Source organism: Streptomyces sp. WP-1, from assembly GCF_030450125.1.
Taxonomy (GTDB): domain Bacteria; phylum Actinomycetota; class Actinomycetes; order Streptomycetales; family Streptomycetaceae; genus Streptomyces; species Streptomyces incarnatus.
The window spans coordinates 4119001-4176671 of sequence record NZ_CP123923.1 but is presented as its reverse complement, the minus strand read 5'-3'; the positions used below and the strand labels follow the sequence as shown (position 1 = coordinate 4176671).

The 57671-nt window shown below is 72.6% G+C and carries 48 protein-coding genes, 3 tRNA genes and 2 pseudogenes (1 of these 53 running past the window's edge); 26 read left to right on the top strand and 27 right to left on the bottom strand.

Annotated features, from left to right (window positions below):
• Window positions 1-54: the 3' portion of a YdcF family protein gene (locus QHG49_RS18145; protein ID WP_301490356.1), read on the top strand. It extends 615 nt beyond the left edge of the window; 54 of the gene's 669 nt are visible here — the last part of the coding sequence; its start codon lies beyond the left edge, outside the window; its stop codon occupies window positions 52-54.
• Between the two features lie 95 nt (window positions 55-149).
• Here QHG49_RS18145 and QHG49_RS18140 read toward each other — a convergent pair.
• Both QHG49_RS18140 and QHG49_RS18135 read right to left on the bottom strand, forming a co-directional pair.
• Window positions 150-222 (bottom strand) — tRNA-Arg (locus QHG49_RS18140).
• A gap of 215 nt (window positions 223-437) precedes the next feature.
• Window positions 438-528: transfer RNA gene (locus QHG49_RS18135), tRNA-Ser, on the bottom strand.
• Window positions 529-714: 186 nt separating this feature from the next.
• Here QHG49_RS18135 and QHG49_RS18130 point away from each other — a divergent pair.
• Window positions 715-1194 carry an SSI family serine proteinase inhibitor gene (locus QHG49_RS18130; RefSeq protein ID WP_301490355.1) on the top strand — a complete coding sequence of 160 codons (480 nt, stop codon included), beginning with the start codon at window positions 715-717 and terminating at the stop codon, window positions 1192-1194.
• A gap of 179 nt (window positions 1195-1373) precedes the next feature.
• Entirely contained in the window at window positions 1374-5789 is a 4416-nt protein-coding gene (locus tag QHG49_RS18125; RefSeq protein ID WP_301490354.1) for a PAS domain-containing protein, read from the top strand.
• A 65-nt stretch (window positions 5790-5854) separates the two neighbouring features.
• Here QHG49_RS18125 and QHG49_RS18120 read toward each other — a convergent pair whose 3' ends face one another.
• From QHG49_RS18120 to QHG49_RS18100, 5 genes are all read right to left on the bottom strand, one after another.
• Window positions 5855-7510, bottom strand: coding sequence for a long-chain fatty acid--CoA ligase (locus tag QHG49_RS18120; RefSeq protein WP_159702921.1), 1656 nt, complete (start codon window positions 7508-7510; stop codon window positions 5855-5857).
• Window positions 7511-7634: 124 nt separating this feature from the next.
• Window positions 7635-8171, bottom strand: coding sequence for a SigE family RNA polymerase sigma factor (locus QHG49_RS18115; RefSeq protein ID WP_145488457.1), 537 nt, complete (start codon window positions 8169-8171; stop codon window positions 7635-7637).
• Between the two features lie 147 nt (window positions 8172-8318).
• Window positions 8319-9485 (bottom strand): lipid-transfer protein, encoded by a 1167-nt coding sequence (locus QHG49_RS18110; RefSeq protein ID WP_301490353.1) that lies wholly within the window; start codon window positions 9483-9485, stop codon window positions 8319-8321.
• The gene (locus QHG49_RS18105) at window positions 9482-9880 is read right to left on the bottom strand and encodes a MaoC family dehydratase (RefSeq protein WP_159702927.1); all 399 of its coding nucleotides are present in this window, start codon (window positions 9878-9880) and stop codon (window positions 9482-9484) included. The genes QHG49_RS18110 and QHG49_RS18105 overlap by 4 nt, the downstream gene beginning before the upstream one ends.
• Window positions 9877-10797, bottom strand: a complete 921-nt coding sequence (locus QHG49_RS18100; RefSeq protein ID WP_159702930.1) for a bifunctional MaoC family dehydratase N-terminal/OB-fold nucleic acid binding domain-containing protein — start codon at window positions 10795-10797, stop codon at window positions 9877-9879. Before QHG49_RS18100 ends, QHG49_RS18105 begins: the two co-directional genes overlap by 4 nt.
• Window positions 10798-11216: 419 nt before the next feature.
• Here QHG49_RS18100 and QHG49_RS18095 point away from each other — a divergent pair, with 419 nt between their 5' ends.
• Window positions 11217-12071, top strand: coding sequence for a bifunctional DNA primase/polymerase (locus tag QHG49_RS18095; RefSeq protein ID WP_301490352.1), 855 nt, complete (start codon window positions 11217-11219; stop codon window positions 12069-12071).
• A gap of 18 nt (window positions 12072-12089) precedes the next feature.
• Here the strand turns inward: QHG49_RS18095 and QHG49_RS18090 are convergent, their stop codons facing one another.
• From QHG49_RS18090 to QHG49_RS18080, 3 genes are all read right to left on the bottom strand, one after another.
• A complete protein-coding gene (locus tag QHG49_RS18090) occupies window positions 12090-12491 on the bottom strand; it encodes a hypothetical protein (protein ID WP_301490351.1) in 402 nt (133 codons plus the stop codon).
• Between the two features lie 89 nt (window positions 12492-12580).
• Window positions 12581-12667 (bottom strand) — tRNA-Ser (locus tag QHG49_RS18085).
• A gap of 96 nt (window positions 12668-12763) precedes the next feature.
• Window positions 12764-14257 carry a S1C family serine protease gene (locus QHG49_RS18080; RefSeq protein ID WP_301490350.1) on the bottom strand — a complete coding sequence of 498 codons (1494 nt, stop codon included), beginning with the start codon at window positions 14255-14257 and terminating at the stop codon, window positions 12764-12766.
• A gap of 323 nt (window positions 14258-14580) precedes the next feature.
• On the opposite strand from QHG49_RS18080, the gene QHG49_RS18075 reads away from it, so the two are divergent.
• The 3 genes from QHG49_RS18075 (at window position 14581) to QHG49_RS18065 (ending at window position 18011) form a co-directional block, all read left to right on the top strand.
• Entirely contained in the window at window positions 14581-15411 is an 831-nt protein-coding gene (locus QHG49_RS18075) for a glycerophosphodiester phosphodiesterase family protein (RefSeq protein WP_159702939.1), read from the top strand.
• Window positions 15412-15498: 87 nt separating this feature from the next.
• Entirely contained in the window at window positions 15499-16155 is a 657-nt protein-coding gene (locus QHG49_RS18070) for an ATP-binding protein (protein ID WP_159702942.1), read from the top strand.
• A gap of 881 nt (window positions 16156-17036) precedes the next feature.
• Entirely contained in the window at window positions 17037-18011 is a 975-nt protein-coding gene (locus QHG49_RS18065; RefSeq protein WP_301490349.1) for a DUF5926 family protein, read from the top strand.
• Between the two features lie 254 nt (window positions 18012-18265).
• Here QHG49_RS18065 and QHG49_RS18060 read toward each other — a convergent pair whose 3' ends face one another.
• Both QHG49_RS18060 and QHG49_RS18055 read right to left on the bottom strand, forming a co-directional pair.
• Window positions 18266-18886: a hypothetical protein gene (locus QHG49_RS18060; protein ID WP_370530480.1), complete on the bottom strand. Its 621-nt coding sequence runs from the start codon at window positions 18884-18886 to the stop codon at window positions 18266-18268.
• Window positions 18887-19136: 250 nt separating this feature from the next.
• Entirely contained in the window at window positions 19137-19805 is a 669-nt protein-coding gene (locus QHG49_RS18055) for a bifunctional DNA primase/polymerase (RefSeq protein WP_145488437.1), read from the bottom strand.
• 609 nt (window positions 19806-20414) lie between these two features.
• Between QHG49_RS18055 and QHG49_RS18050 the strand changes: the two genes are divergently transcribed.
• Entirely contained in the window at window positions 20415-21830 is a 1416-nt protein-coding gene (locus tag QHG49_RS18050) for a PP2C family protein-serine/threonine phosphatase (protein ID WP_301490348.1), read from the top strand.
• Window positions 21831-22045: 215 nt separating this feature from the next.
• Window positions 22046-23506, top strand: a complete 1461-nt coding sequence (locus tag QHG49_RS18045) for an aminopeptidase P family protein (RefSeq protein WP_301490347.1) — start codon at window positions 22046-22048, stop codon at window positions 23504-23506.
• Between the two features lie 79 nt (window positions 23507-23585).
• On the opposite strand, the gene QHG49_RS18040 is transcribed toward QHG49_RS18045, so the two are convergent.
• Together QHG49_RS18040 and QHG49_RS18035 are read right to left on the bottom strand one after the other, a co-directional pair.
• Entirely contained in the window at window positions 23586-24149 is a 564-nt protein-coding gene (locus tag QHG49_RS18040; protein WP_159702951.1) for a GNAT family N-acetyltransferase, read from the bottom strand.
• 21 nt (window positions 24150-24170) lie between these two features.
• Window positions 24171-24608 carry an ATP-binding protein gene (locus QHG49_RS18035; RefSeq protein WP_145488422.1) on the bottom strand — a complete coding sequence of 146 codons (438 nt, stop codon included), beginning with the start codon at window positions 24606-24608 and terminating at the stop codon, window positions 24171-24173.
• Window positions 24609-24821: 213 nt separating this feature from the next.
• Between QHG49_RS18035 and QHG49_RS18030 the strand changes: the two genes are divergently transcribed.
• The 9 genes from QHG49_RS18030 to QHG49_RS17990 all read left to right on the top strand — a co-directional run bounded on the left by QHG49_RS18030 (window position 24822) and on the right by QHG49_RS17990 (window position 34837).
• Complete coding sequence (locus tag QHG49_RS18030; RefSeq protein WP_301490346.1) at window positions 24822-25679, top strand: hypothetical protein; 858 nt, start codon at window positions 24822-24824, stop codon at window positions 25677-25679.
• Window positions 25680-25806: 127 nt separating this feature from the next.
• Window positions 25807-26586: a YcnI family protein gene (locus tag QHG49_RS18025; protein WP_301490345.1), complete on the top strand. Its 780-nt coding sequence runs from the start codon at window positions 25807-25809 to the stop codon at window positions 26584-26586.
• A 96-nt stretch (window positions 26587-26682) separates the two neighbouring features.
• The gene (locus QHG49_RS18020; RefSeq protein ID WP_159702960.1) at window positions 26683-27339 is read left to right on the top strand and encodes an SCO family protein; all 657 of its coding nucleotides are present in this window, start codon (window positions 26683-26685) and stop codon (window positions 27337-27339) included.
• Window positions 27336-27800, top strand: coding sequence for a copper chaperone PCu(A)C (locus tag QHG49_RS18015; RefSeq protein ID WP_145488414.1), 465 nt, complete (start codon window positions 27336-27338; stop codon window positions 27798-27800). Before QHG49_RS18020 ends, QHG49_RS18015 begins: the two co-directional genes overlap by 4 nt.
• Window positions 27801-27814: 14 nt before the next feature.
• A complete protein-coding gene (locus QHG49_RS18010; protein WP_301490344.1) occupies window positions 27815-29854 on the top strand; it encodes a copper resistance CopC/CopD family protein in 2040 nt (679 codons plus the stop codon).
• Between the two features lie 8 nt (window positions 29855-29862).
• Window positions 29863-31152, top strand: coding sequence for an iron uptake transporter deferrochelatase/peroxidase subunit (efeB, locus tag QHG49_RS18005; RefSeq protein ID WP_301490343.1), 1290 nt, complete (start codon window positions 29863-29865; stop codon window positions 31150-31152).
• 122 nt (window positions 31153-31274) lie between these two features.
• Window positions 31275-32207: a prephenate dehydratase gene (pheA, locus tag QHG49_RS18000; RefSeq protein WP_145488408.1), complete on the top strand. Its 933-nt coding sequence runs from the start codon at window positions 31275-31277 to the stop codon at window positions 32205-32207.
• 507 nt (window positions 32208-32714) lie between these two features.
• Window positions 32715-34043, top strand: coding sequence for a serine--tRNA ligase (gene serS / locus QHG49_RS17995; RefSeq protein WP_301490342.1), 1329 nt, complete (start codon window positions 32715-32717; stop codon window positions 34041-34043).
• Window positions 34040-34837: an HAD family hydrolase gene (locus QHG49_RS17990; protein ID WP_159702972.1), complete on the top strand. Its 798-nt coding sequence runs from the start codon at window positions 34040-34042 to the stop codon at window positions 34835-34837. The genes serS and QHG49_RS17990 overlap by 4 nt, the downstream gene beginning before the upstream one ends.
• 49 nt (window positions 34838-34886) lie before the next feature.
• Here QHG49_RS17990 and QHG49_RS17985 read toward each other — a convergent pair.
• The 5 genes and pseudogenes from QHG49_RS17985 to QHG49_RS17965 all read right to left on the bottom strand — a co-directional run bounded on the left by QHG49_RS17985 (window position 34887) and on the right by QHG49_RS17965 (window position 38750).
• A pseudogene (locus QHG49_RS17985) lies at window positions 34887-35127 on the bottom strand (hypothetical protein).
• 103 nt (window positions 35128-35230) lie between these two features.
• Entirely contained in the window at window positions 35231-35950 is a 720-nt protein-coding gene (locus tag QHG49_RS17980) for an ABC transporter permease subunit (RefSeq protein WP_159702975.1), read from the bottom strand.
• A gap of 10 nt (window positions 35951-35960) precedes the next feature.
• Entirely contained in the window at window positions 35961-36872 is a 912-nt protein-coding gene (locus QHG49_RS17975; RefSeq protein WP_145488724.1) for an ABC transporter ATP-binding protein, read from the bottom strand.
• Window positions 36869-37777, bottom strand: coding sequence for an ABC transporter permease (locus QHG49_RS17970; protein ID WP_301490341.1), 909 nt, complete (start codon window positions 37775-37777; stop codon window positions 36869-36871). The genes QHG49_RS17975 and QHG49_RS17970 overlap by 4 nt, the downstream gene beginning before the upstream one ends.
• The gene (locus QHG49_RS17965; RefSeq protein WP_301492822.1) at window positions 37767-38750 is read right to left on the bottom strand and encodes an ABC transporter ATP-binding protein; all 984 of its coding nucleotides are present in this window, start codon (window positions 38748-38750) and stop codon (window positions 37767-37769) included. The genes QHG49_RS17970 and QHG49_RS17965 overlap by 11 nt, the downstream gene beginning before the upstream one ends.
• A gap of 246 nt (window positions 38751-38996) precedes the next feature.
• On the opposite strand from QHG49_RS17965, the gene QHG49_RS17960 reads away from it, so the two are divergent.
• The 4 genes and pseudogenes from QHG49_RS17960 to QHG49_RS17945 all read left to right on the top strand — a co-directional run.
• On the top strand, window positions 38997-39839 hold the full coding sequence (locus QHG49_RS17960) for a M24 family metallopeptidase (protein WP_159702981.1): 843 nt from the start codon (window positions 38997-38999) through the stop codon (window positions 39837-39839).
• Window positions 39836-41593, top strand: coding sequence for an SDR family oxidoreductase (locus QHG49_RS17955; RefSeq protein WP_145488730.1), 1758 nt, complete (start codon window positions 39836-39838; stop codon window positions 41591-41593). The genes QHG49_RS17960 and QHG49_RS17955 overlap by 4 nt, the downstream gene beginning before the upstream one ends.
• 187 nt (window positions 41594-41780) lie before the next feature.
• Complete coding sequence (locus QHG49_RS17950; RefSeq protein ID WP_301492820.1) at window positions 41781-42329, top strand: RNA 2'-phosphotransferase; 549 nt, start codon at window positions 41781-41783, stop codon at window positions 42327-42329.
• Between the two features lie 42 nt (window positions 42330-42371).
• Window positions 42372-42620 (top strand): annotated as a pseudogene (locus tag QHG49_RS17945) (LLM class flavin-dependent oxidoreductase); the annotation flags it as partial.
• Between the two features lie 51 nt (window positions 42621-42671).
• On the opposite strand, the gene QHG49_RS17940 reads toward QHG49_RS17945, so the two are convergent.
• The 4 genes from QHG49_RS17940 to QHG49_RS17925 form a co-directional block, all read right to left on the bottom strand.
• The gene (locus tag QHG49_RS17940; RefSeq protein ID WP_159702987.1) at window positions 42672-43076 is read right to left on the bottom strand and encodes a DNA-binding protein; all 405 of its coding nucleotides are present in this window, start codon (window positions 43074-43076) and stop codon (window positions 42672-42674) included.
• On the bottom strand, window positions 43073-43321 hold the full coding sequence (locus QHG49_RS17935) for a hypothetical protein (RefSeq protein ID WP_145488736.1): 249 nt from the start codon (window positions 43319-43321) through the stop codon (window positions 43073-43075). The genes QHG49_RS17940 and QHG49_RS17935 overlap by 4 nt, the downstream gene beginning before the upstream one ends.
• A gap of 55 nt (window positions 43322-43376) precedes the next feature.
• A complete protein-coding gene (locus QHG49_RS17930) occupies window positions 43377-44537 on the bottom strand; it encodes a hypothetical protein (RefSeq protein WP_301490339.1) in 1161 nt (386 codons plus the stop codon).
• Window positions 44538-44637: 100 nt separating this feature from the next.
• Window positions 44638-44988, bottom strand: a complete 351-nt coding sequence (locus tag QHG49_RS17925) for a hypothetical protein (protein ID WP_301490338.1) — start codon at window positions 44986-44988, stop codon at window positions 44638-44640.
• A gap of 101 nt (window positions 44989-45089) precedes the next feature.
• On the opposite strand from QHG49_RS17925, the gene QHG49_RS17920 reads away from it, so the two are divergent.
• Together QHG49_RS17920 and QHG49_RS17915 are read left to right on the top strand one after the other, a co-directional pair.
• Window positions 45090-45983, top strand: coding sequence for an LLM class flavin-dependent oxidoreductase (locus QHG49_RS17920; protein ID WP_301490337.1), 894 nt, complete (start codon window positions 45090-45092; stop codon window positions 45981-45983).
• Window positions 45984-46116: 133 nt separating this feature from the next.
• Window positions 46117-46986 carry an HAD hydrolase family protein gene (locus QHG49_RS17915; RefSeq protein ID WP_201300610.1) on the top strand — a complete coding sequence of 290 codons (870 nt, stop codon included), beginning with the start codon at window positions 46117-46119 and terminating at the stop codon, window positions 46984-46986.
• A 134-nt stretch (window positions 46987-47120) separates the two neighbouring features.
• On the opposite strand, the gene cydD is transcribed toward QHG49_RS17915, so the two are convergent.
• The 4 genes from cydD to hisC form a co-directional block, all read right to left on the bottom strand.
• Complete coding sequence (cydD, locus tag QHG49_RS17910) at window positions 47121-50678, bottom strand: thiol reductant ABC exporter subunit CydD (protein ID WP_301490336.1); 3558 nt, start codon at window positions 50676-50678, stop codon at window positions 47121-47123.
• Between the two features lie 59 nt (window positions 50679-50737).
• Window positions 50738-51742, bottom strand: coding sequence for a cytochrome d ubiquinol oxidase subunit II (cydB, locus tag QHG49_RS17905; protein WP_159702998.1), 1005 nt, complete (start codon window positions 51740-51742; stop codon window positions 50738-50740).
• A 15-nt stretch (window positions 51743-51757) separates the two neighbouring features.
• On the bottom strand, window positions 51758-53266 hold the full coding sequence (locus QHG49_RS17900; protein WP_301490335.1) for a cytochrome ubiquinol oxidase subunit I: 1509 nt from the start codon (window positions 53264-53266) through the stop codon (window positions 51758-51760).
• 364 nt (window positions 53267-53630) lie between these two features.
• A complete protein-coding gene (gene hisC, locus QHG49_RS17895; RefSeq protein WP_145488744.1) occupies window positions 53631-54710 on the bottom strand; it encodes a histidinol-phosphate transaminase in 1080 nt (359 codons plus the stop codon).
• Window positions 54711-55152: 442 nt separating this feature from the next.
• Between hisC and QHG49_RS17890 the strand changes: the two genes are divergently transcribed.
• Window positions 55153-56265: a LacI family DNA-binding transcriptional regulator gene (locus tag QHG49_RS17890; protein WP_078967094.1), complete on the top strand. Its 1113-nt coding sequence runs from the start codon at window positions 55153-55155 to the stop codon at window positions 56263-56265.
• A gap of 316 nt (window positions 56266-56581) precedes the next feature.
• Window positions 56582-57661, top strand: coding sequence for a metallophosphoesterase (locus QHG49_RS17885; protein WP_301490334.1), 1080 nt, complete (start codon window positions 56582-56584; stop codon window positions 57659-57661).
• Window positions 57662-57671: the final 10 nt, after the last annotated feature.

The window sequence follows — 57671 nt, the reverse complement described above, 5'->3', positions numbered from 1 at the left end:
GCGTACGAATCCCTCGTCCGCGACGGATTCACCAGCCGACTGATCGCTTCCTGACCTGTCGGCAGCCGGGCGCGCTGTGCGCACCGGCCCCATCTCGTGCGGGGCAAAAGCCAGAGGCCCCGGATATTTCCGGGGCCTCTGGTCCGATGTGCACTCGGCAGGATTCGAACCTGCAACCTTCTGATCCGTAGTCAGATGCTCTATCCGTTAAGCTACGAGTGCTTGTTCTTTTGTTCTTGTCTCCGTTTCCGTTCCTTTCGGCCCGTCCCGGCGACAGGAAGAACATTACATGACTGCCGCCGTCATGTGAAATCCGATCCCCGCACCCCTTCTGACCTGCAGAAACGTCCAGGAGGGGGGTGGGGGCGGAGTGAACGGTGGGAACAGCGGGGGGAACGACGAAGCCCCGGTCCAGGGGACCGGGGCTTCGGTTGGGGCGGAGGCGGAGGGATTTGAACCCTCGATGGGCTTTAAGACCCAAACCGCATTAGCAGTGCGGCGCCATAGACCGGACTAGGCGACGCCTCCAGCACAACCGCTCACGCGAGCGCGCGAGTGGTGCGTGCAGATGATGACACAGCCGCAGGGCCCGTCACCAATCGAGCTCTACGGTACTAGGCAGTCCGGCCGCAGGGCAAAGGGCTTCTACGACGGGGTGGCGTTTTCCGGGGGAACGTGGCGCAACGTCCGCCGAGGTCGGGCGTTGAGGAGGGCATGGGTTCTCTTCTCTCCGGTGTCACCCGGCGCGTCCGTCGCGGCGCCCTCGCCGTCGTCGCCACCGCCGCTGCCGTCACTGCCGTCACCGCCGCCGCCTCCGCCGTCGTACCGCTGACCGCCGTACCCGCCGCCGCCCTCGGTCAGGGGCGCGGCGGGGATCACCTCACCGTCGTCGTCCGGCATGCCGGGGCCGGGCGGGACGGGACGTACGAGCTGTTCTGTCATCCCGCCGGGGGGCATCACCCGGATGTGCGGGGTGCCTGCCAGAAGCTTGACGGGCTGACGCAGTGGGGGCGGGATCTGTTCGCGCCGGTGCCGCCCGGGACCATCTGCTCCATGATCTCCGGGGGGCCGGCCACCGCGCGGGTCACCGGCACCTGGGCGGGACGGCCCGTCGACGCGTCGTACGACCGGGACAACGGGTGCGAGATCGACCGGTGGAACCGGATGGTGCCGCTGCTGCCGAAGATCGGGTAGGCCCGGTCCGAAGGTCCGGTCGTCACCGCATCGGCGTCACTTCCTCGTGGGACCTCCCTCTCATCCGGCACCCCCGGCGCAACACGTGCGCATAGACTCCCTCGCGTGACACGTCGCGGGCCGGTTGGCAAGATGGCCCGAGCGGTCGGCAAGGTGCGGTAACAGGAGGGAAGCGTCTCGTGAGCAGCAGGCCATCCCGAGGCGCTGCTCGCCTCGCAGCCATACTCGACGCTCTGCCGGACGCGTTGGTCCTGGTCAACGCCAACGGAACCGTCGTCAACGCCAACACCATCGCGCTGGAAGCCTTCGAGGCGCCCGGCACCGCGCTCGTCGGGCGCGGGCTGCTCGATCTGCTGCCCGAGTTCGACTCGCGGCTCATCCCGGGCTCCATGCGGCGCCCCGGCCAGCGGGACCCGCAGGGCCGGACCAAGCCGGCCCGGATGGTCGCCCGGCGCACCGACGGGCACGAGTTCCCGGTCGAGGTCACCAGCGCGAACCTGGAGAACGGGCAGCAGGCGTACGACGGTTACGGGTACACGGGCGACGAGCTGCTGATGATCGTCGTCCGGGACCTGTCCGGGACGGTCGACACCGAGGCGGAGCTGGCCCGCTCGCAGCGGCAGACCGAGATGATCCTGCGGGCGGCGTCCGAGGGCGTCGTCGGTACCGACACCGACGGACGGATCGTGCTCGTCAACCCGGCGGCCGCGCAGATCCTCGGCTACCGGGCGGGCGAGCTGGGCGGCAAGGAGCTGCACAACCTCGTCCTGCACTCGCGGGCCGACGGCTCCCCCTTCCCGTACGCCGAGTCGCCGCTCGCCGACACCCTGCGCTCCGGGCGCAAGCACCGGGTGCGCGGGCAGGTGCTGTGGGCCAAGGGCGACCAGCAGGTGCCGGTCGACCTGACCACCGCGCCGGTGCGCGACGGGGACCAGCTCGTCGGCGCCGTGATGACCTTCACCGACCGGCGGCCCTTCGACTCCCTGGTGGACGAGAAGACCACGCTGGAGCAGACGCACGCCGAGCAGCTGGAGAAGCTCTCCGAGGAACACGCCTCCGACCTCACCGCGCTGCGCCGCGAGCACGCCGCCGAGGTGGCGGAGCTGCGCGAGAAGTACGACACCGAGCTGGCCGAGCTGCGCGAGCAGCACGCGGAGGAGCTGGCGGCGGGCGAGGAGCGGTACGCGGCCCTCGGCGAGCGGGAGAAGGACCGGTACGAGGCGCTGGCCGGGCGGCACGAGCAGCTGCTCACCCTGCTCGCCCGGTCGCTGCGCGGCCCCCTGGACGAGCTGCGGCGCGAACTGGCCGCCCTGGCCGCCGACGACGCCGGGCAGCTGTGGCCCGAGGCCAATCAGGTGCTGCACCACCTCTCCGCCGGGTACTCGCGGATCACCACCCTCATCGACAACGTCCTCGCCTATCAGCGGATCGACACGGGCACCGAGGACATCACCCGTACGAAGGTGATGCTGGACGCCGTCGTCGCCGCCGGTGTGGACGGCGCGGTGGAGCTGATCGGGCCGGGCCGGGTGCAGTTCGCCGTGCACGCGCCGCCCATCGAGGCCGAGGTCGACCCGCGGCGGCTCGCCACCGCGCTCGCCCACCTGGTGGCGGATGTCGCGGGCGTCGACGCGACCGGCAACGCGCCCGTCTCCACGGGCGGTTACCTCGACAACACCGTGGTCGTCGCCGCCGCGCAGCGCGGTTCGGTCGCCCGGATCGAGGTGCGCGGGCCGTACGCCGGCGGGGATCCGGTGCACGAGCCGATCGTGCGCGGGATCGTGCGCGCCCACGGCGGTGTGCTCCAGACGCACGAGGTGCCGGGCATGAGCGGCAACGCGTACGTCCTGGAGGTACCGCTCGGGGGCGGCGCGGGTGCGGTCGCGGCGCCGTCCGCGCAGATGGAGCTCGCCGGGGCGGATCCGGCGCAGGAGAGTTTCGACGGCGGTCGGCGGCGCGCCCGGCGCGGGTCCACGGACGCCTTCCTCGACGCCGACCTGGCCGGTTCGGGCACGCCTTCGGGCCCGCCCCCCGGTGACGGTTCCGCGCCCACCGGACGCCGTCGCAGGCGCGCGGCCGGGCCCGTCGAGGAGACGACCGAGGTGCCGGCCGAGGCCACGCAGGGCGCGTCCGGCGGTACCGGGCGGCGCCGCGGGCGGCCCGCCGAGCTCGATCCCGCGCGCGCCGACTCCGGTGCCGACGGGGTGAGCGAGGGGGCCGTGGTGACCGCGGCCGAGCATGCCGCGGGGGCCGCCGCCTCCGGTACGGGACTCGGGGGCGCCGTGCCGCCGGGGGGCGTACCCGTGCCCGCCGGGCATGCCGCCCGCGCCGGCGCCGATCCGGCTCCGCAGGCCGCGCTGCCCGCCGCCCTGCCGCCGGCCGGGGGCGAGGGCGCGCCGGGTGCCGAGGCTTCCGTGGACGAGGGGCAGCCCACCGGGCGGCGGCGCCGTGCGCTGGCCGCCGCGGCCGAGCGGGCCGCCGCGCAGGAGACGGGGGCGCGTACGGTCTTCGCCCTGCCGCCCGCCGCGGCCGACCGCGCTCCGCAGGAGGAGCCGGAGGCCCGGACCCCGCAGGCCGGACCCGTGCCCGTGCAGGCGCCGCCGACCGCCGCGCCCGCGCCCGTCCCCGCGCCCGGGGAGGAGGGGCGGCACGACGCCGTACCGCTGAGCCAGGCCGAGGACCACACTCCGCCGCAGCCGCATCCCACGACCGCGCCGACCGGCCGACGCCGCCGCGCGGTGGCACCCCCCGCGTCCCCCGCGCCCCCTGCGCCCCCTGCGCCTTCCGCACCGCTCGCGCAGCCCGCACCGGCCACTCAGGCCGCCCGGACCCCCCAGGCCACTGACTCCGGTACGACGCCGGGGGCTCCGGCCCGAGCCGTTCCGGCGCAGGCCGCTCCCGCGCAGGCCACGAACGGGCAGGGCATCGCGCTCCCCGCGCAGGCCCCCCGTGCGGCGGCCCCCGGACAGGGCATCCCCGGAGCGGCCCTCCCGGCGCAGGCCCAGGGCACGAACGGCCAGGGCGTCGCCCTGGCGGCCGGACCCTCGGTCGCCGTACCCGCGTCGGCTCCGATCACCACGGCCGCGCCGACCGCGCCGACCGCCACCGCGACGCCCCCGGCACCCGCCGCTCCCACCCCTTCCGTCGCCCCGGCCGCCCCCCAGGTCCCGCAGCCGCCCGTGGCCCCGCAGCCCGCCCCGGCCGCCGGTGCCCCCGCCGCGGGCCCCCTCCCGCTGCCCGCCGAGGCCGCCGCAGCGCAGCAGCCCGCAGCGGTCACCCCGGCCCCCGGCACCCCCGTACCTCCGTCGCCGCAGCCGCCCCGGGCGGCTCAGCCCGCCCCGGCCGCCGGTACCGCCGTGCCGCCGGGGGCCGCGACCCCGGCCGCCGGGACGCCCGTACCGCCGTCGGCCCCCGCGTCCGGCACCCCCCTTCCCGCCGCCCGGCCGCAGCGGGCCGCGCAGCCGTTGCCGCCGCCCGCCGAGGCCACCGGGAGCGTGCCCGCGTACGACCCCGACTCCACCCAGGGCCGGGCCATCAGCGTGCGCACGCTGGGCCAGGGCGTGCCGTTCGTACGGCAGGCCGGGCAGGCGACGCCGCCGCCGCACGCGCCGGGTGGTTCCGGGCGGCGGCGCAAGCTCGGGACGCCGCCCGATCCGGCCGCGCGGCAGGAGGCGTCCGGCGAGGCGGTGCCCGCGCAGGCGTCGTCGCTGCCCGGGTCGTCGCGGATCGCGCCGGGGACCGAGGGCGGCGGACGCTCGTACGCCATCGGCGCGCCGGACGCGAACGCGGCCGAGGGGCCCGAACCGCTGGACGGTCCCGGCGGTGCCGTCGAGGTGGCGGACACCCCGCGGCCGCAGCCGCTGGACGACGAGCTGCCCCCGGAGCCGCTGGACAACCCGCGCCGGCTGCTGGTGTGGCCCGCGCCGGACGCGACCACGCAGGCGGCGCTGAGCGAGCGCGGCTACCGGCCGGTGATCGTGCACTCGCGCGAGGAGGTCGACGCGCAGATCGCGGCCTTCCCCGCCGCGCTGTTCGTGGACCCGCTGACCGGCCCGATCACCCGTACCGCCCTCCAGTCGCTGCGCCAGGCCGCCGTCGCCGCCGAGGTGCCGGTGCTGGTCACGGCCGGGCTCGGGCAGGCCACGCGGGAGGCGGCGTACGGCGCCGATCCCGCCGTCCTGCTGAAGGCGCTCGCCCCGCGCGACAGCGAGCAGCATCCGCCGCGGGTGCTGCTGATCGAGGAGCACGAGGAGATCGCGCTGGCCCTGACCGCGACGCTGGAGCGGCGCGGGATGCAGGTGGCGCGGGCCGCGAGCGACGGCGACGCGGTGGCGCTGGCGGGCCGGTTCCGGCCGAACCTCGTGGTGATGGACCTGATGCAGGTGCACCGGCGGCGGGCCGGGATCGTGGACTGGCTGCGCGCGAACGGGCAGCTGAACCGCACCCCGCTGGTCGTCTACACGGCCGCCGTCGAGCCCGCCGACCTGCCCCGGCTGGCCTCGGGCGAGACGGTGCTGTTCCTCGCGGAGCGGTCGACCAGCACCGAGGTGCAGTCGCGGATCGTGGACCTGCTGTCCCGGATCGGCACCAACTAGCCGACGGGGAATGCCGTAAGGGGGAGGGGGCCGGGCGACAGCACCGGCCCCCTCCCCCTTACGTCTCACAGCCGGGTGACGTCCAGGTCCCCGTCCGCGTAGCGCCTGCGCAGCATCTTCTTGTCGAACTTGCCCACGCTCGTCTTCGGCACCGACTCCACGATCGTCCAGCGCTCGGGCAGCTGCCAGCGGGCGATGTGGGCCTCCTCGGCGAGGAAGGCGCGCAGGGTCTCGAAGTCGGCGACCGCGCCCTCCCGCAGGACGACCGTGGCCAGCGGGCGCTCGCCCCACTTGTCGTCGGGGACGGCGACCACCGCGGCCTCGGTGACGTCGGGGTGGGACATCAGGGCGTTCTCCAGCTCCACGGAGGAGATCCACTCGCCGCCGGACTTGATGACGTCCTTGGCGCGGTCGGTGAGGGTGAGGAAGCCGTCGGGGGAGATGACGCCGACGTCACCGGTCTTCAGCCAGCCGTCGGCGCTGAACTTGTCGGCGGGGCGCAGGGGTTCGGCGTCGGCGCCGTTGTAGTAGGCGCCCGCGATCCAGGGGCCGCGCACCTCCAGCTCGCCGGCCGACTCGCCGTCCCAGGGCAGGCGTTCGCCGTCGGGGCCGGTGAGCCGGGCCTCGACGGAGGCCGGGAAGCGGCCCTGGGTGAGGCGGTAGCCGAACTCCTCGTCCGTGCCGAGGGAACCGGCCGGCGGGCGGGCCACGGTGCCGAGCGGGGAGGTCTCGGTCATGCCCCAGGCGTGCACGACCGTCATGCCCAGCTCGTCGAAGGCCCGCATCAGGCCGGGCGGGCAGGCCGCGCCGCCGATGGTGACATGGGTGAGGGTGGAGACGTCACGGGGCCGGGCGAGCAGTTCGCCGAGCAGGCCCTGCCAGATGGTGGGCACGGCCGCGGCGTGCGTGGGGCGCTCCCGCTCGATCATCTCGGCGAGCGGCGCGGGCTGGAGGAAACGGTCCGGCATCAGCAGGTTGACGCCGGTCAGCAGGGCGGCGTGCGGCAGGCCCCAGGCGTTGACGTGGAACTGGGGGACGACGACGAGCGAGGTGTCCCTGTCGGTCAGGCCCATCGACTGGGTGGTCTGCGCGTGCAGGGAGTGCAGATAGACCGAACGGTGGCTGTAGACCACGCCCTTGGGGTCGCCGGTGGTGCCGGAGGTGTAGCACATGGCGGCGGCCCGGCGTTCGTCCAGCTCGGGCCAGTCGTAGTGGGTGGGCCGGTCCGCGATCAGGTCCTCGTACTCGTGCACCCGCGCGGTGGCGCCGGCCAGCGGGGCGCGGTCGCCGGGGCCGGTGACCACGAGGTGCTCGACGGTCCTCAGCCGGGGCAGCAGCGGGGCGATCATCGGGATCAGGGAGCCGTTGACGATGATCACATGGTCGGCGGCGTGGTTGATGATCCACGCCAGCTGCTCGGCGGGCAGCCGCAGGTTCAGGGTGTGCAGCACCGCGCCCATGGAGGGGACCGCGAAGTACGCCTCGACGTGCTCGGCGTTGTTCCACATCAGGGTGGCCACCCGCTGGTCGCCGGTGACGCCGAGGGCGTCGCGCAGGGCGTGCGCCAGCTGGGCCGAGCGGGCACCGATCTCGGCGTAGGAGCGCCGCTGCGGCTCGGGCTCGCCGGTCCAGGTGGTCACCCGCGAGGCGCCGTGGACCGTCGACCCGTGGGTCAGGATCCTGGAGATCAGCAGCGGTACGTCCTGCATGGTGCTCAGCACGGAGTCCTCCCGGCGACGGTGCCTACGCGGTAGTAGGGGGGTGCGCTGATTCTGCGCACATACCGGGCGGTATGTCACTAGGTGGAATGTCACTGGCGGCCGGGAAGCCGTGCGGAGGTCCCGGCTACCGCGCCAGCCCCAGCTCCGGGTCCTCCCGCAGCTTGCCGAGCGCCCGGGACACCGCCGACTTCACCGTGCCCACCGAGACCCCCAGCACCTCCGCGGTCTGGGCCTCGCTGAGGTCCTCGTAGTACCGCAGGACGACCATCGCCCGCTGCCGCGTGGGCAGCTTCATGACGGCCCGCCACATCGCGTCGTGCAGCGCCTGCCGCTCGGCCTGGTCGGCGTCGGGCAGCGGCTCCGGCTCGGGCAGCTCGTCGCAGGCGAACTCGTCCACCCGGCGCTTGCGCCACTGCGAGGTCCGTGTGTTCAGCAGCGCGCGGCGCACATAGCCGTCGAGCGCCCGCTGGTTCTCGATCCGCTCCCAGGCGGCGTAGGTCTTGGCCAGCGCGGTCTGCAGCAGGTCCTCGGCGTCACAGGGGTTCGCGGTCAGCGAGCGCGCGGCGCGCAGCAGGACGGGCCGGCGGGCCCGGACGTACGACGTGAACGACGGGTACGCGGGGGCCGCTGCCGAGGCGCTGGTGCAGACGGGTGTGGTCATGGCTCCACGCTATGAGCGGCCTTCGCGTCCCGGGATCGGCCGCAGGTGCCGAAGCGGGGTCCCCCTCAGGTTGTACGGATGGGGACGACTCCACCTCCTGAAGGTGGAGCGGGGGTACGCCCGACCCCGGGTCGCACCCCGGAAAGTTCAGTCGTCCGCCGCCAGGACCAGGCCCGATGTCGGCACCCCGGTACCGGCGGTCACCAGGGTCCGGGCGGCCCCGGGGACCTGGTTCACGGCGGTGCCGCGCAGCTGGCGCACCGCCTCCGCGATGCCGTTCATGCCGTGCAGGTACGCCTCCCCCAGCTGGCCCCCGTGGGTGTTGAGGGGCAGCCGCCGCCCGGCCGTGAAGTCCGCCGCCTCGCCCCGGGCGCAGAAGCCGAACTCCTCCAGCTGCATCAGCACGAACGGGGTGAAGTGGTCGTACAGGATGCCCACGTCGATGTCGGCGGGGGCGAGGCCCGAGGTGCGCCACAGCTGGCGCGCCACCGCGCCCATCTCCGGCAGCCCGGTCAGCTCGTCCCGGTAGAAGCTCGTCATCTGCTCCTGGGCCCGGCCCGCGCCCTGGGCGGCGGCCGCGATCACGGCGGGCGGGCGGGGCAGGTCGCGGGCCCGTTCCAGGGAGGTGACGACGAGTGCCTGGCCGCCGTCGGTCTCCTGGCAGCAGTCCAGCAGCCGCAGCGGCTCCACGATCCAGCGGGAGGCGGCGTGTTCGGCGAGGGTGATCGGGCGGCCGTGGAAGTAGGCGGCCGGGTTGGTCGCGGCATGGGCGCGGCCGGTCACGGCGACATGGCCGAACGCCTCGGGGGTCAGCCCGTGGGTGTGCAGATAGCGCTGGGCCGCCATCGCCACCCAGGAGGCCGGGGTGAGCAGCCCGAACGGGAGCACCCAGCCGAGCGCCGCGCCCTCCGCCGAGGGCTCGCGGTGCCGGACGCCGGCGCCGAACCTGCGCCCCGAGCGCTCGTTGAAGGCGCGGTAGCAGACCACCACCTCGGCGACCCCGGCCGCCACGGCCAGCGCCGCCTGCTGCACGGTCGCGCAGGCCGCGCCGCCGCCGTAGTGGACCCGGGAGAAGAAGGACAGCTCGCCCATCCCGCAGGCCTGGGCGACCGTGATCTCCGGGCTGGTGTCCATGGTGAAGGTGACCAGGCCGTCCACGTCGGCGGGGGCCAGCCCGGCGTCGTCGAGGGCGGCGCGCACCGCCTCCACCGCCAGCCGCAGTTCGCTGCGCCCGGAGTCCTTGGAGAACTCGGTGGCGCCGATCCCGACGACGGCGGCGCGTCCGCCGAGGGTGTCCTTCGCGCGCAGGCTCACGGGCGGGCCTCCTCGGGGAGGGTGACGGTCACCGTGCCGGTCACATGGGTGCCGAGGCCGTTGGCGCCGACGACGCGCACGGTGGCGGTGTCGCCGTCGACCCGCTCGATCCGGCCGGTCAGCACCATGGTGTCGCCGGGGTAGTTGGGGGCCCCGAGCCGGATGGCGACCTTGCGGAGGATCGCGGTGGGGCCGAAGTGGTCGGTGATGTACCGGCCCACCAGGCCGTTCGTGGTCAGGATGTTCATGAAGACGTCCGGGGAGCCCTTGTCCCGGGCGAGTTCCGGATCATGATGCACGTCCTGGTAGTCCCGGGAGGCGATCGCGCCCGCCACGATGAGCGTGCGGGTCAACGGGATCTCCAGCGGCGGCAGTTCGGTGCCGGCCGGCCTCATGCCGCCACCGCACGGAACACCGGCAGTGTCACCTCCTCGTCGTACCGCGCGAATTCGAGCCGCACCGGCATCCCGATCCGCACCTTGTCGTACGGCACCCCGATCACGTTGCTCACCAGCCGCACCCCTTCGGCGAGTTGGACCAGGGCGACCGCGTAGGGCGGGTCGAAGGCGGGGAAGGGCGGGTGGTGCAGCACGACGTACGAGTGGACGGTGCCCTCGCCGCCCGCCTCGACCGTGTCCCAGTCCGGGCCGCCGCAGGCGTTGCAGCCGGGCAGCCAGGGGTGGCGCAGGGTGCCGCAGCCGGTGCAGCGCTGGATGAGCAGCCGGTGCTCGGCGACGCCCTGCCAGAAGCCGGCGTTGTCGCGGTTGACGACGGGGCGGGGGCGCCCGGACTCGGCCTTGGCCTTGGCCTTGGGTGCCGGGGTGCGGGCGGGGGCGTACTTGAGGATGCGGAAGCGGTGGGTGCCCGCGAGGTCGCCGTCCGCGCGGATGTCGGTGCGGGTGGTGACGAAGTGGCCGGTACCCAGCCTGGTGGTCTTGCGGTCCGACACCGATTCGATCACCGTGTCGAAGGTGACCGTGTCGCCCGGCCGCAGCGGGCGCAGGTACTCCTGCTCGCAGTCGGTGGCGACGACCGAGGTGCAGCCCAGCTCGTCCAGGAGGCGCAGCAGTTCGTCGTAGGGGCCCGAGCGGTCGTCGTGACCGGAGAGGCCGGCCATCGTCCAGGCCTGGAGCATGGTGGGCGGGGCGATGGCGCCGGGCCCCCGGTAGGCGGGGCTGGTGTCGCCCATGGCCTCGCACCAGTGCCGGATCATCGGCAGGTTGACGGGGTCCCGGCCGGTCCCGGTGGCGGCGGCGGGAAGCCCCTCGTACGCCGCGAGCCGCGCCTGCGTGTCGTCCGCCCGTGCCGCCATGTCCGGCCTCCCGCTGCGATGTTCGGCCTCCTGCTTCGTTCCTGACTGTCCGTCAGCTACGGCGGGACTGTCAAGAAGACCGACCCGTCGGACGTACGCCGGGAACGCGGCGGCGCGGCGGTGCCGAAGCACCGCCGCGCCGCCGTCCCGCATCCCCGGAGCGCGCCCCCTCGGGCCGTCAGCCGGGGCTCGCCGCGGCGGGCCGAAGCCGATGCCGGTGGCCGCGGGCGGTGCGCATGCCTGCCATGGTGATCCTCTCGAAGCCGGTCGCCGTCTCGACCGCCGTGGGCGGTGTCGCGCAGCCAGACCTGCCCGGCGGTCTCCGGCGCATCCCTCCGAAAGCGGCACTTCGCACGCACGCGTGATCACCGGCCGATAAACCTCTTTCTTTTTTCGAACATACGTCCGAACATGGGGTCATGGCCACCACCGACCGGCAGGCCACGACGCTGGCCCTCGCCCATGCCCTGTCCGTCGCCGAACGCGGCCTGGCCGTCCTCCCCCTGTCCCGGACCAAGCTCCCGGCCCTGCGCTCCCCGCACCACGACGACCCCGGCCCCGTCTGCCACGGCGAGTGCGGCCGCTTCGGCCACGGGGTGTACGACGCCTCGGCGGACCCGGCACGCATCCGCGAGATGTTCGCCGCCGCGCCCTGGGCCACCGGCTACGGCATCGCCTGCGGGCTGCCCCCGTACCACCTGATCGGCGTCGACCTGGACACCAAGTCCGGCACGGACGCCCCGGCCGCCCTGCGCGAACTGGGCCTGCGCCATCTGTTCACCGTTCCGGAGACGGTGGTCGTGCTCACCCCGAGCGGCGGCCGGCATCTGTGGCTGACCGGGCCCCCGGACATCGTCGTACCGAACTCGGCGAGCCGGCTCGCCCCCGGCATCGACATCCGGGGCGCCGGCGGCTACCTGGTGGGCCCCGGCTCCCGCACCGCCCACGGCGTCTACGGCACCCTGCCGGGCACCGCGGGCCTGCCCCCGGCCGCGTGCCCGCCGGCGCTGCTGCGTCTGCTCCTGCCGCCCCCGCGCACCCCCCACCGCGCCCTCGGGGACCACGGCCACGGCCTCGTCCACTTCGTGCTCACCGCGCACGAGGGCCAGCGCAACACCCGCCTCTTCTGGGCCGCCTGCCGCGCCTACGAGAACGGCCTCGGCCCCGCCCTCGTCATCCCCCTCACCGAGGCGGCCCGCCACACCGGCCTGTCCGAACAGGAGGCCCGCGCGACGATCGCCTCGGCGGCGCGGATGACGGGACACGGGCCGTAGGCCGAACCCCCGGCGGCGTCAGGAAGCGGCGCCCGCGACCTGGGGGTCCACCTTCTCGAGCCTGTTCACCGACGCCTCCGCGACGGTCTGGAGATCCCCGGAGTGGTAGCGGTCGCCGGACACCATGATGTTCAGCGAGACGGTACCCACGCGCACCATCCCGATGGTCGTGCAGACCCTTTGCTTGCCGATGATCACACCGGCGCGGGTGACGGTGGAGTCGTCCCCCATGACCGGCAGGGACAGGGGCGCCAGGTTCATACGCATCGTCCCGCCGTCGTCGTAGGCGAGGTGCGCGCATCCCTTCGCGGACCTGCGGGTGTCGTCGATCACCCGCTGCGCCCCGGCGGCCGAGGTGTGGCCGACCAGGGAGACCAGGACGTCCACCGGCTCTGTCGGAGCGGGCAGTGTAATGGGCATGGTCAACACTCGGCGGAGGGGCTCCGAGCCGCTCCGGTACGCACAAGGGGTGCCCCTTCCGGGGCACCCCTTGTGGCGCATGGCCTGTGCGGAGGCGGTGGGATTTGAACCCACGGTGACATCGCTGCCACGACGGTTTTCAAGACCGTTCCCTTAGGCCGCTCGGGCACGCCTCCCCGCGCCGCCCACCTGGGGCGGAGCGGGGTACAGCGTACCGGCCCGGGGGCGGTCGCGGGGGCGTTGGGGACAACGGCCCCGGCGGGAGGGGGAGGTCAGCTGTCGCCGGTGCGGGCGCCGAGGGTCAGCTGGGCCGTGTGCTCCTGGCCGCCGCGCTTGTAGGTGATGGTCACCTTGTCGCCCGGCTTGTGGGTCCAGATCTCGCCGATCAGGGTGGGACCGCTGTCGATCACCGAGTCGTCCAGCTTGGTGATCACGTCGCCGGGCTTCAGGCCCGCCTTGTCGGCCGGACCCCCCGATTCCACCGCTGCGGCGCCGCCCGAGCCCTGGTCGGTGATCTTCGCGCCGTCCGTGGAGTCCTCCAGCGAGACGGACGCGCCGATCTTGGCGTACACCGGCTTGCCGGTCTTGATCAGCTGCTGGGCGACGTACTTCGCCTGGTTGATCGGGATGGCGAAGCCGAGGCCGATCGAACCGGACTGCCCGCCGGAGCCGAAGCCGCCGCTGCTGCCCGAGGACTGGATCGCCGAGTTGATGCCGATCACCGCGCCGGAGGCGTCCAGCAGCGGACCGCCGGAGTTGCCCGGGTTGATGGACGCGTCGGTCTGGAGCGCGCTCATGTACGACGCCTTGCTCGTGGCGCTGCCGTCGCTGGAGGCCACCGGGCGGTTCTTGGCGCTGATGATGCCGGTCGTCACCGTGTTCGACAGGCCGAAGGGGGCGCCGATGGCGATCGTCTCGTCGCCGACGGCCACCTTGTCGGAGTCGCCGAGCGGCAGCGGGTCGAGGTCGGAGGGCGGGTTCTTGAGCTTGACGACCGCCACGTCGTAGCCCTGCGCGTGGCCGACGACCTCGGCGTCGTACTTCCGGCCGTCGGGGAACGTCGCGGTCAGCTTGCCGCCGTCGAGGGCGTCCGCCACCACGTGGTTGTTGGTGATGATGTGGCCCTGCTTGTCGAAGACGAAGCCGGTGCCGGTGCCGCCGTCGCCGTTGGAGCCCTCGGCCTCGATGGTGACGGTGCTGGGCAGCGCCTTGGCGGCCACGTTGGCGATGGTGCCGGGGGCGCGCTTGACCTGCGCCGCGCCGTTGTCGGACGCGGAGACGGTGGTGGAGCTGCCGTTGTCGTTGTTCCTGGCCAGGGTGTAGCCGAGGCCGCCGCCCAGACCGCCCGCGACCAGCGCGGCCACCAGGACCGCGGCGAGCAGGCCACCGCGCCCCTTCGGCTTGGGGACGGGCTGCTGGTACGACGCTCCCCAGGCGGCACCGCCACCCGCGCCGCCCGCGCCCTCGGCGTAGGCGGGGGTGCCGGGCGGCGGCGGGGGCGGCCAGGAGCCCTGGGGGCTCGCGGCGGGAGGCTGCGGGGCGGTCCCGGGGACCGGCGGCAGCGGGGCGGTCGGTTCGGCGCCGGCCGGAGCGGCGGGGTAGCCCTGGCCCGGCTGCCGATCTGCTGGGCGGTGCCCCGGGCCCGCCGGCCCCTCGGTCCCCTCCGGCGTGGTGTGTGCCTGCGGGGACGCGTCGGGAGAGGCCACCGGCACGGGAGGTGCGGACGGGGCCGGGGGTACCGCGTTGCCCTCGTTCTCGGTGCTCACAGCTCTACTCCTCGATCCACGGCTGTTTGTCCTCGGTCGCGCTCGGTCACGTTCGTGCACGCTCGGCGGCGCGTGCGCGCTGGTCGTGGCCTGTCACGATGCGGCTGCGCATGGTCCTGCGTTCACTGTTCCAGTTTGTATGCAGTCAGCTTTTCCCACGGGCCGTCAGAGCACCATAAGCCGTTGCTGTGGGTACAGGGCCAGCCCTTACATAGGGCATTCATGGAAAAAGCTACATAGATCAGTACGACGTGTGCCACCGTTCGCCACCCGGACGCACGAGCGCCGTCCCGCGTACCCGGCAGGGGTGGCACCATGACGCGGTGACCACCCACGCACCACAGCTCTCCGTCCAGGTCGTCGCCCACCGGGGCGCCTCCGAAGACGCGCCGGAACACACCCTGGCCGCCTACCGCAAGGCGATCGAGGACGGCGCGGACGCCCTGGAGTGCGATGTCCGGCTGACCGCCGACGGCCACCTGGTCTGCGTCCACGACCGCCGGGTGAACCGCACCTCCAACGGCCGCGGCGCCGTCTCCGCCCTGGAGCTGGCCGACCTCGCCGCCCTGGACTTCGGCTCCTGGAAGACCGGTGAGCCGTATCGCGGCCGGGTCGAGGAGCCCGACTGGGAGCACCGGCCCGAGGACCGCGAGGAGACCTCCGTCCTCACCCTGGAGCGGCTGCTGGAACTGGTCGCGGACTCCGGGCGGCGCATCGAGCTGGCCATCGAGACCAAGCACCCCACCCGCTGGGCGGGCCAGGTCGAGGAGAAGCTGCTGGGCCTGCTGGGCCGGTTCGGCCTGGCCGCGCCCGCCACGGCCGCCGAGTCGCCGGTACGGATCATGAGTTTCTCGGCGCGCTCGCTGCACCGGGTGCGCGCGGCCGCGCCGACCCTGCCGACGGTCTACCTGGTGCAGTGGCTCTCGCCCCGGCTGCGCGACGGGCGGCTGCCGGCGGGCGTGGGCATCGCGGGCCCCTCGGTGCGGATCGTGCGCAACCACCCCGGGTACGTGGAGCGGCTGAAGCGGGCCGGTCACCAGGTGCACGTCTGGACCGTGAACGAGCCCGAGGACGTCGACCTCTGCCTCGGACTCGGCGTCGACGCCATCATCACCAACCGCCCGCGCGCGGTGCTGGACCAGCTCGGCCGCTGACCTCCCCTGCCGACGCCGCGCCGCAGGCCCCCCGGCGTCGTCACAGGGAGTGCTCCGGCGCGTTCGCCGCGTGTGCGCGTGGAGCGAATGCGTCATCGGAAGGGGATTGGCCGGTTTCCGGCAGAGATCACTGGGGCATCCACACCGTGGCGTGGGGCGAAGGAGGTCTCGGGGGTGGCGTTGGTGGTGGCGCAGGAGGTGCCCACGTCGTCGTGCATGGCCGTACCCCATGGCCCTGCGGGCGTGGGGGACGCGAGGCGCCGGATGCGCGCGCAGCTGCGCGGCGGAGGCGTGGCGGAATCGGTGGTCGACGATGCCGTACTGATCCTTTCCGAACTGCTGAGCAATGCGTGCAAGCACGGCCGGCCGCTGGGTGATCCCAGGGCCGGGAGCGGAGACGGACTCGACGGCGGCGATGTGCGGGCCGCGTGGCGGGTGGACACCGGCGGCCGGCTCATCGTGGAGGTCACGGACGGCGGCGGCCCGACCCGCCCGGCACCGGCCACCCCCTCGGTGACCGCGCACGGCGGCCGGGGGCTGGCCATCATCACCGCGCTCGCCGACGACTGGGGCGTGCGGGACGACGTCCGCGGCGAGGTGACGGTCTGGGTGGTGGTCCACGGGGACGTGCACGACCCGGATGCCCACTGCCGCCGCGACCATGTCACCGCCGCCCTCACCGCGTCGGCCCCACCGGATCTCTCGGGCCTCGCTCTCGCGGAGGCGTTCGAGGACTTGGCCTGAGGGTCACGGGCCGGGCGGGGGGCCGGTGAGCGGGCAGGGAGTCGGGGGCCGGAGGCGGGTGGTCGGCCGGTGTACCGGAGGCAGATAGCCGGTGTCCGGGAGCGCGCTGCCGGTGTCCGGGGAGCGGGGCGCCCGGTGACCAGGGCGGGGCGCCGATGTTCAGGGCGAGCCGCCGAAGAGCGGGAGCGGGCCGCCGAAGAGCGGGAGCGGGGCGCCGGTGTCCGAGGACGGATCGCCCGGTCCAGGACGGATCGCCGAAAGGCGGGAGCAGATCGTCAGCGTCCCGGGGCGGATCGCCGGTGTCCGGGGGTGACCGCAGAAGAGCGGGGGCAGGCCGCCCGTGAGCGGGGGCGCGTCGCCGGGCCCCGGGGCGGATCGCCCGAGGCCCGGATCAGGCCGCCGAGCCCCATGGCGGAGCCCCGAGCCCGGGGTGGATCGCCGGTGCCCGGGATGGCCACCGAAGAACAAAGGCGGCCCGCCAGTGAGCGGGGCAGTCCGTCGGGCCCAGGGACTGATCACCAAGGCCCGGGACAGACCGCCAAGTCCCATGGCAGAGACCAAGACCCATGGCGGAGCACGAGACCCGGGGGCGGATCGCCGGTGTCCGAGACGGGCCCCGGGGATCCGAGGGGCGGCGGCCTCCCGGGATCCGAGGGGCAGGTGCCAGAGGCCCGAGGGGCGAGCCCCGAGGTCCAAGAGGCGCCCCCGACAGGCGGGCTCCCGAGGGCCGGGCGCCGGTCGTCGGTGGGGGCCGGTACCGGTCGTCGGTCACACCGGCGGCCCTTCTCCGCAAGGCCGTTGTCCACAGGTTCCCGTCGGGGATGGCGCGAACGGCTAGGCTCCCGCCGTACGAGAAGCGCCGTAACCGGGAGACATCCACGATGGCCAAGAAGCGACCCCAGACGAAGGCCAAGCGCCCGCAGGCGACGGGTGGGGCAGATGGTGCCATTCCGGTGGTCGGCGGCCGCGAGCCCTGCCCCTGCGGCAGCGGCCGGCGCTACAAGGCGTGTCACGGCCGGGACGCCTCGCACGCGGTGACCGAGCTGGTCCACCGCCCCTTCGAGGGCCTGCCCGGCGAGTGCGACTGGGTGGCGCTGCGCGAGCTGGTCCCGGCCGCCACGGCCGAGCTGACCCTGAAGGACGGCCTGCCCGAGGGCGTCCCCTCGGTCACGCTCGCCACGGTGCTGCCGATGGCCTGGCCCGCGCTGCGCCGCGACGACGGCTCGGTCCTGATCGGCCTGCAGAACGACACGTCGTCCGGCGACATCAGCCGCGACCTCGCCGACACCCTCCAGCGCGCGCTGGAGGCGGAGCCGGGCACCCCGGTGCAGGGCCGCCGCGCCCCCGCCGACGGACCCCGGCTCCAGGAACTGCTGGCCGCCGAGGGCCCGTTCGAGCCGGTCGTGCACAGCGGCTTCGAGTTCTGGGTGCCGGACGCGGAGCACGCCACCCCGGAGGTCGCCGCCTCCCTGGAGCGGGCCAACGCGGCGGCGATCCCGACGGTGCGGCTCTCCGGCGTGGACGCGGCGTACTGGTGCGAGACCCCGGAGAAGAACCACCTGCGCTGGGTGATGCCCCATCCCGAGGAGCGGCTTCTGGACGCTCTCGCGTGCCTGCACGCGCAGGGCCGCTCCAGCCTCGGCGAGGGCACCCGGCTCGTGGGCTCCTTCCGTGCTCACGGGCTCACCGTGCCGGTCTGGGACCTGCCGAGCGAGGTCCGCGCGGAGGATGTGGAGAAGCCGGCCGCCGAGTTCGCCGAGCGCCTGGCCGCCGCCCTCGCCGTCGAGGAACCGCTCACCGCGGAGGAGCGCCGGGCCCGCGGCGGACTGACCAACCGGCAGGTCACGCTCAGCTGACGGCACCCGCGCAGGTGTCATGACTGAATGGTCGGTCAGTCATGACACCGGGTGGCCGACGGGTGACTCCCGTCACAACTCCCGGCTTCGACACGGAAATCGGTGGAAATTCGATGGCCGAATGCCTGAGTCGGAATTTGCGAACGGCCGATCTCTTGTTACCGTTCCAGTAGCCCGGTTGCTGGTGCATCCCCCGTCGCCAGCAACCGGGTCTTTCCATGCCCGCGTCCGGCGGCCCGACGCGTCGCGCGCTCTCAACTGCTCCCCGTATCCTCGGAGTTGCTTCCCGAGCGCAGTAGCAGCGCCCCCGCGGGCCCGCGCTCCGCGAACTCCGCGACCGCCATGTAGGCGTCCGCCCCGCCCCGGCTGTGCTCGCGGGGGGTCTCACAGGTGGCGGGCTCGTCGTCGGCCCCGGTGTCGCAGCGCGTACGGGTGGTACGGCCGCCGGGGCCCATGAGGGTCAGCCCGGCGTCCAGCGACTTGCCGGTGGCGTTGCGGTAGTAGGTCCGCGCCCAGGTGTCGGCGTCCTGGATGACCACACAGGTCTGCGCCTCGATGCCTCCGGGGGAGCTGAGTTGGGGTCCGCAGCGGACCGCGGTGGCGAGACCCAGGTCCAGCAGCGCGGGCGCCCTGCCGGACGCGGCCGAGGGATCCTTGCCGTCCCCGTACCGCAGCGCGCCCGGCACCAGCGCGTCGCCCACGTCCCGGACCTGTCCGGCGGACGCCACGGTCAGCGGCAGCACGACGGCGGCCGTCACCGCACAGGCGAGCCCGACGAGATGCGCCCGGCGCGGATCGGCCTTCCCGTACCGCGCCCGCCGGAACCCGCCCTTCGGCCACGCGCCGACCCCGTCCCCGGGTACGCCTCGGGACACGGGGAGACCGTGTCCACTCTCCACCGACACGCGGGAACCGTGCCCGCCGTCCACCGACACACGGGAACCGTCCCCGCCGTCCACCGACGGCATCCGATCCGGCCCGCCGTCGTACCGGGGCCCTGTGCCGGTCGGGCGGCGGCGTCCCCCGTCGCGTGGCCGGTGCGTCCCATGGCCCCCAAGAATTCGCAGCATGGGCGGAACATAACGAGCACGGCACGCCCCTTCGCACCGTGCGCGCCGGACACCCCTACAACTCGGGGGCGCTCACACCCGTACGAGTGAGGGCGTCGACCACGGCGTCCACCACGGCCTCGACGTCCGGCACCCAGGGCGCGGCCGAACCCGGCAGCGGCGCACGTTCCCAGCGCACCGCGCCCGCGCCGGTCTCGGACGGGGGCAGCGCGATATAGCCGCCCTCGCCGTGGAAGCGCAGCGAGCCGGGGACGAAGTCCTTGGCGTAGAGCAACTCGCCCAACTGCTCCATCGAGTACGGCTCGACGAGCAGCGCCCAGCGGGTGGGCGAGGCGACGACCGGGCCGAGGCGCATGCCCCGCCGGTCGAGCAGGGCGAGGGCACGGGACGCGGCGAGCGCCGGCAGGCTCACCGCGCAGGGCGCCGTACCGCCGGTCGCGAGGATGACGGGCGCGCTCGGCCGGTTGGTCCACCACCAGCGCACCATGCGCGCGTCGGTGGTGGCCGCGAGCAGCCCGGGGTCGAAGGGGTGGGCGCCGGGCACCGTGCACTCCGGGTCGGGGCAGCCGCAGCGGCCTCTGCCCTGCGGATCCGGGGCCACACCCGGGAGTACGGGCCACTGCCACTCCGTCGCGAAGGTCAGGGCCGCGCTGATCGGCTCAGGCTTCCCGTCGTTCCGTCGCTTGGACAGGAGCCTGCGTCGCCTTCCGAGGATCTCGCGCATGAGCGCTCGTTCCTTTCCGTTGCACCGCTGGCAACACCGTGGTCCACATCACAACATGAGTCGATCACTGCACTGTGCGTACCTGGTGGCGCATCACATCCCCGCACACGGCAGGGGATCCCCAGGGGTTCGAGCGTCGGCCGCGGCCGCGTCCACGGCACTCAAGGCAGGGCACGGTAGCGGCACGGGGGTGGCGAAGCATGGCGTTTGCCGTCGCGCGTGGTTCTCTCCGCCTCCGCCACGGGAGGATGGGGCTCGGCCGTCGGTGGCTATGACGCCCGGGTCCGTCGCCAGGTTCCGGGTGGTCCCCAACCACCCCTGGCCTTCTCCGAGTACGTACCCATCACGACCGCTGTGACGCTCCGTGGAGCGAGCCCAGTCGACCGCAGCGGACCGTTCCCCCAGGCAGTTTTGAGCCAACTTGGCAGTAACGCAAGGGGTTCCGGGAAATCACCCACCAGCCCCGCGGACACCAGGAATCCCCGCAGGACAATGCTGGACATCCCCTCACGAGTGCGTGTACATGTGGAGACACTGCTAGCGGCGCAGAATCACCTGGGGGTTTGCGATGCTTTTGAGCACTGTGCACCGGTCTGAAGGCCGTGCGCCATGAGCGCCCCGCACCCACCGAAAGTGGCCGGAATCGATCCCACTGTTCCCACGCCCGCCCACACTGTCGCGCCCGCCTCTCCCGCCCCGGACGCCCCCGCGGGCACACTCGCGGACACCCTCCCCGCCGTCCCCGCCCCGCACCCCCCGGTCCCCGCCCCCGGCACCCTCCTCCAGGACCGTCTCGCCGGCTGGGTCTCCGACCTCACCACGCTGCACGAACTCACCGAACGGCTCACCCGCACCGGCGCGTTGGAGCCCGCCCTCGACGAACTGCTGCGAGCCACGGCCGCCCTCGTCGGCGCCCGCCGCGGCCTCGTCGTCCTGGAGCCCGGCGACGGACTCGGCCCCCGCACCACCCGCGGCCTCGGCCTCGGCCGCGCCGACCTCGGCCAGCTGGAGACCGTGCCGCGCGGCGCGCTGCCGTACGACACCGCGGGCACCGCCGAGATCGTCCGCCCCGACCTGTTCGCCGAGGACGGTCTCGACCCCCGGCACCGCGAGGTCGCCGCCCGCCTCGGCTACGCCGCCAGCTACGCCCTGCCGCTCGCCACCGACGGCGCCGGCCGCCTCGGCGCCGCCGTCTGGCTCTACGACGAACCCGCCGAACCCCATGAGCGCCAGCGGCATCTCGCGGGCCTGTACATCCGGCACGCCACCGAACACCTCGCCAGGCTGCGGGAGGTGGCGGACACCCGGGCCCGCACGGCGACCCTCACCGAGGAGCTGCTGCCCTCCCGGCTGCCCCGGGTGCCCGGCGTCCAGCTCGCCGTCCGGCACCGCACCGGACCGCGCGGCGGCGGCGACTGGTACGACGCGCTGCCGCTGCCCGACGCGGCCCTCGGCCTGTCGGTCGGCTCGGTCACCGGCTCGGGGCCGAGCGCGGTGGCCGCCGCCGGCCGGCTGCGCGCCTCGCTGCGGGCGTACGCCGTGATGGAGGGCGAGGACCCGGTCGCCGTCCTGTCCGACCTGGAGCTGCTGCTGCGGCTGACCGAGCCCGCCCGCTCGGCGACCGCCCTGTTCGCGTACTGCGAGCCCGTGCTGCGCCGGGTCACCCTGGCCGGTGCCGGGCACAGCCCGCCGCTGCTGACCGGCGAGCGGCGCACCGAGTTCGCCGAGACCTCCGTCTCCGCGCCGCTCGGCATGCTCGCGTGCTGGGAGGCGCCCGGCGTGGAGGTCCAGGCCGAAGCGGGAGAGACGGTTCTGCTCTACACCGACGGGCTGCTGCGCCGTACCGGCGACCCCATGGACCGCGCCTTCGCCCGGCTGCACTCGGCCGCCGCGGGCGTTCCGCGGGCGCTGCGGCAGGACCCCGGGGCGGTCGCCGACCATGTGCTGCGCGCCGTGCTGCCGGACGGCCCGGACGCCGCCGACAGCACGGAGGACGTGGTGCTGCTGGCGGCCCGCTTCGACTGAGCCGGCGCCTCCGGCGAGCCGGCGCCTCCGGCCGCCGCGGCATCACCGCTCCGTGACCGCGCGGTGACCAGGCATGACGGGGCATCCGCCCCTGGCCCCGTCCCGATACGACCGTACGATGATGGTGGTCCCCGGCTCGGGACACAGTGACCCCGTCGTGGCGAGCCGCACGGACCGCCCCGGGGGAGATCACACGCCGTACCGAGGAGGAACACGTGGCCGACGAACTCATTCCGGCGAACCCGGAAACCGAGTCCGAGGAGCCCATCAAGCAGCGGAAGAACGGCCTGTACCCGGGCGTCTCCGACGAGCTGGCCGAGAACATGCAGTCCGGCTGGGCCGACACCGAGCTGCGTGACCTGAAGCCCGTCGAGCAGGCCGCCGAGACCGCGCGCCGCCGCGCCGCGCTCTCCGCGCGCTTCCCGGGCGAGCGCCTGGTGATCCCGGCGGGCAACCTGAAGACCCGCTCGAACGACACGGAGTACGCCTTCCGCTCCTCCGTCGAGTACGCGTACCTCACCGGCAACCAGACGGAGGACGGCGTCCTCGTGCTGGAGCCCGCGGGCGAGGGCCACGAGGCGACCATCTACCTGCTGCCCCGCTCCGACCGCGAGAACGGCGAGTTCTGGCTCGACGGCCAGGGCGAGCTGTGGGTCGGCCGCCGCCACTCCCTCACCGAGTCCGAGGCGCTGTACGGCATCCCCGCCGCCGATGTGCGCGAGCTGGCCGGGAAGCTGGCCGAGGCCACCGGCCCGGTGCGCGTGGTGCGCGGCTACGACGCCGGCGTCGAGGCGGCCCTGACCGACAAGGTCACCGCCGAGCGCGACGAGGAGCTGCGCGTCTTCCTCTCCGAGCTGCGCCTGGTCAAGGACGCGTTCGAGATCGGCGAGCTGCAGAAGGCCGTCGACTCCACGGTGCGCGGTTTCGAGGACGTGGTGAAGGTCCTCGACAAGGCCGAGGCCACCAGCGAGCGCTACATCGAGGGCACCTTCTTCCTGCGCGCCCGCGTCGAGGGCAACGACATCGGCTACGGCTCGATCTGCGCCGCGGGACCGCACGCCTGCACCCTGCACTGGGTGCGCAACGACGGCCCGGTCCGCTCCGGCGACCTGCTGCTGCTCGACGCCGGTGTGGAGACGCACACCCTCTACACCGCCGACGTCACGCGCACGCTGCCGATCAACGGCACGTACAGCGAGCTGCAGAAGAAGGTGTACGACGCGGTGTACGAGGCCCAGGAGGCCGGCATCGCGGCGGTGAAGCCGGGCGCCAAGTTCCGCGACTTCCACGACGCGGCCCAGCGGGTGCTGGCCGCGAAGCTGGTCGAGTGGGGCCTGGTCGAGGGCCCGGTCGAGCGCGTCCTGGAGCTGGGCCTGCAGCGCCGCTGGACCCTGCACGGCACCGGTCACATGCTCGGCATGGACGTCCACGACTGCGCGGTCGCGCGCACCGAGACGTACGTGGACGGCGTCCTGGAGTCGGGCATGGTCCTCACGGTCGAGCCGGGCCTGTACTTCCAGGCCGACGACCTCACCGTGCCCGAGGAGTACCGGGGCGTCGGCGTCCGGATCGAGGACGACATCCTGGTGACGGAGGACGGCAACCGGAACCTCTCGGCCGCCCTGCCGCGGCGCGCCGACGAGGTCGAGGCGTGGATGGCCGCGCTGAAGGGCTGACCTCCGACGGCGGCGGCCGGGCACCGAGAGGTGCCCGGCCGCCGTCGTCCGCGGGCTCGTCGAGGCCGACGAGGGCGTTTCAGAGTGCGGGGTCCTCGCCGTGCAGGATCCGCTGGAACAGCCGGCTGTCCCGCCAACGGCCGTTGATGTGCAGGTACTTGGGCGCCGTCCCGATCAGCTCGAATCCGCACTTCTCCAGCACCCGCTGCGACCCGGCGTTCTCCACCAGCGTGGACGCCTCGATCCGGTGCAGGCCGACCGCGTCCCGCGCGAGCCCGCACACCCGCGCCACGGCCGCGCTCGCCAGCCCCCGGCCCTCCCGGTCCCCGGCGACCCAGTAGCCGAGGTACGCGCTGCAGAAGGGCCCCCGGGAGATCCCCGTCAGCGTGATGGTCCCGACGATCCGCCCGTCCGCCTCCTCGAACACCCAGGGCACCACCGAGCCCTCGTCGCGCTGCCGCAACAGCCCCTCGATCCGCTCCCGCTGCCCGCCCGGCGTGAAGAACGAGCCCGGCCGCACCGGCTCCCACGGCGCGAGATGCTCCCGGTTCCTCACATACGCCGCCGCCAACGCCTCCGCGTCCCCACCCCCGAGCGGCCGCAGCACCACCCCGGCCACCATCTCCCCGCTGTCAACACTCATGCCCCCACTATGAGGGCCGGGCTACACCGCCAGCAGTGGAGCGTCGTCGCGCCATTTGAGGATCTTGTCGAAGCTGACCACCGTGCCGTGGCGGCCGGGTTTGGGGCCGATGTGGACGTGGTCGGCGAGTTCGCGGATCAGGCAGAGGCCGCGGCCGTGCTCGGCGTCCGGGCGGGCCGGGCGCAGTTCGCGGGTGTGCTGGAAGCCGGGGCCGGAGTCGGCCACCTCGATACGGCACTTCTCCCCGTCGAGGTACGCGGTCACCCGGTACACCGCCGAGGTGCCGTCGTCGCCGCCGTGCTCGACGGCGTTCGCGCACGCCTCGCTGAGGGCGACGGAGAGGTCGTAGGAGATGTCCGGATCCACCCCGGCCGTCTCCATGGTGCCGATCAGGAGCCGCCGCGCGAGCGGCACACTCGCGGCCTCGCGGCGCAGATGGAGTGACCACCAGATGCTCATGCAACAGCCTCCAGGCCGCGGCTCGACATACCGATACCTATTGCCGCCCATAGGTGGCCGTAAGCACACCGTTGACGTGACTCCGCCCATACAGCCGATGTGTCCCGGGAGGAATCGGTGTATGCGGGACGTACCCCTGTGGCCGGCCGGGGGGACGTACTGTCCGGACCTGGCGTAGGGCGGCGCGGGGCGCGGTGGGATGATGAGCCCGCCATGTCTGCCCCTCACGCGCGCACGGCGCGTCCCGGAGCCGGGCTCCGGATGCTGCGGGCCGCGGTCTTCGCCGCGGCCTGCGTCGTGCTGGCCGCGGCCGGGCACACCCTGGCCTCCTGCGCGAGCGTGCCGCTGTGGACGCTCGGCGTGGGCTTCCTCGGCTCCCTGCTGCTCGTGATCCCGCTCGCCGGGCGGGCCCGCTCGCTGCCGGGCATCGCCGCGCTCCTCACCCTCGGCCAGACCGCGCTGCACACGCTGTTCGGCCTGGGCCAGCACGGGGCGGGCATGGCCATGGGCGGGATGCCGATGGGGCAGAGCGCCCCGGGCGGGACCGCGCTCGGCGACGCCGCCCTGGTCGAACAGGCCACCCGGCTGCTGTGCGGGGCGAACACCGCCGCGCTCACCCCCGGCCACGCCTTCCACATCCTGCTCGCCGCCCGCCTCATCGACCGCTCGGGCCGCCCCGTGGCCGGGGCCCCGATGCCCATGGCGCACGCGGCCGACGCCACCGGCGCCTCCGCCGCGCTGCTGCCCTCGCTGCCGATGCTGCTCGGCCACCTCCTCGCGGCCGTCGCCGTCGGCTGGTTGCTGCGCCGCTGCGACCTGGCCGTGCTGCGGCTGCTCGAACTGTCGGCGCACTCGGCCCACGAACTCGCCGAGACCGCGCTCGTACGGTCCCTGCGCGCGGCGCTCGCCCTGGTGGGCGCCCTGTGCGCCGGACTGCTGACCGCGGCCGAGCCCGCCCCGCGCGCCCGTCGCGGCGACCGGGGCGAACCGCCCGCCCCCACCGCCCTCGCACTCCAGCACTCGGTGATCCGGCGCGGCCCGCCCGCCGCCGGACTGCGACTCGCCGCCTGACGCGACGCGCCCGCCCCCTGCCCCGGGACAGCTCCGGGTTCCGAGGAGACGGCCGCCGTCGCGCGGCCCGCGCGCGCCCGCGCGCCTTCCTTCCTCACCGGAACTCTCACCCTGGAGTGCTCCTGCCATGCAGGTTTCCCAGCTCGTCCCCAGCGTCGTCCCCAGCCGTGCCGCCCGCCGTACGGCCGCCCGGCTCGCCGCCGGTGCCGCCGTCGCCGGCACCGCCGTACTCGCCCTGTCCGCCCCCGCCTTCGCGCATGTGACCGTGCAGCCCGAGGGCGCCGCGGCCAAGGGCGGCTACGCGGTCGTCGACTTCAAGGTCCCCAACGAGCGTGACAACGCCTCGACCACCAAGGTCGAGGTGAACCTCCCCACCGACCACCCGCTGGCCTCCGTCATGGCCCAGCCGATCCCGGGCTGGAGCGTGCAGCTCACCAAGACCAAGCTCGCCGAGCCGCTCAGCGTGCACGGCGACAAGATCGACCAGGCCGTCACCAAGGTCACCTGGACCGCCGACGGCAAGGGCATCGAGCCGGGCTACTTCCAGAAGTTCCCGCTCTCCGTCGGCGCCCTGCCCGACAACACCGGCCAGCTGGTGTTCAAGGCGCTCCAGACGTACTCGGACAAGGAGGTCGTGCGCTGGATCGAGGTGCCGCAGGCGGGCCAGGACGAGCCGCAGAACCCGGCGCCGGTGCTCCAGCTGACCGCCGCGGCCGACGAGCACGGCGCGGCGGGCGCCCAGGACGCGTCCGACGACAAGAACGACAAGAAGGAGAACGCGGCCGCCGCCCCGGACTCCGGCGGCGGCAGTGACACCACCGCCCGGGTGCTCGGCGTCGCCGGGATCGTCGTCGGCGCCGCGGGCGTGGCCTACGGCGTCCTCGCCGGCCGCCGCCGCACCGCCTAGCCCCATCGTTCCGCAGCGCGCGCCGGGGCCGTGCCAGGCTTGGCCCCCGTACGACCCCGGCGCGCGCCGGAGTTCTCACATCTGGGACATTTCTCTATGCGCAAGAAGACCTTCGCCGCGGCCGCGCTGCTCGCCGCCGCGACCCTGACCCTCTCCGCCTGCGGCAGCCAGAAGGCCGACTCGTCGACGGTCTCCGCCGTCTCGCAGGAGTCCGGCAGCAACGGGCCCACCACCTTCCTCGACCGACCGTGGAACAAGCCCGGACTGGTCCTCACGGACACCCACGGCAAGAAGTACGACCTCCGCAAGGAGACCCAGGGCCACCCGACCCTGCTCTACTTCGGCTACACGCACTGCCCCGACATCTGCCCCACGACGATGAGCAACATCGCCGTCGCCGCCCAGAAGTCGCTGACCCCGGCCCAGCGCGACAACCTGCGGGTCGTGTTCGTCACCACCGACCCCGGCCGCGACACCCCGGCCGCGCTCGGCAGCTGGCTCAAGGGCATCGACCCGCGGTTCATCGGCCTGACCGGCGACTTCACCTCCGTCCAGGCCGCCGCCCGCTCCGTCGGCATCTCCGTCGAGCCGACGACCAAGGACAAGAACGGCAAGCTGGTCTCCGTCCACGGCACCCAGGTGCTGGCCTTCTCGCCGAAGAACAACGGCGGTTACGTCCTGATCAGCGACAGCGCCACGGTCGACGACTACATCAAGGACCTGCCCAAGATCGTCGAGGGGGCCAAGCCGTGAACCGCCGACCCCTCGTCCTGGCCACGGCACTCGCGGGCGCCCTCGCGCTCGCGGGCTGCTCGGGCTCGGGCTCCTCGGACGCCTCCAAGGCCGAACTCTCGGTGAGCGGCACGTACATGCCGCAGCCCGTCTCCGCCGACATGGCCGCCGGGTTCCTGACGATCACCAACAAGGGCGGCACGAAGGACGAGCTGACCAAGGTGAGCAGCACCGCGGCCGGTCAGGTCACCATGCACAGCACCACGGGCGGCGAGATGCGGGAGCAGTCCTCCTTCGCCATACCCGCCCACGGCCGGCTCGTCTTCAGGAGCGGTGGCAACCACCTGATGTTCGAGCAGCTCCGGCAGCGGCCGAAGCAGGGCCAGACGGTCACCCTGAAGCTCACCTTCGCCAAGAGCGGGCCCCTCACCGTCGAGATGCCGGTGAAGTCCGCCACGTATCACCCGACGACCGGCAACTGAGGGAAGGGACCACCGTGACCCGGACCATCACCCCCCGCCCGCGGACCCTGGTGCTGCTGTTGCTCGCCGCCCTGGGCGCCCTGCTCGCGGGCGCCGCACCGGCCTCCGCGCACGCGGCGCTGACCGGCAGCGACCCCGCGCAGGGGGTGGTGGTCCAGCAGCCGCCCGCCCGGGTCTCGCTCACCTTCTCCGAGAAGGTCGCCATGAACGGCGACTCGCTGCGCGTCCTCGACCCCGAGGGCAGGCCCGTCCAGACCGGCGCCCCCGGCAACGTGCGCGGGACGACGTACGCCGTGCGGCTCAAGGGCGGCCTGGGCAAGGGCACGTACACGGTCACCTACGAGGTGGTCTCCGCCGACAGCCACCCGGTGGCCGGCGCCTACACGTTCTCCATCGGGGCGCCCTCGCGGACCGTGGTCTCCGGCTCCGGGCCGACCGTGGGCGGCGGAGTCGTCGGCGGCCTCTACCAGGTCGGCCGGTACGTGTCGTACGCCGGTTACATCGTCCTCGTGGGCGGCGCGGCCTTCGTGCTCCTGTGCTGGCGGCGCGGCGCGGGCGTACGGGCGCTGCAACGGCTGGTCGTCGGCGGCTGGCTGGCGCTGACCGCGGCCACCCTGTGGCTGCTGCTCCTGCGCGGCTCGTACACCACCACCGGGAAGGTCGCCGACGTCTTCGACCTCGGACTGCTCGGCCAGGTGCTGGAGACCAAGCCGGGGGCCGCGCTGGTCTCCCGGCTGCTGCTGCTCGCCGCCGCCGCGCTGTTCATCGCCGTCCTCTTCGGCACGTACCAGCGGCGCGAGGAGGGCGCGGAGAAGCGGGACCTGACCTTCGGGCTCGGGATCGGGGGCGTGGTCGTCGCGGCCGGGCTCGCGACCAGCTGGGCGATGTCCGAGCACGCCTCGGTCGGGCTCCAGCCGGGCATCGCCATGCCGGCCGACGTCATCCATCTGCTGGCCGTCGCCGCCTGGCTGGGCGGGCTCACCGCGCTGCTGGTCGCCCTGTACCGGGCGCCCGCAGGGACACCGGTAGAGGCCGCCGCCGTACGCCGCTTCTCCCGGCTGGCCTTCGGCTCCGTGGTGGCCCTCGTCGCCACCGGCGTCTACCAGTCCTGGCGCCAGCTCGGCTCCTGGTCCGCCTTCACCGACACCCGGTACGGGCAACTGCTGCTGGCCAAGATCGCCCTGGTGGCGGTCATGGTGGGCCTCGCGTCCGTGTCACGGCGATGGACGGGACGGCTCGCCGACCAGGCTGCGGAAGGGGAGCGGGCCACGGCCGGGGCGGGGACCGAGAGGGAGTCGGTCCCCGCGGCGAAGGCGGCCACCGGGCAGGACGCGAGTACGGCGGACACGGCTACGACGGACACCGGGTCGGCGGACACGGGTACGGCGGACACCGGGTCGGCGGACACGGCCGGGCGGGTCTCCGCCACGGCGGCTGCGGACGCATCCGCACCCGCACGCGCTCCCGGGAACTCCGGCGACTCCCGCCGCGCCGCCCAGCTCGCCCGGCAGCGGGCCGCGGTGGACGCCGCCCGGCGGAAGCGGCTGCGGGACGGCGACGCGGGCCGCTTCGGGCTGCGCCGCTCGGTGCTCGCCGAGGCCGCCGTCGCGGTCGTCCTGCTCGCCGTCACCACCGCGCTGACGCAGACCGAGCCCGGCCGCACCGAGCAGGAGGCGAAGGCCGCCACCGGCGCCGTCACGGCGCCCGCCAACGGCAGCCTGTCCCTGAGCCTGCCCTTCGACACGGGCGGCGCGGACGGCAAGGGCGTGGTCGCCCTCGACATCGACCCCGCCCACGCGGGCGCCAACTCGCTGCACCTCTTCGTCCGCAAGCCCGGCGGACAGCTCTTCGACGTCCCCGAGGTGCAGATCGCCCTCACCCTGGAGGCGAAGAAGATCGGCCCGCTCTCGGTGGCCCCCGAGCACATCACCACCGGCCACTGGTCGGCGGACGGGGTGCAGATCCCGATGGCCGGCGACTGGAAGGTCGCCGTCACCGTCCGCACCTCCGACATCGACGAAGTGACCGTCTCCAAGAACGCGCAGATCGGCTGAGCCAGACCATGACCGACCAGTCCACCCAGCAGGCCCGCACCCCCGGGGCCCAGACGTCCGAGGCCCCGGCGTCCGAGGCCCGTTCCGGGGGTGTCTCCCGGCGCGCCCTGCTCGGCACCGCGGGCGCCACCGGGCTGGTGCTCGGCGCGGCGGGCGGCGCCGTCGGTTACGCCGCCGCGCCCGCCCCGGCCACCCCGCTCACCTCGGTGGGCTCCGACCGCGCGATGTTTCACGTGAAACACCAGCCCGGCATCACCGAGGGCCTCCAGGCGTGCGGTCACCTGATCGCCTTCGATCTGGCGGCGGGCGCGGGCCGCAAGGAGGCGGCGGCCCTGCTGCGCCGCTGGTCCGCGACGGCCGAGCGGCTGATGGCGGGCGAGCCGGCCCCGCACGACGACACCGATGTGTCCCGGGACGCGGGCCCCTCCTCGCTGACGGTCACCTTCGGCTTCGGGAACAGCTTCTTCGCCCGCACCGGACTGGAGAAGCAGCGGCCCACCGCCCTGGACCCGCTGCCCGACTTCTCCTCCGACCATCTGGACAAGGCGCGCAGCGACGGCGATCTGTGGGTGCAGATCGGCGCGAACGACGCCTTGGTCGCCTTCCACGCCCTGCGCGCGATCCAGAAGGACGCCGGGGCGGCCGCGCGGGTGCGCTGGCAGATGAACGGCTTCAACCGCACCCCGGGCGCCACCGCCCGCCCGATGACGGCCCGCAACCTGATGGGCCAGATCGACGGCACGGGCAATCCGAAGCCGACGGACGCGGCCTTCGACAAGCAGATCTTCGTGCCCGCCTCGGGCGAGCCCGCGTGGATGGCGAACGGCTCCTATGCCGTCGTACGCCGGATCCGCATGCTCCTGGACGACTGGGAGAAGCTGCCCGTCGCCGCCCAGGAGCAGGTCATCGGGCGTCGCAAGTCGGACGGGGCGCCGCTGACCGGGGGTCATGAGACAACCCCGATGGAGCTGGAGAAGACCGACGCCAAGGGCGACTACGTGATCGCGCTCAACGCGCACGCGCGGATCACCCGGCCGGACAAGAACAGCGGGGCGGCGATGCTGCGGCGCCCGTTCTCGTACCACGACGGCATCGACGCGGACGGGGTACCGGACGCCGGGCTGCTGTTCGTGTGCTGGCAGGCGGACCCGCTGCTCGGCTTCGTGCCGGTGCAGCGCAAGCTCGACCGGGGTGACGCCCTGTCGCGGTTCATCCGGCACGAGTCGAGCGCGCTGTTCGCGGTGCCGGGCGGGGCGGCGAAGGACGAGTACGTGGGGCAGCGGTTGCTGGAGGGCTGAGGCAAGGCCCTTTAGCCGGTATTCCACCGGCTCTGCGGACTTTCCCTTCCCAAACCACCCGGTCGAGTGGTCATCTTGAGACGCCTGAGCTACGACGGCCCGCGGCCATTAGGGTGAGGACCATGCCAGCGAGCTATGCGTATCTCGGTCCCGAGGGCACCTTCACCGAGGTGGCCCTGCGGACGCTGCCGGAGGCGGCCACCCGGGAGCTGACCCCGTACGTGTCGGTGCAGTCCGCGCTCGACGCGGTGCGGGCCGGCGAGGCCGAGGCCGCGTTCGTGCCGATCGAGAACTCCGTCGAGGGCGGCATCACCGCCACCCTGGACGGCCTGGTGGCCGGCGAGCCGCTGACGATCTACCGCGAGGTGCTGCTCTCCATCACCTTCGCGCTGCTGGTCCGCCCGGGCACCCGGCTCGCCGACATCAAGACGGTCTCCGCCCACCCCGCGGCCCAGCCGCAGGTGCGCAACTGGCTGAAGGCCAACCTCCCGGACGCCGTCTGGGAGTCGGCCGCCTCGAACGCGGACGCGGCCCGGCTGGTCCAGGAGGGCCGCTACGACGCCGCCTTCGCGGGCGAGTTCGCCGCCGCCCGGTACGGCCTGGAGGCCCTGGAGACCGGGATCCACGACGCGGAGAACGCGCAGACCCGGTTCGTGCTGGTCGGCCGCCCGGCCCGGCCCGCCGCGAAGACCGGCGCCGACAAGACCTCGGTGGTGCTCTGGCAGCGCACCGACCACCCCGGCGGACTGCGCGATCTGCTCGGCGAGTTCGCCTCGCGCGGGATCAACCTGATGCTGCTCCAGTCCCGGCCGACCGGCGAGGGCATCGGCAACTACTGCTTCTGCGTGGACGCCGAGGGCCATATCTCCGACCGGCGGATGGCGGAGGCGCTGATGGGCCTGAAGCGGCTCTGCCTGGAGGTGCGCTTCCTGGGCTCGTACCCGCGCGCCGACATCGCGCCGGACGAGGCACGCGCCGTACGGCCGGGAACCTCGGACGAGGAGTTCGTGCGGGCCGCGGACTGGGTGGCGCGCTGCCAGGACGGCCGCTTCTAGTTATCCACAGGAGTTATCCACAGGTGCTCTTCTCGACCTGGGGACAAGTCGACAGCGAAGCGCGACCCAGTCGACAAATCGCCCCACAGCGCACAGACGGGGCGAGCTTCACCTGACTCACCCTTCGTCCACCCGTTTCCTTTGGTTCATCTTTTGGGGCGACCGTTTTCCACCCGAAAGTGGGTGTCGATCCACTTTGGCCGGGGAATTCTGCAAGTCCGTCAACGGATCCGGAGTGATCAATTCCCGCATCCACAGAACTTCCCCACACCCTGTGGATAACTCTTCGGCGAGTGTGGATTTCTGTGGACAACCGGGCCGTCAAGTCCCGCTCCCCACAAGGAAATCGAGTCAACCGGACGCCCGGGGCTTGCCCCGTCCCAGGGAGTGAGACACTTTCCCTTGACACGCGCGGCAATTAGCGCATAACGCACCGTAAGCCGCAAATCCAAGCGCGCCGTCATAGTGATTCGTGAGCGGCATCCCCGCACCGGTAGCCTTGGGCCTGTGATTGACCTTCGCCTGCTCCGTGAGGACCCCGACCGTGTGCGCGCGTCCCAGCGTGCCCGTGGAGAGGACGTCGCGCTCGTCGACTCCCTCCTGTCTGCCGACGAGCGGCGCAGGTCTTCCGGCGTCCGCTTCGACGAACTGCGCGCCGAACAGAAGCAGCTCGGCAAGCTGATCCCCAAGGCCACCGCCGACGAGAAGGCCGAACTGCTCAAGCGCGCCGAGCAGCTCAAGGCCGACGTCAAGGCCGCCGACGCCGAGCGCGACGCGGCCGACACCGAGGCCCATGAGCTGCTGCTCCGGCTCGGCAACCTCGTCCACCCCGACGTGCCCGTCGGCGGCGAGGAGGACTTCGTCACCCTGGAGACGCACGGCACCATCCGCGACTTCGGTGCCGAGGGCTTCGAGCCCAAGGACCACCTGGAGCTGGGCCAGCTGCTCGGCGCGATCGACGTCGAGCGCGGCGCCAAGGTCTCCGGCTCCCGCTTCTACTTCCTCACCGGTGTCGGCGCCCTGCTGGAGCTGGCCCTGGTGAACGCGGCGATGGCCCAGGCCACCGCCGCCGGCTTCACCCCGATGCTGACCCCCGCGCTGGTCCGCCCGCAGTCGATGGCCGGCACCGGCTTCCTCGGCCAGGCCGCGCAGGACGTCTACCACCTCGACAAGGACGACCTCTACCTGGTCGGCACCTCCGAGGTGGCGCTCGCGGCGTACCACATGGACGAGATCATCGACGCGGACAAGCTGCCGCTGCGGTACGCGGGCTTCTCGCCCTGCTTCCGCCGCGAGGCCGGTTCGCACGGCAAGGACACCCGGGGCATCTTCCGCGTGCACCAGTTCGACAAGGTCGAGATGTTCTCGTACGTCGACCCCGAGGACTCCCAGGCCGAGCACCAGCGCCTGCTGGCGTGGGAGAAGCAGTGGCTGTCCTCGCTGGAGCTGCCGTTCCGCGTGATCGACGTCGCCTCCGGTGACCTCGGCTCCTCGGCCGCCCGCAAGTTCGACTGCGAGGCGTGGATCCCGACGCAGGGCAAGTACCGCGAGCTGACCTCGACCTCGGACTGCACCGAGTTCCAGTCCCGGCGGCTGTCCATCCGGGTCCGCGAGAAGGCCAGCGGGAGCGAAGCGACCTCCGGCAGGGGTGGTGGTCGGGCGACGGGCGGGCAGGTCAAGCCGCTGGCCACGCTCAACGGCACGCTGTGCGCCGTACCGCGCACCATCGTGGCGATCCTGGAGAACCACCAGCTGGCCGACGGCTCCGTCCGGGTCCCCGAAGTGCTGCGCCCCTACCTGGGCGGCCGGGAGGTCCTGGAGCCGGTGACCAGGTGAGCTTCCCCTACGGGCTGGTCGCGACCGACCTGGACGGAACGCTGCTGCGCTCCGACGGGTCGGTCTCGCAGCGCACCCGTGACGCGCTCACCGCGGCCGCCGCGGCGGGCGCGGCGCACATCGTCGTCACCGGCCGCGCCGTCCCCTGGACCCGCCATGTCCTCGACGACCTCGGCTACGACGGCCTCGCGGTCTGCGGCCAGGGCGGCCAGGTGTACGACGCCGGGGCGCACCGTCTGCTGACGTCCGTCACCCTGGACCGGCAGCTGGCCGGGGTGGCGCTGGCCAAGATCGAGGCGGAGGTCGGCCCGCTGCATCTCGCCGCGAGCCGTGACGGGCTGGACGGCGAGGTGCTCGTGGGGCCGGGGTACGCCGTCGCGGGCCCGCTCCCCGCGGTTCCCCTCACCGACGCGTCCGATCTCTGGGCCGCGCCGCTGAACAAGATCTACATACAGCATCCGACGCTCGGCGACGACGAGCTGGCGGAGGCCGCCCGGCAGGCCGCCGGCGGCTTCGTCTCGGTCGCGATGGCCGGCGCGGGCATCGTGGAACTCCTGCCGCTCGGCCTCTCCAAGGCGACGGGGCTCTCCCTGGCCGCCCGCCGCCTCGGTCTCAGGGCCGCGGACACGATCGCCTTCGGCGACATGCCGAACGACATCCCGATGTTCGGATGGGCCTCCCGGGGCGTGGCCATGGCCAACGCGCACGAGGAACTCAAGGCGGTGGCCGACGAGGTGACGTCCTCGAACGAGGAGGACGGGATCGCGGCGGTGCTGGAAGATCTGCTGGCCTAGGGCCCGTCCTCACGCCGTTCGCGGTGCCCGCCGTGGCATCGGCCGCGACTCACGGCCACCGACGCCACCCCCGCCGTCGTACCTTGCTGAAGAACCACCCCGCCGGCGGCTCGTCCGAGCGCCAGGGCCCGGGTTCGGGGGGCCTGGGTGCGCCGGCGGGCGGCCGGCACGCGGGCGCGGGTGGACGGCTCGGAGGCATCGGCGGCCCGCACGCAGTCCTCGTCCAGGACCAGCCCCTCGAAGGCGTCTCCCGCGGGCGGCCCGGCACCCCCCGCTCTCTCCGCTGCCATCCCCGGCCTCCCAGCCGTACGTCCCGATCTGCCCAGTGTGCCCGGCCGGGGATGAAGTCTCCGTCAAAGGCCCCCGTCGACGACCCGGGGGCCCCGGAGCCTCCTACTCCTCCCCCGCCAGCTTCAGCGTGCGCAGCTTCTGCCCCGCGTACCAGGTGGCCAGCACGGTCACCACGACCAGCAGCACCACCGCCGTCGTCAGCCCGACGTCGGAGGTGACCAGGTCGCCCCCGGCCACCTTGTGCGCGACCGCGAGCGCCCACTGCTGCACGCTCAGGGTGCGCGCGCCGGGCACCAGGGAGCCGAACAGCGCCTCCCAGACCAGCGCGTACACCAGGCCGAAGACGACCGCGTGCCGGGAGACCGTGCCGAGCAGCAGGAACAGCGCGGAGTAGGCGATGGAGGCCACCAGCGCGGCCACCGTATAGGCGACGGCGATCTGCTGGCCGTTGCCGTTGAGGATCAGGCCAGCGATCAGCGTGGGCACCGCGGAGAACACCATGGTCACCGCGATGGCCACGATCAGCTTGGTGAAGATGATCGCCGGCCGCTTCAGGGGTTTGGACAGCAGATAGACGACAGAGCCGTCATCGATCTCCGGGCCGATCGCGCCCGTACCCGCGATGACGCCGATGATCGGCACCATGGTGGCGATCGCGAACCCGCCGAGCACATCGGCGGCCGTCTGGTCGTCCGCCCCGCTGAGGGCGCGTACGGCCACGGCGATCACGATGAGCAGCAGCGGCAGCGCGCCGAGGATGAGGGCCCGGCGACGGCCGAGCAGGGCCCGGTAGGTGAGCCGGGCGACTGTGGGGTCGTACATCTTGGGCCTCCTACGCCGCGACCAGGTACGAGAAGACGGACTCCAGGGACTCGTCCGACGGCGAGACCGTGAGCAGCCGGATGCCGTGGTCCCTGGCGACCTTCGGCAGCAGAGTGGTGAAGCGGCCGAAGTCGACGGCCTGGATGCGCAGCGCGCCCTCCTTGTGGTCGACCTCGATGCCGGCCGTGGACGGATCGGCGATCAGCGCCGCCGCGAGGGCCCGGTCGTCGCTGGAGCGCACCAGGTAGCGGTGCGGCCGGTCGGTCATCAGGCGGCGGATCTTGCGGTAGTCGCCACTGGCCGCGTGCCGCCCGGCGACGACGACCTCGATGTGCCGGGCGAGCTGCTCGACCTCCTCCAGGATGTGCGAGGAGAACAGCACGGTGCGGCCCTCGTCGCCCATCCTGCGCAGCAGGTCCATCAGCTGCATGCGCTGGCGCGGGTCCATGCCGTTGAACGGCTCGTCCAGCAGGAGCAGCGCGGGGTCGTGCACCAGGGCGCTGGCCATCTTCACGCGCTGGCGCATGCCCTTGGAGTAGGTGGCGATCCGGCGGTCCTGGGCGTACTCCATCTCGACGGTGGCCAGGGCCCGCTGGGCGGCCTTGTCGCCGAGGCCGTGCAGCTCCGCGTTGGCCACGACGAACTCGCGCCCGGTGAGGAAGTCGTACATCGCCTCCCGCTCGGGGACGATGCCGATGTGCCGGTAGATGTCCTCATTGCGCCACACCGGCCGGCCGTCGAGGGTGACCGCCCCGGTGGAGGGGGCGAGGAAGCCGCCCATCATGTTGATCAGGGTGGACTTCCCGGCGCCGTTGGGGCCGAGCAGGCCGGTGACGCCGGGGCCGATGGTCATGGTGATGTCGTTGACGGCGACCACGTTGCCGAACCAGCGGGAGACATGGTCGATGCTGAGGGTCGTCACAGTCCCACCTTCTTGTAGCGGCGCACCAGGAGGCCGTAGCTGCCGGCGATCAGTGCGAGGGTGACGAGGACGTAGACGATGCCCTCTCCGGTCGTGGGAGCGATTCCGCCGGGGTTTCGGGCGGTGGCGCCCAGGAAGGCGGACTGCACGCCGTCGATCAGGGTGACCGGCGAGAACAGGCCGATCCACGCGATGGCCCCGGAGTGCCCCTGGACCTCCGCGATGGCCTGGAGGGTGGAGACCGCCCCGTAGGTGATGACCAGTACGGCGATCACGGCGGCGATGCCGAAGCCGCGGCGCGGGGTGACGGCGGCGATGACCAGGCCGATGCCGGCGAAGAGCAGGGAGAGCAGGGCCACGGAGACCAGTCCCTCGGCGAATTCCTTCGTCTGGTGGGCGAAGCCCAGCTTGGACAGCAGCGCCCCCACGTACATCACCAGCAGGGGAGCGGCGGTGAGGATGAAGATCGCCGAGGCGAGCGCGGCGAACTTGGCGCGCACGTAGTCGGCGGTCTCGATCGGCCGCGAGAAGTACAGCGGGACCGTCTTGAAGCGCAGGTCGCGGGAGACGGCCTGGGGCGCCTGGGAGGCGACGTACAGGCTGATGACGGCCTGGAGCATGATCGCGTACCGGGTGTAGGCGACCGGCAGTTCGTGCGCCTTGGTGGCGACGGCGACGGCGACCATGATGGCGGCGGGCACGCACATGACCGCGAACAGCAGCATGGGCAGCACCTTGGACTTCACCGAGCGGCCGAGGCCGTAGGCGCCGCGCAGCGACTGCGAGTACAGGGAGCGGCGGGCGTAGGCACGGCCGAGGCGCGGGCCGTCGTAGCCGCGGTAGCCGATGTCGTGGATCCGGGTCGTCTCGCCCGGGGGCGAGGTCCGGGGCTGCTCAACCGCCATGGCCGACGGCCTCCTTCCGCTGCTCGTCGCCGCCGTCTTCGACGGTGTCGGTGGTGAAAACCTCGGAGATGTGGTGCCGGCGCTGCTCCATGCGGACCAGGCCGAGTCCGAGGTCGGCGACCACGTCGCGCACCAGGTCGTACGTCTCCTCGCCCGCGGCGGTCAGCAGCAGGATGTGGCCGGCGCCGGGCAGGCCCGCGCCCTCGTGGTGGGTGTCCACCCCGCGTCCGCGCAGCGCGTCGCGGACCGCGGCGGTGCCGTCGGGGTGGGTGTCGCTGTCGGTGACCTCGATCGCGAGGGTGGTGGTGGTCTGCGTGAAGTCGGTGGTGGAGCTGGAGCGCAGCAGCTTGCCGCCGTCGATGACGACCACGTGGTCGCAGGTCCGCTCCAGCTCGCCCAGCAGGTGCGAGGTGACCAGGACGGAGATGCCGAAGTCGGAGTGGACGCGGCGGATCAGGCCGAGCATCTCGTCGCGGCCGACCGGGTCGAGGCCGTTGGTCGGCTCGTCCAGGAAGACCAGCTTGGGGTCGTGCACCAGGGCCTGCGCGAGCTTCACGCGCTGCTTCATGCCGGTCGAGTAGCCGCCGATGGGACGGTAGCGCTCCTCGTAGAGGCCGACATGGCGCAGGGTGTCCGCGGTGCGCTCGCGCGCGGCCGTGGGCGGCAGCCCCGACATCCGCGCCATGTGTACGACGAACTCGGTCGCCGAGACGTCCGGCGGCAGGCAGTCGTGCTCCGGCATGTAGCCGACCTGTTCGCGGATGGCGGCGCCCTCGGTGGCGATGTCCAGGCCCAGCACCCGGGCGCTGCCCTCGGTGGCGGGGGACAGCCCCAGCAGGATTTTGATCAGGGTGGACTTGCCGGCGCCGTTGGCTCCGACGAGTCCGGTCACCCCGGGCCCGATGTCCACGGACAGCCGGTCGAGCGCGGTCACCCGGGGGAACCGCTTGCTCAGGCTTTCGGTCGCGATCACAGTCACCCACCGAACGGTAGTGATCCCGGCCACGCCGGTCGTCAGACCACAGAGCCGTCTTCGGATCCGACCCAGGTATTACACGACCCTAGGGGCCGCCGCCCACCTAAGGGTCACCCGGACTTGTCCCGGGGCCGCGCCCCCGCCTATTGACGCCGCCTCTAACAACTGCGAGATTCACCTCTGTCAAGTTACGGACGCGTACCGCAGCCGACGCGGATCGGCCGGATCACGGGACGAGGCGGCATGACGACGGCAGTGAGCAGTGAACTCCCCACGGAGCTGCGGGGATTCCAGAAGGTGCAGCGCCTCGCCTACGAGTGCGCGGAGGCGGTCGCGGCGCGCCTGGAACCGGGTGTGACCGAGCGTGAGGCCGCGCGGATGCAGCGGGAGTGGCTGCGCGGGCGCGGGGTGCGGGACTGGTTCCATCTGCCCTTCGCCTGGTTCGGGGACCGTACGGCGTTCGTGAACTTCCGGATCCCGCTCCAGTTCTTCCCGACCGACCGCGAGCTGGAGCCCGGGATGCCGTTCATCCTGGACATGGCCCCGGTGTTCGAGGGATACACGGCGGACATCGGTTACTCGGGGTCCCTCGGGGTGAACCCCGTGCAGGACCGGCTGATGGCCGACCTGGAGGCGCACCGGGAGCTGATCCTGCGCGAGGTGCGCGAGCGGCGTCCGCTGCGCGAGATCTACGAGGACGTGGAGCGGCTGATGGTCCGCCAGGGGTATGCCAACCGGCACCGGGCCTACCCGTTCGGCGTGATCGCGCACAAGGTGGACCGGGTGCGGGAGCGCCGCTTCGCGCCGCACGTCTTCGGCTTCGGCACCCAGTCCCTCAAGGGCCTCGCCTCGGACGCGCTGCACGGCCACCGCGAGGGCTGGTCGCCGCTGTGGTCGCCGTACCGCTTCTCGGACCATCCGCCGAAGCCGGGCCTGTGGGCGGTCGAGCCGCATCTGGGCTTCCGGGGCACGGGGGCGAAGTTCGAGGAGCTCCTCGTGGTCACGGACTCGAAGGACCCCGAGGAGAGCGCGTTCTGGCTGGACGACGAGCTGCCGCACGTGCGGCGCTGGGCGGAGGAGAAGTGACGACCCTGAAGGGTGCGCGCGAGCGCACGGTACGGACCGGCGGAATCGACCTGTGCGTGGCCGAACTGGGCGACGCGCAGCAGCCGACGGTGGTCCTGGTGCACGGCTACCCGGACAGCAAGGAGGTGTGGTCCGAGATAGCCCCGCGCCTCGCGGAGCGCTTCCATGTGGTGCTGTACGACGTCCGGGGCCACGGCCGCTCCACGGCGCCGCGGCCGTTGCGCGGCGGCTTCACGCTGGCCAAGCTCACGGACGACTTCCTGGCCGTGGTGGACGCGGTGAGCCCGGAGAGCCCGGTGCATCTCGTCGGCCACGACTGGGGATCGGTGCAGTCCTGGGAGTTCGTCACGGTCGCCCGCACAGAGGGCCGGATCGCCTCCTTCACCAGCGTCTCCGGGCCGTCCCTCGACCACTTCGGGCACTGGATCAACGACCGTCTGAAGCGTCCGACGCCCCGCCGGGTCGCCCAGCTCCTGGGCCAGGGCGCCAAGTCCTGGTACGTGGGGATGCTGCACACCCCGGCCCTGCCGGAGCTGGCCTGGCGCGGCCCGCTCGGCAAGCACTGGCCGAAGCTCCTGGAGCGGGGCGAGGGCATCCCCGCCGGCGACTACCCGACCTCCTCGCTGCCCGAGGACGCGGCCCACGGCGCCTGGCTGTACCGGGACAACGTGCGGCCGCGGCTGACGCACCCCCGCCCGGACGCGTTCGCGCACGCGCCGGTGCAGCTGATCACGCCCCAGGGCGACGCGTTCCTCTCCGAGCGGCTCTACGACGACCTGGACCGCTGGGTGCCCCGGCTGACCCGGCGCACGCTCCCGGCCAAGCACTGGGCGCCGCGCACCCGGCCGGACCAGCTGACCGCCTGGATCGAGGAGTTCGTCGTGTCGGTGGAGGACGGCCGCCCCGAGCCGAAGGCGACCGGGCCGCACTCGGCGCGGTTCGGCGGGCAGCTGGTGCTGGTCACCGGTGCGGGCAGCGGGATCGGCCGGGCGACGGCGTTCGCGTTCGCGGAGGCGGGCGCGCGGCTGGTGGCCGTCGACCGGGACGCGGAGGCGGCGGCCCGCACCGCGGAACTGGCCCGGCTGATCGGCGCGCCCGAGGCATGGGCCGAGACGGCGGACGTCTCCGACGAGCAGGCCATGGAGAAGCTGGCCGAGCGGGTCCACCGCGCGTACGGCGTGCTGGACGTGCTGGTCAACAACGCGGGCATCGGACTGTCCGGGTCGTTCTTCGCCACGACCACCGAGGACTGGCGCAAGGTCCTCGACGTCAACCTCTGGGGCGTGATCCACGGCTGCCGGCTCTTCGGGGCGCGGATGGCCGAGCGGGGGCAGGGCGGCCACATCGTCAACATCGCGTCCGCCGCCGCGTTCCAGCCCTCCCGGGTGCTGCCCGCCTACAGCACGTCCAAGGCGGCGGTCCTCATGCTCTCCGAGTGCCTGCGCGCGGAGCTGGCGTCCCGGGCGATCGGTGTCACGGCGATCTGCCCCGGCATCGTCAACACCAACATCACGTCCACGGCGCGCTTCGCCGGGGCCGACGAGGCCGAGGAGCGCCGCCTCCAGAAGAACTCCGCCCGTCTGTACGGACTGCGCAACTACCCCCCGGAGAAGGTGGCTTCGGCGATCCTGGACGCGGTGGTCCACAACCGTCCGGTGGTCCCGGTGACCCCGGAGGCGCGGGGCGCGCACTTCCTGTCCCGGGTGCTGCCGGGGGCGCTGCGCCGACTGGCGCGGGTGGAACCCAAGGTGTGAGCCGGGCGGGGCGTTGGGGACAACGGTCTTCAACGCCCCCTCCTTGCAGTCTAGTTGTCCACAACTTCGCCGATTCCCCTGTGGATAACCGGGGTTGCTTGTGGATCAAACCTCCCCCCGAAAACAAGCTGCGTGATCCGCGTCTCTCGACCACCCTGAGCCCATGGACGCAGAACCCATGGACCCCATGGACGAAAGACGCACGGTCAAGGTTTCGAAGTACCTCTCCCGGCACCTCCGCCACCAGCCGGCCCGCATCGGCCTCACCCCCGACGAGGCCGGCTGGGTGGACATCGACGCCCTGATCACCGCGGCGGCCTCGCACGGTTTCCCCTTCACCCGCGAGGAACTCGACCGGGTCGTCGCCACCAACGACAAACAGCGCTTCACGATCGACGGCGCCCGGATCCGCGCCAACCAGGGCCACACCATCGCCGTCGACCTGGGCCTGCCGCCGGCCACCCCGCCGCCGTACCTCTACCACGGCACCCACCCGCACGCCCTGGAGTCCATCCGGGCCACCGGTCTGAAACCCATGAGCAGGCATGCCGTGCACCTCTCCCCCGACCGCGACACCGCCACCCGCGTCGGCGCCCGCCGGGGCCGCCCGGTCGTCCTCGTGGTCGACTCCGGCGCCATGCACCGCGACGGCCATGTCTTCCACGTCAGCGCCAACGGCGTCTGGCTGACCGCCGCCGTGCCCTCGCGATATCTGCGCTTCCCGGGGCCCCGCTGACCTCGCCCGCGCCGCCCCGCCCCACCGCTTACCCTCGAACGCATGAGTCTGCGTCTGAGCACCGTGATCCTGCCGTACCGCCGCTGGCACGAGGGCGGCCGCACCACCTGGGTGCGCGCCGAGCAGCTGGGTTTCCACACGGCGTACACCTACGACCACCTGTCCTGGCGCAGCTTCCGCGACGGCCCCTGGTTCGGTGCCGTCCCCACCCTGACCGCCGCCGCGGCCGCCACCGAGCGGCTCCGCCTCGGCACCCTGGTCACCTCAGTCACGCCTCACTCGCCTATCACGGCCTGACCTGGGAAGCCGTACACCGGGCGGCGTGGTCCCGACCGAAGAGGATCAGAGCGCGATGAGTCGGACGCGGCTACCGCACAGCTTGGCCATGTCGTCGACGTCCGACGTGAGCATGGCCACCGGGCCCGGCCGGCGAAGCGCCAGCTCGGCGACGGTGGCATCGATCGCGTACTCGTGGCCGTGCAGTCCGGCCTCTTTCAGCAGCCCGGCGGCGGCTCTGGCCGCCTGCTCGGTCACCGCTTCCACCTTGACCTGGGAGAGCACCCAGTTCAGCCGGGCGGTGTTCACCCGGGCGTGCATGACTTCCACGATGGTGTTGGAACAGACCACCAGATCGGCAGCCATCGAATGGAAGGACCGGATCATCGCGAGCACACCCCGGTCCTGCGAGATCCAGGCGGACAGCCCTTGGGAGTCCAGTACGACGGACTCGATGCGCTGAGGGTTCACGCGGCGCTCGCCGACTCCTCGTGCCCGCCCGCGCCGAAGATCCTGGCCTGGGCCGCGGCCAGTTCCTCGTCGGTGAACGCGCCGTGCTCCTCCTCGTAACGGCGCAGCTCCTCGCCGAGCAACTGGTGCCTGATCTGGCGGGCGACGGCCTCCGCGACATAGCCGGAGACGTTGTCCGTGAGCCTCTTCAGCTCCGCCACCTGCTCGGTGGGCAGAGTGACCGTGATGCGGGTCGTGTCAGCCATGGAGTCAGCATACTGCGGTATGCGCGCTATCTGTCAGGCTTCTCCACCTACGAGCTCAGCGCTGGCCCCCACCGAGCAGCTCACTCAGACGGTCGCCGATCACGGACACTCCAGGACGCGGGTTGCTCTCGTAGTACCAGGGCTTGCGCCGGCGCAGCAGCGCGTCGCCGTGTTCGCTCCAGACGAATCCGGGCTTCCTCAGCAGCTTCCGGAACACGGCGTCCGCTGTCTCCGGGTGAGCGGTGGCCAGCCGGCGGATCGGCAGTGGCGTGATCGACTCCTCGCGCAGGTACGTGCGCAGCAGGTCCTGGTGCCGACTGCGCCCTGCGAGGGCGGGGTCCGCGAAGAGGTCCCGCAGCATCCCGTAGTCGGCGTAGAAGTTGAGCCCGTCGACCTGGTCGTAGATGACGCCGACGGTGTCCGAGTCCGCCAGTTCTGACGGCAGCTCGAAGAAGGGCAGGTCCCGGCCGGCAAGCCGCCTGCGCGGGGCACGGCTGGGCTGCGCGGCCACGGCTGCCTCCTGGCGGTGGCGGTAGTAGGCGTTGAGGAGGTCCTCGGCCTCGGAAGGAGGAAGAACCAGTTCGTCGCAGCCGCAGAACTCGACGAACGCGGCCCGGTCCTCCCGCATCTGCTTCCACCCCTGCTCAAGCTTCTCCGGGTTGCGGAAAACCAGTTCAGGGTGGTGCATAGCCAGTTGCAGAGCTGCCTGGGCGATCTCGGCGGCGCTGGACTTGGGGTAGCTCGCCATCGCCCCGGACAGCAACCACGCCCCGCCGGCCGAGTGGACGGGCACCAGGCAGGTATGGAGGAATCCACCCTTGGACACGCCGCGGAACGCCGCCCGCCCGACGTTCGAGTACGTGCGGTACTCCAGGTCGTCGACAAGGTTCAGCAGGATGACGGCATCGCCGTCCTTGCGCCGGATCTCGAAGACGCCCTCGACCGGGTCACGCCAGCCGAGCAGCATCTCCCGGTCGGCCGCGGTCAAGTCCTTCCGGCCGACGACGAACCGGTCCACCACGGTCGAACCGTCCGGCAACCGGTACCGCAGGATGAAGTGGTCGGTGATCCGGATCGCCTCATCCTCGTCCAACTGCCGTTCAAGCCCAGCGGCCTCCAGTAGGAGAGGTGTCAACCACCGGTCGAAGCGGGCACTCTGCGCGAAGGTGACCAGCCGCCCCTTCAATTCGGCGCTGCGCTCGATGAGATCAGCCAATGACAGTTCATGGGCACCCTGACGTGCGCCCGGTACGGCCTCAGCCACGTTCAGCCCTTTCGTACGAGCCAGTTCCGCGTGAGGTGAGAGGTGTCCGGCCTCAACCGGCCCAGTGGCGGTACGCCTCGATCCTTCCCCGAGCTCTCGGCTCCGCTTGAGCAGGGGAGACCCCATTCGCCCCCTCGGGCGCCTGGCTGGGCAACGGCAGATCCAGGATCCCGATCGACTGCCGGACGCGACTGCGAGAGCACAGGGCGACGATCATGCCGTCGAGCCTGAGGTCGACGCCGCACACCGTCACCTCGATGCCGAGAACCGTGGTGGTGAAGGGCAGATCGAGGTACTCCTCAAGCATGGTGAACAGACCGGTCCGCTGCTCGTCCTCGCCGTAGGCGTCCACCGTCGCCTCGTCGATCATGGCCTCAAACTCGGCCCTGCCCAGCGTGCCCATGACGCCACGGTAGCGGCCCGCATCGCGACGTCGAAGCGGCTTCCCGAGTCTGCTCCGTCGGCATACCCGTGGCAGCGAGAGGCCCGCGTATCGTCGGGGTCATGCGTCTGAGCACGGTGATCCTCCCCATCCACCGATGGGCCGAAGGGCAGAAGATCTGGCGGCGGGCCGAAGACCTCGGATTCCATGCCGCGTACACGTACGACCACCTGTCGTGGAGGTCGTTCCGGGATGGGCCGTGGTTCGGGGCAGTCCCCACGCTGACGGCGGTAGCGACGGTAACTCAGAGTATGCGATTGGGTACTCTGGTCACCTCCCCGAACTTCCGCCACCCGGTCACCCTCGCCAAGGAACTGATCTCCCTGGACGACATCTCCGGCGGCCGGATCACCCTCGGCATCGGCGCGGGCGGCACCGGCTTCGACGCCACCGCTCTCGGCCAGGACCCGTGGACCCCGCGTGAGCGCGCCGACCGGTTCGCCGAGTTCGTGCCGCTCCTCGACCGGCTGCTCAGCGAGGACGCGGTGACGTACGAGGGCCGCTTCTACTCGGCGGACGAGGCCCGCAACATCCCGGGCTGTGTGCAGCGCCCCCGGCTGCCGTTCGCCGTCGCCGCGACCGGCCCGCGCGGGCTCAGGCTCGCCGCGCGCCACGGCCAGGCCTGGGTGACCACGGGCGACCCGAAGCTGTACGAGACGGGCACCCCGGAACAGTCGGTGGAGGCGCTGCGCGGCCAGCTCGCCCGGCTGTCCGACGCCTGCGCGGAGGCCGGCCGGGACGTCGCCGGCATGGACAAGATCCTGCTCACCGGCTTCACCCCGGACCGCGGCCGCCCGCTCACCTCGCTGGACGCGTTCGTGGACTTCGCCGGCCGCCACCGGGACCTCGGCTTCACCGAGATCGTGCTGCACTGGCCCATCCCGGACTCCGACTTCGCCGCCGACGAGAAGGTCTTCGAGCGGATCGCCATGGAGGGCCTCGCCCAGCTGGGATGACGTGTCCGGGGGACACGCTCGCTCGTGTCCCGAGACGTCCCGTGGGGCGGCCGGGGGCGCCCGGAGCGTCATCTGTGTCTCATCTGTGCACAGTTCCGCACGCCCGTGCGGGCATATGCGCGAGAATGACCGGATGACCTCAGCGACCAGGCAAGCCGGGACCCCCGCCGCCGCGATCCGCCCGCGGCTGATCGCCACCGACCTCGACGGCACCCTGCTGCACGACGACAAGTCGGTCTCCCCCCGGACCGTGGCCGCCCTGGCCGCCGCCGAGCAGGCGGGCATCGAGGTCTTCTTCGTCACCGGCCGCCCGGCCCGCTGGATGGACGTCGTCAGCGACCATGTCCACGGCCACGGGCTGGCCATCTGCGGCAACGGCGCGGCCGTGGTCGACCTGCACGGCGGCCCCGGCGCCCACCGGTTCACCAAGGTGCGCGACCTGGCCCGCGCCAACGCCCTGGACGCCGTCCGGCTGCTGCGCGACGCCGCGCCCGGCACGGCGTTCGCGGTCGAGCAGACCTACGGCTTCCACCAGGAGCCCGCCTATCCCCGGCTGCACATGGAGGTGCCGGGCCACCGGCTGCCCGCCGAGGAGCTGCTCGCGCCGGACGGCCCGACCGCCGCACAGCCCGTGCTCAAGATCCTCGCCCACCACGCCACCCTCGACCCGGACGCCTTCCTCACCCTGGCCCGCCTGGCCGTCGGCGAGCGCGCCACGGTCACCCGCTCCAGCCCCAGCGCCCTGCTGGAACTGAGCGGCCCGGGGGTCTCCAAGGCCAGCACGCTCGCCCTGTGCTGTGCCGAGCGCGGCATCTCGCACGAGGAGGTCGTCGCCTTCGGGGACATGCCCAACGACATCGAGATGCTGACCTGGGCCGGGCAGTCGTACGCCATGGGCAACGCCCACCCCGACGCCGTCGCCGCCGCCTCCGGCCGCACCGCCGCCAACACGGAGGACGGCGTGGCGATCGTGATCGAGCGCCTGCTCGACCAGCACGGCTAGACGAGGACGGGCGGAAGCCGGGCAGGACCGGACGGGGGCCGGGCGCGGGCGCTGCGTCGCCGTCCCCGTGCGCGAGGCGTCGTCCGTCGGGCCCCGGCCGCCGGGGCGTCGTCCACGGGTGACGCCCCGGGGTCTCACCGCGCTCCCACCAGCGACTCCGCCTCCGCCTCGCGGCGGACCATCTCGCGCAGCGGACCGTCCACCGCGGCGAGTTCCGCGTAGGGGCCCCGCTGTACGACGCGGCCCGCGTCGAGCACCAGGACCTCGTCCACCTCGTCGAGACCGGCGAGCCGGTGGGTGATCAGCAGGGTCGTACGGCCCTCGGTGGCGGCCAGCAGATCGGCGGTGAGGGCGTCGGCCGTCGGCAGGTCCAGATGCTCGGCCGGCTCGTCCAGGACCAGCACGGGGAAGTCGGCGAGCAGCGCGCGGGCCAGCGCGAGGCGCTGCCGCTGGCCGCCGGACAGCCGGGCCCCGTGCTCGCCGACCAGCGTGTCCAGGCCGTCGGGCAGCCCGTCCACCCAGTCGAGCAGCCGGGCTCGCGCCAGCGCGCCGCGCAGCTCGGTCTCGGTGGCGCCCTTCCTGGCCAGCAGCAGGTTCTCGCGCACCGAGCTGTCGAAGAGGTGCGCGTCCTGGGCGCACAGCCCGACCAGCCGCCGCACCTCGTCGCCGGACAGCTCGCGGGCGTTCACCCCGGCGAGGGTGTAGGAGCCCGAGCGCGGGTCGAGGAAGCGCAGCAGCACCTGGGCGAGGGTCGTCTTGCCGGAACCGGAGGCCCCCACCACGGCGATCCGGCGGCCCCGCTCCAGCGTCAGATCGAGCCCGGCCAGCGCCTCCCCGTGCTGCCCCTCGTGCCGCGCGGTCAGCCCCTCGAGGACCACCGGGAACGGCGTCGCGGGCGCCGGGCGGGGCCGCTCGGGCTCGCGCACCGGCTCCGGCGCGTCCAGCACCTCCCGCACCCGCTCCGCGCTGCGCCGCACCCGCTGCCGGTAGCGGACGGCGAGCGGCATCCCGAGTACGGCCTCGAACGCGGCCAGCGGGGTGAGGACGACGACGGCCAGCGCGACACCGCCGAGCCGCCCGGCCGCCACCGCCTGGACGCCGGACAGCGCCATGGCGGTGACGGTCAGACCGGAGACCAGCGCGGTGAGCCCGTCGCCGAGCGCGGTGACGGCGGCGGCGCGCGAGGCGATCCGGGTCAGGGTGCCGTCCGCCCGCTCGGCAGCACCGGTACGGGCGGGCAGCGCGCCGGCCACGGTCAGCTCGGCGGTGCCGGTGAGCAGATCGGTGACACGGGTCGCGAGTTCACCGCGGGCGGGTGCCAGCCGGCGCTCGGTGTGCCGGGCCGCGGTCGCAGTCACCAGGGGCACTCCGGCCCCGGCCGCGAGCAGGCCCACCGCGAGGGCGGCGCCCGCCTCGGGGAGCAGCCAGGCCGTGAAGCCGACGGTCGCGCCGGAGACCAGCAGGGCGACGGAGGCGGGCAGCAGCCAGCGCAGCCAGTAGTCCTGGAGCGCGTCCACGTCCGTGACCAGGCGGGTCAGCAGATCACCGCGGCGGGCGTCGCGCAGTCCGGCGGGGGCCAGGCGTTCGAGGCGCCGGTAGACCGCGACCCGGGTGTCGGCCAGCATCCGCAGCACGGCGTCGTGCGAGACCAGCCGCTCGCCATAGCGGAACACGGCCCGCCCGATCCCGAACGCCCGCGTCGCCGTCACGGCCACCATCAGATACAGCACCGGCGGCTGCTGCGACGCCCGGGAGATCAGCCACCCCGAGGTCGCCATCAGCCCCACGGCACTCCCGAGCGCGAGACTCCCCAGCATCAACGCCAGCCCCAACCGCCCCCGCCGCGCCCCGGCCAGCCCACGGACCCAGCGGAGGGTGCTGCGGGTGCGCTTTGCCGTCCTGGGCGACCCGGATACCGGCAACGTCCGGGAGGACGCGGTGTCCGGCTCTTCGGGCTCACCTTCCAGCGCGGAATTTCGGGTGGCGGGTGGACGCGGCCGGGGGTCCAGGGGGTGGAGCCCCTCGGTACGTCCGGTGTCCCCACCCGCACCCACCGACGCGGCGCCGGGCTCCAGTCGTACAACCCGGTCGGCCACCTCCAGCAACGCGGGCCGATGCACCACCACCAGCACCGTGCGGCCCACCGCGAGCCGCCGCACCGCCGCGACGACCTCCCCCTCGGTCACCCCGTCCAACGCCGCCGTCGGCTCGTCCAGCACCAGCAACGGCCGGTCCGACAGGAACGCCCGCGCCAACGCCAACCGCTGCCGCTGCCCCGCCGAGAGCCCTGCCCCGTCCTCCCCGAGCACCGTGCCGGCCCCCTGCGGCAACGCGGCCACGAACTCCCACGCCCCCGCGTCCCGCAGCGCCCGCCGCACCGCCTCGTCGTCCGCCGCGGGCCGCGCCAGCCGTACGTTCTCCGCGATCGTCCCGGCGTACAGATGCGGCCGCTGCGGCACCCACGCGATCCGCGACCGCCACTGCGCCAGGTCCAGCTCGGCGAGGTCGACACCGCCGACCCGCACCCGCCCCGCGGCGGGCCGTACGAATCCCAGCAGCACGTTCAGCAGCGTGGACTTGCCCACTCCGCTCGGCCCGACCAGCGCCACGGTCTCACCGGGCTCGACGGTGAACGACACTTCGCTCACCGCGTCCACGGACCGCCCCGGGTACCGCACCGTGACCGACTCGAAAGCCACCGCCCCCGACGGCACCGCGATGGTCCCGGACACCGGCACCGGCGTCTCCAGCACCTCGAAGATCTCCTCCGCCGCGGCCAGCCCCTCCGCCGCCGCGTGGTACTGCGCGCCCACCTGGCGCAGCGGCAGATACGCCTCCGGCGCCAGCACCAGGATCACCAGCCCGATGGACAGATCCATGTCGCCGTGGACCAGTCGCATGCCGATCGTCACGGCCACCAGCGCCACCGACAGCGTGGCCAGCAGCTCCAGCGCGAAGGAGGAGATGAAGGCGATCCGCAGGGTCCGCATGGTCGCCCGGCGGTACTCACCGGTGATCCGCCGGATGGACTCGGCCTGCGCCTTGGCCCGGCCGAACACCTTCAGCGTGGGCAGTCCCTCGACCACGTCCAGGAAATGGCCGGACAGCCGGGACAGCAGCCGCCACTGCCGGTCCGTCCGCGCCTGCGTGGCCCAGCCGATCAGCATCATGAACAGCGGAATGAGCGGCAGGGTGCCGACGATGATCGCCGCCGACACCCAGTCCTCGGTGACGATCCGTGCCAGCACCGCCACCGGCACCACCACCGCGAGCCCCAGCTGCGGCAGATAGCGCGAGAAGTAGTCGTCGAGGGCGTCGACCCCGCGCGTGGCCAGGTTGACCAGCGAGCCGGTGCGCTGCCCGTCGAGCCATCCGGGACCGAGCTCCGCCGCCCGCTCCAGCAGCCGGCCGCGCAGTTCGGACTTCACCGCCGCGCTCGCCCGGTGGGCGGCACGTTCGGTGAGCCAGGCGACCAGGGCCCGCCCCACGGACACCGCCACCAGGAGCAGCAGGGGAGTGGTCAGTTCGGCCGGGGAGCGCCCGTGCTGGAAGGCACCGACGACCACCTCGGCGATGAGCATCGCCTGGGCGATGACCAGCCCGGCGCCGACGGCGCCCAGGGCGACGACCGCCACCAGGAAGAAGCGGGTGGCACGGGCGTACCGCAGCAGACGAGGATCGACTGGTTTCACGTGAAACAGGCCCTTCGGTCCAGAGGGTGTGTTTCACGTGAAACACACCCTCGGCGGACTCAGTGTGCTGGTTCGGCGATGTGCTGTGTGCCGATCCGCTTGCGGAACACCCAGTAGGTCCAGCCCTGGTAGAGCACCACCAGCGGGGTGGCGATCACCGCGAGCCAGGTCATGATCTTCAGGGTGTACGGGCTGGACGAGGCGTTGCTGACCGTCAGGCTCCAGTCGCCGTTGAGGGTGGACGGCATGACGTTCGGGAAGAGCGACAGGAAGAGCATCGCCACGGCCGCCACGATGGTGAGGCCGGACAGGCTGAACGCCCATCCCTCGCGCCCGAGTTGGTTGGCGACCAGCGCGCCGACCAGGGCGAGGACCGCGACGACCAGGGCGATGAGGCTCTTGCCGTCACCGCTGTCGGCCTGCGTCCACAGCAGGAAGCCCACCGCCAGCACGGCCGCGACGAGACCGGCCCACAGGGCCAGCTGCCGCGCCCGCCCCCGGATGTCGCCGACGGTCTTGAGTGCCGTGAACACCGCCCCGTGGAAGGTGAACAGCGTGAGCGTCACCAGTCCGCCGAGCAGGGCGTAGGGGTTGAGCAGGTCCCAGACGCTGCCGACGTACTCGAAGTGCTGGTCGATCTTGACGCCCCGCACGATGTTCCCGAAGGCCACGCCCCACAGGAACGCCGGGAGCAGGGAGGTCCAGAAGATCGCCGTCTCCCAGTTGCGCTGCCAGTTCTCCTCGGGCCGCTTCGCCCGGTACTCGAAGGCCACACCCCGCACGATCAGGCAGACCAGGATCGCCAGCAGGGGCAGATAGAAACCGGAGAAGAGGGTGGCGTACCAGTCGGGGAAGGCGGCGAAGGTCGCGCCGCCCGCCGTGAGCAGCCACACCTCGTTGCCGTCCCAGACGGGCCCGATGGTGTTGATGAGCACCCGCCGCTCGGCCCGGTCCCGGGCCAGCAGCTTGGTGAGGATCCCGACCCCGAAGTCGAAGCCCTCCAGGAAGAAGTAGCCGGTCCACAGGACGGCGATCAGGACGAACCAGACGTCGTGAAGTTCCATGACTGTTCCCTCGGCCTAGTACGAGAAGGCCATCGGCCGGTCGGCGTCACGGGTGTCGCCGCCGATCTTCGTGGGCGGGTTGAGGTCGTCCTCGGTCAGCTCGGGCGGCCCGGCCTTGATGTACTTCGCGAGCAGCTTGACCTCGATCACCGCGAGGACCGCGTACAGCGAGGTGAAGACGATCATCGAGGTGAGGACCTCGCCCTGGGAGACGCCGGGGGAGACCGCGTCCCGGGTCTGGAGCACGCCGTAGACCACCCACGGCTGACGGCCCATCTCGGTGAAGATCCAGCCCCAGGAGTTGGCGATCAGCGGGAAGGCCATGGTCCAGGTCGCGATGCGCCAGTACCAGGGGGTCAGTCCGGGGCCGAGCGCCTTCTTGCGGAACAGCACCAGGTGCGGCACCTCGTCCTCACCGACCCGCAGATGCTCCGGCAGCATGAACTTCTTGCGGGTCAGCCAGAGCCCGGCCAGACCGATGGCGAAGGACGCCATGCCGAAGCCGATCATCCAGCGGAAGCCCCAGAAGGCGACGGGGATGTTGGGCCGGTAGTCGCCGGGGCCGAACTTTTGCTGCTCGGCCTTGTTGACGTCGTTGATCCCGGGGACCTCCGACGTGAAGTTGTCGTTGGCGAGGAAGGAGAGCAGGCCGGGTATCTCGATCGCGACCGTGTTGTGGCCCTTCTCCACATCGCCGTAGGCGAAGATCGAGAACGGCGCCGGCTTCTGGCCGTCCCACAGCGCCTCGGCGGCGGCCATCTTCATCGGCTGCTGCTTGAACATGACCTTGCCGAGGGTGTCGCCGCTGACCGCGGTGAGCATGCCGGCGATGACCACGGTGATCAGGCCGAGCCGCAGCGAGGTCTTCATCTCGCGGATGTGCTTCTTGCGGGCCAGGTGGTAGGCGGAGATGCCGACCATGAAGGCGCCACCGGTGAGGAACGCGGCGGCCAGCGTGTGGAAGGCCTGGCTCAGCGCGGTGTTCTGGGTCAGCACCGCGAGGAAGTCGGTGAGTTCGGCACGCCCCCTGGCTTTGTCGATCTTGTAGCCGACCGGGTGCTGCATCCAGGAGTTGGCCGCGAGGATGAAGTACGCCGACAGGATCGTGCCGATCGAGACCATCCAGATGCAGGCCAGGTGGATCTTCTTCGGCAGCTTGTCCCAGCCGAAGATCCACAGCCCGATGAACGTGGACTCGAAGAAGAACGCGATCAGCGCCTCGAAGGCGAGCGGGGCACCGAAGATGTCACCGACGAAGCGCGAGTAGGCGGACCAGTTCATGCCGAACTGGAACTCCTGCACGATGCCGGTGACCACACCCATCGCGATGTTGATCAGGAAGAGCTTGCCCCAGAACTTCGTCGCCCTGAGGTACTTCTCCTTCTCCGTGCGCACCCAGGCCGTCTGCAGCCCGGCCGTGAGGGCGGCCAGGGAGATCGTCAGCGGGACGAACAGGAAGTGGTAGACGGTCGTGATGCCGAACTGCCAGCGCGCCAGTGTCTCCGGCGCCAAAGCCAGGTCCACGTCGTCACTCTCCTTACTACGCCGTGTACTGCGGCGATTCGCCCCGACTGTCACGTATATACGGGGCAAACGGGACGCGCTTGTGAACGCGTTCACATTCACAAGCCATTATGGCGCACTGGTTTTCAGCCAGGAAGTCCGGGGTCGTTCCCTTGCCCCGGAGTCAAGATCTCCGAAGTCCCCGGCACGTCCCCTCGAAGGGGCCGTTACTCGCGCATGGATCTTCGGACCATGGGTAACCCCGGCCGCGAGCAGCGAAGATGTCGCCGATGTCCCTGTTTCACGTGAAACGGGCGCCCGGCAGAGCCGGGCGCCCGTGGTGGCCTCCGGCGTGACCCGGAGGACAGCTGCTGCGTGAGCAGGATTACAGATCCTTGTGGAAGGCCTCCGAGACCTTCAGGAAGATGTCGTTCGCCTCGGCCTCGCCGATCGTGACCCGGGCACCCTCGCCCGCGAACGGCCGGACCACGACGCCGTGCTCCTCACAGGCCTGCGCGAAGGCCGCCGTCCTCTCCCCCAGCCGCATCCAGACGAAGTTGGCCTGGGTCTCCGGCACCGTCCAGCCCTGCGCGCGCAGCCCGTCGACCACGCGGGTGCGCTCGCAGACCAGCGAGCCGACCCGGCCCAGCAGCTCGTCCTCGGCCCGCAGCGAGGCGATCGCCGCCTCCTGCGCCAGCTGGCTCACGCCGAACGGCACCGCCGTCTTGCGCAGCGCGGCGGCCACCGGCTCATGGGCGATCGCGAAGCCGACGCGCAGCCCGGCGAGGCCGTACGCCTTGGAGAAGGTCCGCAGCACGCAGACATTGGGCCGCTCCCGGTACAGCTCGACGCCGTCGGGCACCTCGGGGTCGCGGATGAACTCCCGGTACGCCTCGTCCAGCACCACCAGGACGTCCTTCGGCACCCGGTCCAGGAAGCGCTCCAGCTCGGCCCGCCGCACCACCGTGCCGGTCGGGTTGTTCGGGTTGCAGACGAAGATCAGCCGCGTCCGGTCGGTGATCGCCTCCGCCATCGCGTCCAGGTCGTGCACATCGCCGGGCGTGAGCGGCACCTGCACCGACCGGGCCCCGTTGATCTGCGTGATGATCGGGTACGCCTCGAAGGACCGCCAGGCGTAGATCACCTCGTCGCCGGGACCGCTGGTCGCCTGGATCAGCTGCTGGGCGACGCCCACCGAGCCCGTACCGGTGGCCACATGGGAGGCCGGCACCCCGAAGCGCTCCGCCAGCTCCTCCGTCAGGGCGGCGCACGCCATGTCGGGGTAGCGGTTGAAGGAGGCGGCGGCCGCGGTCACGCGCTCCAGCACACCGGGCAGCGGCGGGTACGGGTTCTCGTTCGAGGACAGCTTGTAGGCGACCGGTCCGTCGGACGCGGCCGGCTTGCCCGGCTTGTAGGTGGGGATACCCTCCAGCTCGGCGCGCAGCTTGGGGCTCGTCTCGCTCACCGCAGTCCTCCTCGCGACCACCGGCGGACCGTCGACGCCGCCGGCTTCCAATACTGCTCACCATATGAGGATTCGGCTGCCCTGAGTACTGGCCGTGGGCAAAGCTCCTGGACCCGCGACGGCGCCCGCGACCACAACAGGGGCATCACCGGGCATCACCCTATGAAGGCGGATCTTTCGGGGGGCGCGCCGTACATATATCTATGCGCCGGTGGCTTGCGCCGTAGCGCGCATCACCCGTGCAGGTGAGTTGAGACCTCTTCGAAACATCGGACCATTGGCAGGCTCATGCGCGCCGTCACGCTATGTCTTGCCAAGAAAGCGCTCAACTACCATGGAATCAGAGGTAGTTAACGCAGCATCACCATGCAGAAACGTGCCTGTCAACGAGTGCATATGCGTCCGCACTACCCCACCGCATGAGCCCTACTATCGGCTCGCCATGACAGCAGCAGGGAAGCACCAGGTGAGCCGCGCGGAAACCTCACGTCGAGGCAGCCGGCCGGGCCGGGCGGGCATCAGGGACGTGGCCGCCGCCGCCGGGGTCTCCATCACGACCGTCTCCGACGCCCTCAACGGCAAGGGCCGGCTCCCGGACGCCACCCGGCGCCATGTCCGCGAGGTCGCCGACCGGCTGGGGTACCGTCCCTCGGCCGCCGCCCGCACCCTCCGTACCGGCAAGTCGGGTCTGATCGGCCTGACCGTGACCACGTACGGGGATGAACCTTTCACCTTCACGGAGTTCGCGTACTTCGCCGAGATGGCGCGGGCCGCCACCTCGGCGGCGCTGGCCCGGGGCTACGCCCTGGTCATCCTGCCCGCGACCTCCCGGCACGACGTGTGGTCCAACGTCGCCCTCGACGGCACCGTCGTCATCGACCCCTCCGACCAGGACCCGGTGGTCAGCGAACTCGTCCGCCAAGGGCTGCCCGTCGTCTCCGACGGCCGCCCGGCGGGCGCGCTCCCGGTGACCGCCTGGGTGGACAACGACCACGAGGCCGCCGTCCTCGGCATCCTCGACCATCTCGCCGCCGCCGGGGCCCGCCGTATCGGGCTGCTCACCGGCACCTCGACCGACACGTACACCCATCTGTCGACCACGGCCTATCTGCACTGGTGCGAGCGGGTCGGCCAGGACCCGGTCTACGAGTCCTACCCCGCGCACGACCCGTGCGCGGGCGCCGTCGCCGCCGACCGGCTGCTCGCCCGGCCCGACCGGCCCGACGCGGTCTACGGGCTGTTCGACCCCAACGGCACCGATCTGCTCGCCGCCGCCCGCCGCTACGGGCTGCGCGTCCCGGACGATCTGCTGCTGGTGTGCTGCAGCGAGTCCACCGTGTACGCCAGCACCGAGCCGCCGGTCACCACGCTCTCGCTCAAGCCGCGCCGCATCGGCACGGCCGTCGTCCAGCTGCTCATCGACGCGATCGAGGGTGTGGAGTCGGAGCAACCGGTCGAGCAGGTCATACCGACCGAGCTGATCGTGCGCACGTCCTCCCAGCGGCGGCCCCCGCGCACGACGGTCAGTCCGCCGCGTTCTCCGGACGACACGTAGGACGGTCCGCGCGGCGGCGCGGAAGACGTCCGGGGACGGTCCGGGCGGCGGCGGGGACGGTGTTCGGCGGCGGCCCGGACGCCGTTCGACCGCGCCGCCGCGCGGACCGCACCGGGCCGGCGGTCCTCCGATCACCGCCGAACACCTGCCCAAACGGGGCGAAAGCCGCGGCGAAGCGGAGTCTTGTTCCGATTCACCACCCCTGGGTCATCACATGGCACGACGCGCATTCCTATGATGGGCCCACGACACCGCGGACCGCTGCGACCAGGCAGTCCGAAGCGGTGCAGATGCGGCGCGATGGTGGAGGGGTCTGATGACTCAGGGGGCCGGTCAGGGACCCGAGGTGGAGCGGACGGCGACGCTGCGCGACTTCCGGGTGCCCGCGTACGTCCACGAGTCCGGTCCGTACGTCACCCACACGCAGCAGGACGAGGGCGCGCCGCCCGCCGAGGAGTCGTACCCCGAGGCGTACACACCCACCCAGCGCGATCTGCCGGTGATCAACCGCGGCGACACGCTCCAGGTCCCCGTCGACCCGGCGCCCGCCGCCCCGGCCCCGGGGCCCGCGGCGGGACCCGGCCCGCTCTTCGTCGTCGGCGATGTGCACGGCTATCTCGGCGAGCTGATGGCCGCCCTGCGAGAGCAGGGGCTGATCGACGGCGCGGGCCAGTGGTGCGCCGGCACCACCCGGCTGTGGTTCCTCGGCGACTTCACCGACCGCGGCCCGGACGGCATCGGCGTCATCGACCTGGTGATGCGGCTGTCCGCCGAGGCGGCCGCGGCCGGCGGCTACTGCAAGGCCCTCATGGGCAACCACGAGCTGCTGCTGCTCGGCGCCAAGCGGTTCGGCGACACACCCGTCAACTCCGGTGCGGGCACCGCCACGTTCCAGGCGGCCTGGCTGCTCAACGGCGGCCAGAAGACCGACATGGACCGCCTCCAGGACCACCATCTCCAGTGGATGGCCCGCCTCGACGCGCTGGAGGAGGTCGACGGCTATCTGCTGGTGCACTCCGACACCACCGCCTACCTCGACTACGGCGATTCCATCGAGGCCGTCAACGACACCGTCCGCGAGCGGCTCACCCGCAATGACGCGGACGAGTGCTGGGACCTGTTCCGCAAGCTCACCAAGCGCTTCTCCTTCCGCGACGAGGGCGGCGCCGACGCCGTGCGCTCCCTGCTGGACACCTACGGCGGCAACCGGATCGTGCACGGCCACAGCCCCATCCCCTACCTGCTGGGCGAAGTGGGCTCCGAGGACGGCGAGGAGACCGACGATCCGGTGGTCGAGGGGCCGCATGTCTACGCCGACGGGCTCGCCATCGCCATGGACGGCGGAGTGACCATGGCCGGAAAGCTGCTGGTGAGGCAACTCCCGCTGGAGCGCTGACCGTTCCCCG

Bases quoted from the DNA above. Each gene is read 5' to 3' on its own strand.
- QHG49_RS18130 (WP_301490355.1), top strand. From the start codon at position 715: ATGGGTTCTCTTCTCTCCGGTGTCACCCGGCGCGTCCGTCGCGGCGCC.
- QHG49_RS18115 (WP_145488457.1), bottom strand. From the start codon at position 8,171: ATGACCACACCCGTCTGCACCAGCGCCTCGGCAGCGGCCCCCGCGTAC.
- QHG49_RS18105 (WP_159702927.1), bottom strand. From the start codon at position 9,880: ATGAGGCCGGCCGGCACCGAACTGCCGCCGCTGGAGATCCCGTTGACC.
- QHG49_RS18100 (WP_159702930.1), bottom strand. From the start codon at position 10,797: ATGGCGGCACGGGCGGACGACACGCAGGCGCGGCTCGCGGCGTACGAG.
- QHG49_RS18095 (WP_301490352.1), top strand. From the start codon at position 11,217: ATGGCCACCACCGACCGGCAGGCCACGACGCTGGCCCTCGCCCATGCC.
- QHG49_RS18090 (WP_301490351.1), bottom strand. From the start codon at position 12,491: ATGCCCATTACACTGCCCGCTCCGACAGAGCCGGTGGACGTCCTGGTC.
- QHG49_RS18070 (WP_159702942.1), top strand. From the start codon at position 15,499: ATGCGTCATCGGAAGGGGATTGGCCGGTTTCCGGCAGAGATCACTGGG.
- QHG49_RS18065 (WP_301490349.1), top strand. From the start codon at position 17,037: ATGGCCAAGAAGCGACCCCAGACGAAGGCCAAGCGCCCGCAGGCGACG.
- QHG49_RS18055 (WP_145488437.1), bottom strand. From the start codon at position 19,805: ATGCGCGAGATCCTCGGAAGGCGACGCAGGCTCCTGTCCAAGCGACGG.
- QHG49_RS18050 (WP_301490348.1), top strand. From the start codon at position 20,415: ATGAGCGCCCCGCACCCACCGAAAGTGGCCGGAATCGATCCCACTGTT.
- QHG49_RS18040 (WP_159702951.1), bottom strand. From the start codon at position 24,149: ATGAGTGTTGACAGCGGGGAGATGGTGGCCGGGGTGGTGCTGCGGCCG.
- QHG49_RS18035 (WP_145488422.1), bottom strand. From the start codon at position 24,608: ATGAGCATCTGGTGGTCACTCCATCTGCGCCGCGAGGCCGCGAGTGTG.
- QHG49_RS18030 (WP_301490346.1), top strand. From the start codon at position 24,822: ATGTCTGCCCCTCACGCGCGCACGGCGCGTCCCGGAGCCGGGCTCCGG.
- QHG49_RS18025 (WP_301490345.1), top strand. From the start codon at position 25,807: ATGCAGGTTTCCCAGCTCGTCCCCAGCGTCGTCCCCAGCCGTGCCGCC.
- QHG49_RS18020 (WP_159702960.1), top strand. From the start codon at position 26,683: ATGCGCAAGAAGACCTTCGCCGCGGCCGCGCTGCTCGCCGCCGCGACC.
- efeB (WP_301490343.1), top strand. From the start codon at position 29,863: ATGACCGACCAGTCCACCCAGCAGGCCCGCACCCCCGGGGCCCAGACG.
- pheA (WP_145488408.1), top strand. From the start codon at position 31,275: ATGCCAGCGAGCTATGCGTATCTCGGTCCCGAGGGCACCTTCACCGAG.
- QHG49_RS17980 (WP_159702975.1), bottom strand. From the start codon at position 35,950: ATGTACGACCCCACAGTCGCCCGGCTCACCTACCGGGCCCTGCTCGGC.
- QHG49_RS17970 (WP_301490341.1), bottom strand. From the start codon at position 37,777: ATGGCGGTTGAGCAGCCCCGGACCTCGCCCCCGGGCGAGACGACCCGG.
- QHG49_RS17960 (WP_159702981.1), top strand. From the start codon at position 38,997: ATGACGACGGCAGTGAGCAGTGAACTCCCCACGGAGCTGCGGGGATTC.
- QHG49_RS17950 (WP_301492820.1), top strand. From the start codon at position 41,781: ATGGACGAAAGACGCACGGTCAAGGTTTCGAAGTACCTCTCCCGGCAC.
- QHG49_RS17935 (WP_145488736.1), bottom strand. From the start codon at position 43,321: ATGGCTGACACGACCCGCATCACGGTCACTCTGCCCACCGAGCAGGTG.
- QHG49_RS17925 (WP_301490338.1), bottom strand. From the start codon at position 44,988: ATGGGCACGCTGGGCAGGGCCGAGTTTGAGGCCATGATCGACGAGGCG.
- QHG49_RS17920 (WP_301490337.1), top strand. From the start codon at position 45,090: ATGCGTCTGAGCACGGTGATCCTCCCCATCCACCGATGGGCCGAAGGG.
- QHG49_RS17915 (WP_201300610.1), top strand. From the start codon at position 46,117: ATGACCTCAGCGACCAGGCAAGCCGGGACCCCCGCCGCCGCGATCCGC.
- cydB (WP_159702998.1), bottom strand. From the start codon at position 51,742: ATGGAACTTCACGACGTCTGGTTCGTCCTGATCGCCGTCCTGTGGACC.
- QHG49_RS17890 (WP_078967094.1), top strand. From the start codon at position 55,153: ATGACAGCAGCAGGGAAGCACCAGGTGAGCCGCGCGGAAACCTCACGT.
- QHG49_RS17885 (WP_301490334.1), top strand. From the start codon at position 56,582: ATGACTCAGGGGGCCGGTCAGGGACCCGAGGTGGAGCGGACGGCGACG.